The 57671-nt window shown below is 55.3% G+C and carries 41 protein-coding genes, 1 tRNA gene and 5 pseudogenes (1 of these 47 running past the window's edge); 35 read left to right on the forward strand and 12 right to left on the reverse strand.

Going from position 1 to position 57671, the window contains the following annotated elements:
- Positions 1 to 225: hypothetical protein (locus tag HMPREF1494_RS11695; protein WP_034520164.1), on the forward strand; the 225-nt coding region annotated here is incomplete at its 5' end.
- A 243-nt stretch (positions 226 to 468) separates the two neighbouring features.
- Here the strand turns inward: HMPREF1494_RS11695 and HMPREF1494_RS04535 are convergent.
- The 3 genes from HMPREF1494_RS04535 to HMPREF1494_RS04545 form a co-directional block, all read right to left on the reverse strand.
- Positions 469 to 1479, reverse strand: coding sequence for a LacI family DNA-binding transcriptional regulator (locus HMPREF1494_RS04535; protein WP_034520166.1), 1011 nt, complete (start codon positions 1477 to 1479; stop codon positions 469 to 471).
- Between the two features lie 157 nt (positions 1480 to 1636).
- Complete coding sequence (locus HMPREF1494_RS04540) at positions 1637 to 2473, reverse strand: carbohydrate ABC transporter permease (RefSeq protein WP_003835910.1); 837 nt, start codon at positions 2471 to 2473, stop codon at positions 1637 to 1639.
- The gene (locus HMPREF1494_RS04545) at positions 2470 to 3324 is read right to left on the reverse strand and encodes a carbohydrate ABC transporter permease (protein WP_034520173.1); all 855 of its coding nucleotides are present in this window, start codon (positions 3322 to 3324) and stop codon (positions 2470 to 2472) included. The genes HMPREF1494_RS04540 and HMPREF1494_RS04545 overlap by 4 nt, the downstream gene beginning before the upstream one ends.
- Positions 3325 to 3642: 318 nt before the next feature.
- On the opposite strand from HMPREF1494_RS04545, the gene HMPREF1494_RS04550 reads away from it, so the two are divergent.
- Positions 3643 to 4662: a LacI family DNA-binding transcriptional regulator gene (locus HMPREF1494_RS04550; protein WP_034520177.1), complete on the forward strand. Its 1020-nt coding sequence runs from the start codon at positions 3643 to 3645 to the stop codon at positions 4660 to 4662.
- Between the two features lie 87 nt (positions 4663 to 4749).
- On the opposite strand, the gene HMPREF1494_RS04555 is transcribed toward HMPREF1494_RS04550, so the two are convergent.
- The 5 genes and pseudogenes from HMPREF1494_RS04555 to HMPREF1494_RS04575 form a co-directional block, all read right to left on the reverse strand.
- Positions 4750 to 6078 (reverse strand): ABC transporter substrate-binding protein, encoded by a 1329-nt coding sequence (locus tag HMPREF1494_RS04555; RefSeq protein ID WP_034520180.1) that lies wholly within the window; start codon positions 6076 to 6078, stop codon positions 4750 to 4752.
- Positions 6079 to 6395: 317 nt separating this feature from the next.
- Positions 6396 to 7490 (reverse strand): glycoside hydrolase family 172 protein, encoded by a 1095-nt coding sequence (locus HMPREF1494_RS04560; RefSeq protein ID WP_034520182.1) that lies wholly within the window; start codon positions 7488 to 7490, stop codon positions 6396 to 6398.
- A gap of 206 nt (positions 7491 to 7696) precedes the next feature.
- Positions 7697 to 9046 (reverse strand): ABC transporter substrate-binding protein, encoded by a 1350-nt coding sequence (locus HMPREF1494_RS04565; protein WP_034520185.1) that lies wholly within the window; start codon positions 9044 to 9046, stop codon positions 7697 to 7699.
- A 334-nt stretch (positions 9047 to 9380) separates the two neighbouring features.
- A pseudogene (locus tag HMPREF1494_RS04570) lies at positions 9381 to 9623 on the reverse strand (4-alpha-glucanotransferase); the annotation flags it as partial.
- A gap of 174 nt (positions 9624 to 9797) precedes the next feature.
- Complete coding sequence (locus HMPREF1494_RS04575) at positions 9798 to 11408, reverse strand: alpha-amylase family glycosyl hydrolase (RefSeq protein WP_034520191.1); 1611 nt, start codon at positions 11406 to 11408, stop codon at positions 9798 to 9800.
- 233 nt (positions 11409 to 11641) lie between these two features.
- Here HMPREF1494_RS04575 and HMPREF1494_RS04580 point away from each other — a divergent pair, with 233 nt between their 5' ends.
- The 12 genes from HMPREF1494_RS04580 to HMPREF1494_RS04635 all read left to right on the forward strand — a co-directional run bounded on the left by HMPREF1494_RS04580 (position 11642) and on the right by HMPREF1494_RS04635 (position 29036).
- Positions 11642 to 12880 (forward strand): extracellular solute-binding protein, encoded by a 1239-nt coding sequence (locus HMPREF1494_RS04580; RefSeq protein WP_034520200.1) that lies wholly within the window; start codon positions 11642 to 11644, stop codon positions 12878 to 12880.
- Positions 12881 to 13202: 322 nt separating this feature from the next.
- A complete protein-coding gene (locus HMPREF1494_RS04585; protein WP_081724109.1) occupies positions 13203 to 14576 on the forward strand; it encodes a carbohydrate ABC transporter permease in 1374 nt (457 codons plus the stop codon).
- Positions 14573 to 15472, forward strand: a complete 900-nt coding sequence (locus HMPREF1494_RS04590) for a sugar ABC transporter permease (protein WP_034520204.1) — start codon at positions 14573 to 14575, stop codon at positions 15470 to 15472. The genes HMPREF1494_RS04585 and HMPREF1494_RS04590 overlap by 4 nt, the downstream gene beginning before the upstream one ends.
- Before the next feature lie 4 nt (positions 15473 to 15476).
- Positions 15477 to 17525 (forward strand): alpha-amylase family glycosyl hydrolase, encoded by a 2049-nt coding sequence (locus tag HMPREF1494_RS04595; RefSeq protein ID WP_034520206.1) that lies wholly within the window; start codon positions 15477 to 15479, stop codon positions 17523 to 17525.
- 1 nt (position 17526) lies between these two features.
- The gene (locus tag HMPREF1494_RS04600; RefSeq protein WP_034520209.1) at positions 17527 to 18345 is read left to right on the forward strand and encodes an HAD family hydrolase; all 819 of its coding nucleotides are present in this window, start codon (positions 17527 to 17529) and stop codon (positions 18343 to 18345) included.
- 5 nt (positions 18346 to 18350) lie between these two features.
- Positions 18351 to 19151 carry a TraX family protein gene (locus tag HMPREF1494_RS04605; protein WP_034520212.1) on the forward strand — a complete coding sequence of 267 codons (801 nt, stop codon included), beginning with the start codon at positions 18351 to 18353 and terminating at the stop codon, positions 19149 to 19151.
- A 156-nt stretch (positions 19152 to 19307) separates the two neighbouring features.
- A complete protein-coding gene (locus HMPREF1494_RS04610) occupies positions 19308 to 20339 on the forward strand; it encodes a LacI family DNA-binding transcriptional regulator (protein ID WP_034520214.1) in 1032 nt (343 codons plus the stop codon).
- Positions 20340 to 21122: 783 nt separating this feature from the next.
- Positions 21123 to 24410, forward strand: a complete 3288-nt coding sequence (locus HMPREF1494_RS04615; RefSeq protein WP_231495323.1) for a SpaA isopeptide-forming pilin-related protein — start codon at positions 21123 to 21125, stop codon at positions 24408 to 24410.
- 108 nt (positions 24411 to 24518) lie between these two features.
- Positions 24519 to 26234, forward strand: a complete 1716-nt coding sequence (locus HMPREF1494_RS04620; RefSeq protein WP_155807152.1) for an isopeptide-forming domain-containing fimbrial protein — start codon at positions 24519 to 24521, stop codon at positions 26232 to 26234.
- A 328-nt stretch (positions 26235 to 26562) separates the two neighbouring features.
- Positions 26563 to 26982, forward strand: coding sequence for a Cna B-type domain-containing protein (locus tag HMPREF1494_RS04625; protein ID WP_231495324.1), 420 nt, complete (start codon positions 26563 to 26565; stop codon positions 26980 to 26982).
- A 6-nt stretch (positions 26983 to 26988) separates the two neighbouring features.
- Positions 26989 to 28038, forward strand: coding sequence for a class C sortase (locus HMPREF1494_RS04630; protein ID WP_034520221.1), 1050 nt, complete (start codon positions 26989 to 26991; stop codon positions 28036 to 28038).
- Positions 28039 to 28121: 83 nt separating this feature from the next.
- Positions 28122 to 29036: a sulfite exporter TauE/SafE family protein gene (locus tag HMPREF1494_RS04635; protein WP_034520223.1), complete on the forward strand. Its 915-nt coding sequence runs from the start codon at positions 28122 to 28124 to the stop codon at positions 29034 to 29036.
- Between the two features lie 79 nt (positions 29037 to 29115).
- On the opposite strand, the pseudogene HMPREF1494_RS04640 reads toward HMPREF1494_RS04635, so the two are convergent.
- Positions 29116 to 30132: pseudogene (locus HMPREF1494_RS04640) on the reverse strand (LacI family DNA-binding transcriptional regulator).
- A gap of 32 nt (positions 30133 to 30164) precedes the next feature.
- Between HMPREF1494_RS04640 and HMPREF1494_RS04645 the strand changes: the two are divergent.
- The 16 genes and pseudogenes from HMPREF1494_RS04645 to HMPREF1494_RS04720 form a co-directional block, all read left to right on the forward strand.
- Positions 30165 to 30431, forward strand: a pseudogene (locus HMPREF1494_RS04645) (carbohydrate ABC transporter permease); the annotation flags it as partial.
- A pseudogene (locus tag HMPREF1494_RS04650) lies at positions 30428 to 30916 on the forward strand (carbohydrate ABC transporter permease); the annotation flags it as partial. The pseudogenes HMPREF1494_RS04645 and HMPREF1494_RS04650, both read left to right, overlap by 4 nt.
- Before the next feature lie 31 nt (positions 30917 to 30947).
- A pseudogene (locus HMPREF1494_RS04655) lies at positions 30948 to 33497 on the forward strand (TIM-barrel domain-containing protein).
- 275 nt (positions 33498 to 33772) lie between these two features.
- Positions 33773 to 35845, forward strand: coding sequence for an alkaline phosphatase (phoA, locus tag HMPREF1494_RS04660; protein ID WP_034520230.1), 2073 nt, complete (start codon positions 33773 to 33775; stop codon positions 35843 to 35845).
- A gap of 404 nt (positions 35846 to 36249) precedes the next feature.
- Positions 36250 to 38127 carry a molecular chaperone DnaK gene (gene dnaK, locus HMPREF1494_RS04665; protein WP_003843130.1) on the forward strand — a complete coding sequence of 626 codons (1878 nt, stop codon included), beginning with the start codon at positions 36250 to 36252 and terminating at the stop codon, positions 38125 to 38127.
- Between the two features lie 2 nt (positions 38128 to 38129).
- Positions 38130 to 38780 carry a nucleotide exchange factor GrpE gene (gene grpE / locus HMPREF1494_RS04670; protein ID WP_034520236.1) on the forward strand — a complete coding sequence of 217 codons (651 nt, stop codon included), beginning with the start codon at positions 38130 to 38132 and terminating at the stop codon, positions 38778 to 38780.
- A 30-nt stretch (positions 38781 to 38810) separates the two neighbouring features.
- The gene (locus HMPREF1494_RS04675) at positions 38811 to 39836 is read left to right on the forward strand and encodes a DnaJ C-terminal domain-containing protein (protein ID WP_034520240.1); all 1026 of its coding nucleotides are present in this window, start codon (positions 38811 to 38813) and stop codon (positions 39834 to 39836) included.
- A 5-nt stretch (positions 39837 to 39841) separates the two neighbouring features.
- Positions 39842 to 40405 carry a heat shock protein transcriptional repressor HspR gene (locus HMPREF1494_RS04680; protein WP_034520245.1) on the forward strand — a complete coding sequence of 188 codons (564 nt, stop codon included), beginning with the start codon at positions 39842 to 39844 and terminating at the stop codon, positions 40403 to 40405.
- Positions 40406 to 40666: 261 nt separating this feature from the next.
- On the forward strand, positions 40667 to 40960 hold the full coding sequence (locus tag HMPREF1494_RS04685; protein ID WP_003843134.1) for a hypothetical protein: 294 nt from the start codon (positions 40667 to 40669) through the stop codon (positions 40958 to 40960).
- A gap of 165 nt (positions 40961 to 41125) precedes the next feature.
- On the forward strand, positions 41126 to 41833 hold the full coding sequence (locus tag HMPREF1494_RS04690) for an HAD family hydrolase (RefSeq protein WP_034520247.1): 708 nt from the start codon (positions 41126 to 41128) through the stop codon (positions 41831 to 41833).
- Positions 41834 to 42198: 365 nt separating this feature from the next.
- Positions 42199 to 43521 carry an ABC transporter substrate-binding protein gene (locus HMPREF1494_RS04695; RefSeq protein WP_003843138.1) on the forward strand — a complete coding sequence of 441 codons (1323 nt, stop codon included), beginning with the start codon at positions 42199 to 42201 and terminating at the stop codon, positions 43519 to 43521.
- A 53-nt stretch (positions 43522 to 43574) separates the two neighbouring features.
- Positions 43575 to 44498 (forward strand): carbohydrate ABC transporter permease, encoded by a 924-nt coding sequence (locus HMPREF1494_RS04700; protein ID WP_228369719.1) that lies wholly within the window; start codon positions 43575 to 43577, stop codon positions 44496 to 44498.
- Between the two features lie 5 nt (positions 44499 to 44503).
- On the forward strand, positions 44504 to 45334 hold the full coding sequence (locus HMPREF1494_RS04705) for a carbohydrate ABC transporter permease (protein WP_034520252.1): 831 nt from the start codon (positions 44504 to 44506) through the stop codon (positions 45332 to 45334).
- 47 nt (positions 45335 to 45381) lie between these two features.
- Positions 45382 to 46740, forward strand: a complete 1359-nt coding sequence (locus HMPREF1494_RS04710) for a glycoside hydrolase family 172 protein (RefSeq protein ID WP_003838250.1) — start codon at positions 45382 to 45384, stop codon at positions 46738 to 46740.
- Positions 46737 to 48218, forward strand: coding sequence for a glycoside hydrolase family 32 protein (locus HMPREF1494_RS04715; protein ID WP_034520256.1), 1482 nt, complete (start codon positions 46737 to 46739; stop codon positions 48216 to 48218). The genes HMPREF1494_RS04710 and HMPREF1494_RS04715 overlap by 4 nt, the downstream gene beginning before the upstream one ends.
- A gap of 93 nt (positions 48219 to 48311) precedes the next feature.
- Entirely contained in the window at positions 48312 to 49280 is a 969-nt protein-coding gene (locus tag HMPREF1494_RS04720; protein ID WP_003838253.1) for a LacI family DNA-binding transcriptional regulator, read from the forward strand.
- A 138-nt stretch (positions 49281 to 49418) separates the two neighbouring features.
- On the opposite strand, the gene HMPREF1494_RS04725 is transcribed toward HMPREF1494_RS04720, so the two are convergent.
- The 3 genes from HMPREF1494_RS04725 to HMPREF1494_RS04735 form a co-directional block, all read right to left on the reverse strand.
- Positions 49419 to 50657: an ATP-binding protein gene (locus tag HMPREF1494_RS04725; RefSeq protein WP_196322611.1), complete on the reverse strand. Its 1239-nt coding sequence runs from the start codon at positions 50655 to 50657 to the stop codon at positions 49419 to 49421.
- A 389-nt stretch (positions 50658 to 51046) separates the two neighbouring features.
- Positions 51047 to 51119: transfer RNA gene (locus tag HMPREF1494_RS04730), tRNA-Ala, on the reverse strand.
- A gap of 162 nt (positions 51120 to 51281) precedes the next feature.
- On the reverse strand, positions 51282 to 51959 hold the full coding sequence (locus HMPREF1494_RS04735) for a DedA family protein (protein ID WP_034520264.1): 678 nt from the start codon (positions 51957 to 51959) through the stop codon (positions 51282 to 51284).
- Between the two features lie 637 nt (positions 51960 to 52596).
- Between HMPREF1494_RS04735 and HMPREF1494_RS04740 the strand changes: the two genes are divergently transcribed.
- The 5 genes from HMPREF1494_RS04740 to HMPREF1494_RS04760 all read left to right on the forward strand — a co-directional run.
- The gene (locus HMPREF1494_RS04740; protein WP_034520267.1) at positions 52597 to 53721 is read left to right on the forward strand and encodes a LacI family DNA-binding transcriptional regulator; all 1125 of its coding nucleotides are present in this window, start codon (positions 52597 to 52599) and stop codon (positions 53719 to 53721) included.
- 202 nt (positions 53722 to 53923) lie between these two features.
- On the forward strand, positions 53924 to 55231 hold the full coding sequence (locus HMPREF1494_RS04745) for an ABC transporter substrate-binding protein (protein WP_003843153.1): 1308 nt from the start codon (positions 53924 to 53926) through the stop codon (positions 55229 to 55231).
- A gap of 104 nt (positions 55232 to 55335) precedes the next feature.
- Positions 55336 to 56274, forward strand: a complete 939-nt coding sequence (locus HMPREF1494_RS04750; RefSeq protein ID WP_034520269.1) for a carbohydrate ABC transporter permease — start codon at positions 55336 to 55338, stop codon at positions 56272 to 56274.
- Positions 56275 to 56290: 16 nt separating this feature from the next.
- Positions 56291 to 57169 carry a carbohydrate ABC transporter permease gene (locus HMPREF1494_RS04755; RefSeq protein WP_003843156.1) on the forward strand — a complete coding sequence of 293 codons (879 nt, stop codon included), beginning with the start codon at positions 56291 to 56293 and terminating at the stop codon, positions 57167 to 57169.
- Positions 57170 to 57270: 101 nt separating this feature from the next.
- A protein-coding gene (locus HMPREF1494_RS04760) for a glycoside hydrolase family 172 protein (protein WP_034520272.1) crosses the window boundary here: on the forward strand, positions 57271 to 57671 show its start. It continues 745 nt past the right edge of the window; the window shows 401 of its 1146 coding nt (coding positions 1–401); its start codon is at positions 57271 to 57273; its stop codon lies beyond the right edge, outside the window.

The following is a 57671-nucleotide window of genomic DNA, read 5'->3' on the forward strand; positions in this document are numbered from 1 at the left end:
CTTGGCGGTTTATCCGCCAAGCCCCGTTTGCCGCATTACGATATAGGACTAGTCAGGTTGAGCTTCATCGGTACCGCGAAGATTTGCCATGCTGAACCTCACCGTAATGCGTATGTGTTCATCTGGCTTGGTGCAGGGCCTCTAACCACTACACTCAAACCTTTCTTTGCTGAGGGGGCGCATACCATAGGCAGGCTGAAGGGCCGGAGTGCCGATGATGAGTAGGTCATCCTGCAGGGTCTTGGTGAATTGCTGGTCGGATTCCAGTCGTGATGCCATGACTATCTGCGTGTCGTGGTTTTCGAAAATGCCATCTTCCTGCCATTCCGGACAGAATTAGAGATTCGATGATGATGCCGATGCGCCAAGGTCACCCTGAATGGTGATTTTCGGATTCATAGACGGTTGGGCAGTCAGTTACAGCATATGTGCCATAGAGAACCCTTTGGCGAGGTAGTAGTGGCTTGGTCAGTCGATGAATGCGGTGGTTTCACGCATCATGAGTTGTGCCTGTAGTGTTTCATGCAGCGGTTTCGGTGTTTTTCCGGACATGACACTCAGCATCTTACGTGCGGCGTTTTCGCCCATGTTGAACGGATCCTGATGCAACGTGGTCAGGCCGATCTTTGCGGCAAGTGGTACGTCGTCGAATCCGATGATCGAGAGCTCTTGAGGGACGGCGTGCCCGTACTGGCACAACTTATAGATGACAGGCAATGCCAGCTCGTCACTTTCGCAATACAGTGCGGTGGGGGCGGGGCCCATGGTCAGCAATGAATTGAGAATAGTGTTGGTGGCGTCTTCATAGTTGCGGATTGCGATGCGTTCCACCGTCATCTTTCGCTCTTCGGCAGTTTCCATCAGCCCATGCAGACGTGCTTCGGCGCTGAAGACCATGTTCTGGTTATTGTCGTTTGATGTCTCGTACGCATAAGCGATACGTCGGTGGCCCATGGAGAACAAGTGCTCCACAGCAACATGCATGGCCTGACGGTCGTCGATACTCACCGTGGCATTGAATCCGTTGATTGATGGAATGTTGATGCCGACGATCGGTACCTTCATGTTCGAAAGTTTTTCGACCTCTTCGGGCACGATGTTGAAGGAGTTTACGATGACCGCGTCGACGTTGCGGCGTACCGGTAACGTTGCGAAGAACTCATGGCGGTCGTGCGCGTCGGCCATCTCGAAGATGGAAATGTCATATCCGGCCGGGTGCAGCACGGAATCCAATCCGGCATAGGTATTGGAATTGAACCAAGTCGAAATCGGATCGCTCATCAACAGCGCGACGCGGAACGATTGACCGGTTTTCAGTGCGGCCGCTGAGCGGGAGATGCGGTAGTCAAGTTTTTCCGCGGCTGCCATCACTTTGCTGCGAGTCTCCGGCAGCACCAGATTCGGTTTGGCGAATGTGCGAGAGACGGTCGAAATCGATACTCCCGCTTCGGCGGCCACGGCTTGGATGCTCGCTTTCATAGAGAATCCTCCACTGACGAACGACATTGCTGTCATGACAACTGCTAGAGACACGTTAACATAAGTGTTTGCAACGGTTGACGTGCGTGTTCTGCGGATATGAAGAAAAGGGGTGCCGACGAAAATTCCGACAGCACCCCTCATGCGATGGAGTTAATCAGCCTTTGACGGCGCCGGCCATCACGCCCTTGATGATGTACTTCTGGCAGCACAGGTAGAATATGATGATCGGCACAATCGCCACCACCAAGCAGGCCATCATGGCGCCCATGTCCACTGATCCGTAACCACCTTTGAGGTACTGAATCGCAATCGACATCGTCTTGAAACGGCGCATGTCCAACGTCAGGTACGGCAGCAGGAAGTCATTCCAGATCCACATCGTCTGCAGGATCGCCACTGAAATCAGGCTCGGGCGCATGATAGGCAGTACGATTTGGAAGAAGATTCTCGGTACCGACGCGCCGTCGATCATCGCAGACTCCTCGAGTTCGGACGGGATGCCCTTGACCACGCCAGTGAAGATGAACACGGCTAAGCCCGCGCCGAAGCCTAGATACACAATCCACAGGCCCCATGGGGTGTTCAGGCCCATCATGTCGGCGAGCTTGGAAAGCGTGAACATGACCATCTGGAACGGAACAATCATGTTAAACAGGAACAGTGTGTACAGCAGGCGCGCAGCCCAGTTGTTCGTACGTACGATCCACCAAGCGCACATCGACGTGCACACGATGATCAGCAGGACCGCGCCGACCGTGACGACTACGGTCCAGCCAAAACTGCTGATTAGGTTCGTGCGCTCGATGCCTCTGATGTAGTTCTCCAGTCCCACGAAGGCCTTGCCGGTGGGCAGGGAGAATGCGTTGCGCGAGATGTAAGCCTTCTGCTTGAAGCTATTGATCAGCACCAGCACGATTGGATAGACCCATGCCAGTGAGACGATGGAAAGGAAAACCGTCCAGAATACAGGATGCTTGACCTTGTCGCTCATGCTTGGACCTCCTTGCTGGTGGTGAGCTTGTTCTGGATGAGGGCAATCACGGCCACGATGATGAAGAACACCACGGCCTTGGCCTGGCCCACGCCCTCGAAGCCGGCGCGTCCGTAGAACGTGCGGTAGATGTTCAGAGCCAAGAGCTCGGAGCTATTCGACGGGGCGCCATTGGTCAGGGCGAGGTTCTGGTCGAACATCTTGAAGCCGTTGGTCACCGTCAAGAATGTGCACACTGTGATTGACGGCATCATCAATGGAATCGTCACGTTGAACAGCGTCTGGCGGGAGTTCGCGCCGTCAACTGCGGCAGCCTCGATCACATCGCCGGGCAGGCCCTGCAGACCCGCGATGTAGATGATCATCATGTAACCGATTTGCTGCCAGCAGGTCAGCAGAACCATGCCCCAGAAGCCGTACACGCCCGAGAATGTGATCGAACGACCCCAGTGCGCCAGTACGCCGTTGAGCAGCAGTAGCCAGATATAGCCCAAGATGATGCCGCCGATTAGGTTCGGCATGAAGAACACCGAACGGAACAGCGTGGAGCCCTTGATGGCCTTGGTCAGCATGTACGCAATGGCGAACGCGACTACGTTGATCACCACGGTTGTCACAATCGTGAACAGGACCGTGTACACCAGCGCGTGCAGGAACTCCGGATCCGTGATTGTGTTTTGGTAGTTCGACACGCCCACGAACGTGGCGTCAGTGACCGTGCTGAACTTGCAGAACGACAGGTACACGCCCATGGCGAACGGCACCAGGAAACCAATGACGAAAGCCGCGAACGTGGGTAGCGCAAACAGCGCCCACCACCTGCGAATTGCCTTGCCGGACATCGTAATCATTTCATGCCCACTTTCTCCTCCTTGAGTACACCCGGGGAACACCCCTCGAGTGATTCAACGACACTCAGTTCGACCGTGACCGCAACGTCGGGTTCGAACCGGTTCGAGAATACCCTACTTCACAGATAAATAAAAGTCAAACGTTGTCATGATTTTCATGCAACGTCAATTCATTTATCAAATGTGAACAGTTATCAGTATACGGATACCCTTGGAAATAAGCAAGAAATACGTATTGTCGTGTCGTTGCAAACGTTTGGATATTTTTTGCAAAACACGTTGTGTCTTGTAGTATCTACTGCCATAAAGGAGTTGTGCATGTCAGTCAATATTCAAGACGTTGCCAAAGCGGCAAAAGTGTCGGTTTCCACGGTGTCCAGATCATTCACCCGACCTGAGCTCGTATCTGAGGCGACACGGTCCAGGGTGTTGCGCATCGCCGACGAGATGAGTTTCTCCATCTCCCGTTCGGCCACTGCGCTCAAGTCCGGCAAAGCATTGCGTGTCGCCTTGCTGATGAGCGACCATATCCGACTATGGTTCAGCGCTTCCGTCATCGAAGGGTTGAACCAGGTTTTGCACGCAGACGGCTATGATTTATCGATCTTCCAGATTTCCAGCATCGAGGAACGCCGTGAGTTCTTTGATATGCTGTCGGTTCGCCGCAATGCCGACGCGGTGATCGTTGCTTCCATCGATGTCGATGCGCAGGAAAGCGCACAGTTGGCCAGCACCGGCGTACCAATTATCGGCATCAACTGTGTGAATCCAAGAGAATACGGTTTCACTGCGGCCGTGGGGATAGACGATGATCAAGGTTCGCGTCTGGTTGCGCGCCATCTTATCGGGCTGGGGCATCGCAACATTGTCTACGTACGTACGTCGCGTGAGGTTTCCTTGCACTTCAGTGTGCAGCAACGTTATGACTCCTTCGTCAAGGCCTGTCTGGAACAGGGTGTCACGCCAACTACGTTGGTTGCGCAGGAAAGTGAGGACCGCATTAGCACGATTGTCTCCGAGTTGCTGAGCTTGCCGCAAATGCCAACCGCCATCGCCTGTCAGGAGGACGGCATCGCGATTCCACTGATTTATCAGCTTGTGCGTTGTGGCTACCGTATTCCGTCTGATATTTCCGTCATCGGCTATGACGACAGCTTCTATGCGCACGATATCGGCTTGACCACGATTCGCCAGGATCCGATTGGCATGGCACGCGAGGCGGCTTGTAAGACTCTTGACCTGATCAATCGCAAGACCACGGGTATGCCGTTTCAGACGTTCCCGGCGCAACTGATTGTTCGCTCCAGCACTTCGCGAGTGTCCTTGGATAAGGGCTAATCGCTTACCGATACATAGAAAACCGCTCCGGTTGGTTCCGGAGCGGTTTCCTATAAGGAGAAAATCAGACAGTGAAGTCAATTGCGGTCACTTGTGGGCGTTGGCATATTCCTTGGCCCAGCCATCCACGAACGCGGACTTGACGCCATCCCAATTGCCGGTGCCTTGGGCATACTCGAGCAAAGCGGAGCCGAGGTCGTTCTTCCATTGTTCGGACGGCATCATGGTGAAGTTCCAAGACACTGCGGTGGTACCGGACTTTTGGTCGTCCATGGCGGCAGTGACCAGCGGGTTGTCGGATTTGACGCTGGAGAAGGTCTTGAACGGGGTGGTGAAGCCCATCTTCTGAGACAGCGCTTCTTTGCCCTTATCGGAGGTGATGACCCACTTCAGGAAGTCGGCGGTCGCTTTCTGATCGGCCTTGGATGCTTTCGAATTAATGCACCAGTAATTCTCGGAGCCGGTTGCCAGACCTTGGTTCTCCTCGCCCTTGGCGCCGATGTAGATTGGCATCATACCAACGGAATCGGCCTCCATGCCGGCTTTCTGCAAATCGGACCATGCCCAAGTGCCGTTTTGATAGAAAGCGGCCTCGCCGAGTGCGAATTCGGAATTGGCGTCGTCGCCAGTCTTGGAGCTTAGTTGGGACGGCTCGGTGGTGGAATCGGTGATGTACAGGTCAAAGATGTTCTTGTACTCCGGCAGATAGGTTCCCTTGATAGTGGCCGGCTGTTCAGTGATGTTGTCATCTTTGAACTCATAGTAAAGAGGCAGGTTGGCTAGATGGGTCTTGAAACGCCAATCGGAGCTGGAGTCGAAACCAGCAGAGGTGAAGGCGCCCTTAATGCCGAGTTCATCCTTCTTGGACTGCATGTCGTCAGCAACGGCCTTCAGCTTACTAAAGGAGTTGATGTCTTTGATGGACTTGGCCTTGGCGCCGGAAGTGCTGAAGTATTTGTTAAGGATGTCTTTGTTGTAGATTAGGCCATAAGTCTCCATGACGTACGGTACGCCAACGACCTTGTCGCCATCCTTGAGGGCAACATCTTGGTTCTGCAGTTGCTTGTATACCTCTGTGCCGGACATGTCAGCAGTGTAGTTCTTCCAGTTGGCGTAACCGACCGGACCGTTGACTTGGAACAGGGTCGGTGCCTCGGACTTAGCCATCTCGCTCTTGAGCTGCTGCTCATAGGTATTGGAGGCCGCGGTCTGAACGTTGACCTCGACACCGGTTTCCTTAGTGTACTCCGCAGCCAAATCGGTCCACTCGTCGGCGGCTTCTGGTTTGAAATTGAGGTAGTATACCTTGCCCTTGCTTGAATCAGAGCTCGATGAGCTGCCACAAGCGGCAAATGTTGTGACAGACATGGCGGTGACCGCAATGAGGGCTAGTGCGGACTTCAATTTACGATTCATCTTCGAACCTTTCTTTTCTGCATCGGGTCCAACGTCCCCGTTGGATATGTGCACTGAGATAGTGCTGCTTTCTGCCGATGCCCCTATTATGCATCACTTTCATCTTTTTTGCAAACGATGGCAGTATTTTGTTGATTTATCACGTTGCAATACCGGGCAATCCGCTATTTGCCGCCATTTTTAGGCATAAAATTAGGCGACACACTATGCAAGCGTTTGCTAAAAAAAGTTGTACATCAAACGATTGACTGTAGCAAAAAGCCGCATCCCTTGTCTCTCAGGGGATGCGGCTTGAGGTGAGCTACTTATGGATGACGTCAGCGCGGCCAACGTTCCTCGGCGCTAGGTAGTTGCGGAAATGGAGCGTGTGGCCCCTTCTGGTACCAGTAGGCAACTGATGCCACATCATCCTGACGTTCGAAGAATCCGCGGTGACCAACACCGATTTGCTGAACGGTCACCTTCAGGTTGGAACGGAAACGAATCGGATCGGGGATGTGCCAACGGTAGAAGCCACGCATCGGGGGGCAATCATCATTGTGATAATCGTTGTGAATCAGCTCGTCGTGTGAAGAGTAATACGGGTATCCGAGATACGGTGTGCAGTAGTTTTGCTCCACGGTCTTGCCATTGACCTGCTTGGCGAAGCTCCAAGAGCCTCCGAAATAGTCCTCGGTGCCGGTGCCGTAGATCGTGGGGTACTCTTCATCGTCATCGATGTAGAATTTGAATTCGCCTTCACCCCACCAGTAGCGCTCAAGCGTGGTCAGTGCCAGGTAGGTGTCTACATAATGCCCTTCACCTTTCACGCCATCAAGCACCACATAGTCTCTCCCCTTTTCAGTAAGGCGCTGGCGCCGCCATTGTGCGTGGAAATAGGCAATGTCATCGTCGAACGGCTCGTCATTCACGGTGTAGTCAATCTGGTAGAAAAATGCGCTGATGGCGTTCTTGTGTTGGTTTTCGAGCGTGATGCGTGCGCGTGCGCCGAACGGCATCGAAAAGTACATGTTGAAACCGCGGTTCGGCACTACGGCGACAGGCATGGAATTTACTAGGCACGCACGGCCGAATCCGCAGCAAAAGAAGTCACCAAGCGGACACTCCACACTTGGTTCCTCCTCGTCATCCCAATAGAAGCGCAGCACAAGGTCCCGCAATACAAAACAATCGGCATCGGTGGTCTTCTCGTCAACGGTTATCCAGATGTGTCGAATGCAGCCGGGGCCGGTGATATCAGCAAGAGTCGCCGTTGCGCCGACGGGTATGTTACGTAGGCAAGGGCTGCCTTTGCGACTTGGGCCAAGCTCACTGGCCGCTATGCCGCCTTTGCCCGGTTCGCCGGTCGGGTTTTCCGCGTTGACTGCGCGGCTTGATTCGTGCCGTATCTTGGTCAAGGATTCCAGTGTCATGTTCGTTCCTTTCATGGCGTATGCTACGTCTGTTTGCGCGATACATTCATATCTGTGCGTATCAGCTTCGGTCACAGACGTTGTTTGTTTTTTTGAATATGAGAAAGTCTCCATCGACGAGCGAGAAAGCCGATGGAGACTGTGGTCATGCCGTTATGGACCAGGTGAAAATGGCGCTATGCGATTCACCGCGACCCATAGGCGAATCACTTGTGGGTCGGCGGAAGCATGCCGAAGTTGTTTTCATAATCATTCCAGGCGCTGGTCCAATCGTCCAGATATGCCTTCTTCACGCCATTCCAGTCACCGGTGCCCTGAGCGTACTCGAGCAGTGCATTGGCCACGCCGTCAGCCCATGCCTGTCCCGGAATATAGGCGCCATGAATCGGAGTGAGGCCATCGGACTCAAGCTTGAGCGCGGACTTGGTCAGCGGGTTGTCAGGCTGGAAATCCTCGGAGTCAAAGGTGGTGAACGGAACGGCGAAGCCCATATCCTTGGAGAGAATCTTCTTGGCATCCTCGTCGGAGACCATCCACTTGATGAAATCCTCAGTGGCCTTCTTGTCCTTGTCGGAAGCATTCTTGTTCACAGACCAGGAGATGTCATAGATGGAGTTCGCGGCGTACTTGCTTTCGTTCGGGAAACCCATGTAGTACGGCAGCATGGCCAAGTCTTCATCGGCAACTTCGTTGCCTTTGATCTGGCTATAGGCCCATACACCATTCGGGTAGAAAGCGACCTTGCCGGCGGAGAACTCGGCAGTGGAGTCCTCATAATTCACCGAGCCAAGCATAGTGTTTTCGGTCGGGTTGTCCTTCATCTCGAGATCCCACAGATTCTTGTAGTTATCGAGATAGGTGCCCTTGAGTTCCTTCTCGAAGTCCACGCCCTCGTCAATGTACTCGTAGGCGACTGGCACCTGAGTCATATGCGAAGCATATCGGTAGTAGTTGGATGAGTCCAGACCCGGCGTGGAGAACGCGCCGTCGATGCCCAGATCATCCTTATGCTGTTGCATGCTGTCGGCGACCTTCTTCAAAGTGTTGTAGTCCTTGATGTCGTCGAAGGACTTGATGACGGCGTAGTCCTTTTTGGCATACTCGTTGATGAGCTTCTTGTTGACGATGATACCGAACCATTCGGCGGCATATGGCAGGCCGTACACGTTGTCGCCGTCCTTGTGGGCCATCTGCTTGCCCTGATCGTTGAGAAGCTTGTAAGCCTCAGTATCCTGCAAAGGTTCGAGGTAGTCCTTATATTTGGCATACTGATCGAAGCCGCCGATACCGAACATGGTCGGGGCGTTGTTCTTAGCGAGTTCGGACGACAGAGTGGACTCGTAGCTGCCGGAGGTGGCGCTCTGAATATCCACTTTCACGCCGGTTTGCTTGGTGTACATTTCGGCGAGTTCGTTCCACTGATCGACAACTTCCGGCTTGTTGTTCAGGAAATAGACATGTCCTTTGTCGTCCGCGGTGTTGGAACCGCAGGCGCCGACGCCCATCAACATGGCCAACGCGCCGACAGCGGCGATGCCTTTCGTGAGATTCTTCATGGGGTTTCCTTTCCTCCTTGCGACTTTCCTTCGTCGGAAATCACTTGTCAAGGTCATATGCGGGCCCTCTCTTGCCTGATGCAATCTGACCGTGGCCTGATTCTTGCAGACGGTCATCGTCTGTGTCGAACCGGTCCGAGATTGATTGTATCGAACTGGTTCGCTACTGTCAAAGTCGGGGGGTTTATGCGTGTTGGCGTATTTTTTGTTGCCGTATTGCGACATGTGTCGAGACTTTGCCGATACAAGTAGACGTTACTTTTTGGGAGCAATAGTGGCTTCGGGCATGCCCAATAGTAGATGGCCATTATCCTCTGCGCGGCAGTCACCTGTTCGGCGGTATGAGCGTATCGGCAATGCGCTGCCTGGCCTCGGCGTATGAATCGGTGATGGCTTGCTCGGTGGATGCGTCCACACCCAGTGCGGCCAGCACGGAAACAAGCACTTCGTCGCGGATCTCAACATAGGTGCCGAGCTGGTCGATATACGAGGTGGAGATGCCGTTGATTTTGGCCAGCTGGATAAGCGGGCGCGCGATACGCTCGGCGCTTTCGGTGTGCTGCGTTGATGCTGTCATGCTGATTCAGTCTCCCTTTCGTATGCGTCCGCCTACATGCTGTGCAACGACTGTCTATGGTGAGTGCCGGCAGGCTGCGATGCCGCCGGCAGGCGTTATGACGATGACTGTGCTATGGCTGGCATATTGATTTGTCGCGGTTATTATGACGAACGTTTGCAATATGAAGCATACTTAGTCTCGTAGGATTGCGAAGCTTTGCAGACCCATGTTCAGAGAGTCGCCGGAGACATCGGTATCGCCGATATGGAAGATTTTGGTAAAATCGCCTTCCGGCAACTGCAAACGTTCGCTGTGCCGGCTTGGATTGACGGCGATAATCACCCTTTGCGGCCCCGACGACCGTGCGAATGCGAACAATCGCCCACGACTCAATGCCGTGAACGTCCCTCTTGCATGAAGTGCCTCGGTTCCGTTTCTGAGATGGAGCATGTCGTGCACGATGCGCCATAGCGAATCATCTCGTGTTCGCGATTCGGTAACGGTCGGCGCGTCGGCGGATGGGTCGACCGGCAGGTAGGCGGAGGTCTTGTCATCCGTGTGCGCGATAGCTCCGGCCTTCAACCCAGCCAAACTTGCTACGCTCCACTGCATCGGCGTGCGTGAGCCAGTGCGTACGTAACCCCCTTCAAGAGTGGGCAGGGGCAGATATCGCATACCGATTTCGTCGCCGTAATACAGGAACGGCGTGCCTGGCATGGCGAACAGCGTGCAGTAGGCCAGGGCGATCTCGCGTTCGCTCAATCGCGGTGCGATGCGTGCGGTGTCATGGTTGCAGGTGATGAAATTGAACGTGCCTCCCAACCGTTCCGCATCGCGCAGCTGCGGCTCATATTGCTCCAGAAACGAGGCGATCGGCGTCCCGGAATCCGCGTTGAAATAGCTCAGGTCGCCATTGCGGCTTAATGGGTCGTCAACGTTGCGCAACAACATGTTGTACCCGTTCGGAATGCCGTCCCAGCGCCAGTCCAAATAGAAATCCATGTCGAATCCCGCTTCAAGGCTTTCACGTGGACGTCCCCATTCCGATACGAACGCAGCTTCGGGAAATTCCGGGCGAATCTTCGAGAACATGTACTGCCAGGTGCGGATCGTATAGGGCTTGCCGTCATCGTCATGCTTGACGAGACTGTCGGCCATGTCCACGCGGAAGCCATCGGCGCCGCGAGACAGCCAGAAACGCATGATGTCGACCATCGCGTCGGCGGTGGCGAGTGCGTCCGGTCCCAGGGCGGGCTGCTGCCAAGCGTGTTTTGGATGGGCGAACCCGTAGTTGAGTGCTGGCTGGCATTTGAAGAAATTCAGGATGTAGGTGCCGTTGCGCGGTGATTCGCCGCCGATGAACGGCAGTCCGTCGCCGCCTGCGATCCACGAATCCGTCCAGATGTATCGATCGGAATACTCATTGTGATCGGTTTCGGCGCTACGGCGGAACCATGCGTGCTCTTCGCTGGTGTGACCGGGGACCAGGTCGAGCAGGATGTGCATGCCGCGTTCGTGTGCCTCGTGAAACAGTGCGATCAGATCGGCGTTCGTACCGTATCGGGGGGCTACGAGTCGGTAGTCGCGCACATCATAACCGGCATCTTTGAAAGGGGAATCGAAGCAGGGATTCAGCCAAATCGCATTGCATCCAAGGTCCTGAATGTAATCCAGACAGGCGGTGATTCCGGCGATGTCGCCGATGCCATCGCCGTTCGCGTCGGCAAAGGATTGAGGATAGATCTCATAGAACACGGCGGTATCGAGCCATGCCGGCCTGGAGTGCGTCGGGCGGGAATCCATGGTGTCTCCTTGGAAAGATGCGGCTTGCCTGATGGCGATGAAAATATCCTACCGCAAATTGCAAACGTTGGCAGAAATGTGCTATAGTGACAATCACTGATGCACTCCCGGTGGCTCCAAGGACGGACAGCAATTATCCGTGAAACGATGATGTGAACGTATGCAGAGCTTGAGCGAACGCTTGATACTGGCTGTGTTGAGGGAACACAGGTTATGTGAGGAAAGGAAGATCAATGAAGATCGATTGGAAGAAGGCAATCGGACTGACGGCTGCTGTCTCCATGCTGGTACCGCTTGCGGCGTGCGGCTCTGGAAGCAACGGCTCTTCGGGCTCTTCGGGCACCGAAGCCATCACGCTGAGCGTGTGGGCTCCGCAGGAAGATCAGGCCAAGGACTCCAATTGGCTGGGTAAGGTCGAAGAGAACTTCGCCAAGGCTCACCCAGAATACAAGATTACGTGGAAGAACGATGTTGTCTCTGAGGGCGACGCTTCCAAGAACGTCGCCACGGATCCGGCTTCCGCCGCGGATGTCTACATGTTCGCTTCCGATCAGTTGGGCACCTTCATCGAACAGGGTGGCATCGGACAGCTGGGCACCGACGCCGAGAAGCAGGTCAAGGAACAGAACGGCGATCTGGAAATCAACTCCGTCACCGGCACCGACGGCAAGCTCTACGGCGTGCCGTACACCGACAACACCTGGTTCATGTACTACAACAAGTCCAAGATCACCGCGGACGAGGCCAAGGACTTCGACGCCATGCTCGCCAAGGCCAAGGTCACCTTCCCGATGTCCAATTCCTGGTACATCAACGGCTTCTTCGATGGCCTGACCCTGTTCGGAAAGTCCGGCAACGACGAGAAGGCCGGCATGGTCTTCCCGAAGGATGGCGCCGACATCACTTCCTACCTGGTCGACGTGGTTGCCAACCCGAACTTCAGCAACGATGATGGCGCCTCCGGTCTGGCCGCCATCAAGGACGGCTCCGCCGACGTGCTCTTCTCCGGCACCTGGTCCGCCAAGGACGTCAAGGAAGCCCTGGGCGACAACTACGCCGCCACCCAGCTGCCGACCTTCACCGTGAACGGCCAGAAGAAGCAGATGAAGTCCTTCGCGGCCACCAAGGCCGCCGCCTACAATCCGAACGCCAAGAACACCAAGGCCGCCGCTCAGTTCGCAGCCTACCTTGGCTCCACCGAATCCCAGAAGCTGCATTACGAGATGCGTTCCATCCCGCCGACCGACAAGTCCTTGGCCGATCTCACCAAGGATGACATCGCGGCTCAGGCTCAGACCGATACCATGGCCAACACCGCAATCCTGCAGTCCGGTCTGGCCGGCATGAACGACTGGTGGACTCCGGCCGAGACCTTCGGCAAGGCTCTGGTCAACAAGGAAATCACCAAGGACAACGCCGCTTCCAAGTACCAGGATTGGGTCACCCAGGCCAAGGGCACCATCGCCGAGTGAATCGGTGATGGAAGACAACAATAACTGAATATTGCGGTGGCCGGCGATGCATTCGCCGACCACCGACCACACTGGACGCATTGCGAGTCATGATGCCTCCTATGATTTCGGCACCATGACTCACTCCTCCTTTACGCTTTGCATTCCCGGGCAAGGTTTTCAATTCTCCTTCCCCTTGTCCGGAAAGCAAGGCCTTTTTATGTAAGCGCGAATCTTTCACGCAATGAAGCACGGCAGGGCGGATCCGCTTCCATGCGTGAAATGGTTCGTTCCCAATAGAGAGGCGGTCGAAATGACAGCAATAACTCTTTCCCCCCGGGAGATGAAGCGCCGCCGGAAGCAAGGCGCTGATTACGTTCCCCCATCGCCATATACGGTGAAGGCGGCACTGACCAAGGGTGATGTATTCACTAGGCTTTCCGCAATCGTGTTCGGTCTGGGCAACATCGTTCGCAAGCAGTATGTCAAGGGCATTGCCATGCTGGCTTTGGAAGTCGCATTCTTTGTGTACCTGTTCACCAGCGGCATCGGATATCTGTCCAAGATTCCGAGCCTAGGAGAAAACAAGGGTGGCAAGAAGCTCGTTGACGGCTTCTGGGAGTACGTCGAACCTGATCGTTCCGTGGTCATTCTGCTGTATGGCGTGTGCTCCATCGTGATTTGCGTCGCCTTCGTAGGGCTGTGGATCCTATCCGTGCGCGCTGCCTACAAGTCCCAGGTCCAGATGCAGGAGAACGGTAAGGCCCCGAGCTTCATGGACGATGTGCATGAATTGCTCGACGCCAAGGCGCACCTGCTGCTGATGTTCCTGCCTACGCTGGGCATTGCGGTCTTCACCGTGCTGCCGTTGATCTTCATGATTTCCATGGCATTCACCAGCTATGACCATAAGAACCTGGTTCTTTTCGATTGGGTCGGCCTGAAGAACTTCGCCACCGTATTCTCCAACAGCGGCGGCACCGTCAACGCCGGACTGTTCGTCCGAGTGCTGATCTGGACCTTGGTGTGGGCGTTCTTCGCCACGTTCCTGAACTTCTTCCTCGGCATGTTCGTGGCCATGATCATCAACCGCAAGACCACTCGCGGCAAGGGCTTCTGGCGTGCATGCTTCTCCATGTCGATCGCCGTGCCGCAATTCGTGTCCTTGCTGGTCATGCACACCATGCTCCAGCCGCAGGGCGCGGTCAATCGCATGTTGCAGGCATGGGGCTGGATTACTGATCCACTGCCGTTCTTCACGAACGCCACGTGGGCCCGCGTCACCGTCATCGTCATCAATCTGTGGGTCGGCATCCCGTACACCATCATGCAGATTACCGGCATTCTGCAGAACATTCCGGCCGACCAGTACGAGGCCGCAAAGATCGACGGCGCCAACTGGTGGCAGATCTTCACGAAGATCACCATGCCGTATATCATCTTCGTGCTCACTCCGTACCTGATCACCACCTTCACCGGCAACGTGAACAACTTCAACGTGATCTACCTGTTGTCCGCCGGCGATCCGACGCCGCTGGGCGACTCCGCCGGCAAGACCGACCTGTTGATCACCTGGCTGTACAAGCTGACCGTCGACAAGCAGGACTACAACCTGGGTGCCGTCATCGGCATCATGACCTTCGTCGTGCTGGCCGTGGTCTCGCTGATCACCTACCGCAATTCCGGCTCCTACAAGAATGAGGAGGCATTCCGATGAGCAACAAGCACTCCGTAGCCGAAGTCGAAAGCCACGGCCTTTTGCACGACCAGAAGAAGCGCCGCATCGTCGGCGACATCGCGGCCCATCTGTTCCTGGCGGTACTGGCGGTCATCTGGCTCGTTCCGATCGTGTGGGTGTTCGCGGAATCGTTCAATAAGAACACCGCACCGTATACCAGCAGCTTCTTCCCGAAGGAATGGACGCTCGAGAACTATAAGGTGCTGTTCACCGACCGTAACGTGCTGAACTTCCCGAAGATGTTCACGACCACGTTCATCATCGCATGCTTCACCTGCGTCATCTCGGTGATCTTCGTCCTGTCCGTGGCATACTGCATGAGCCGCATGCGTTTCCGCGTGCGTAAGACCTTCATGAACGTCGTGCTGATTTTGGGCATGTTCCCGAGCATCATGGCCGTCACCGCCATCTACTTCATTCTCAAGGCCATAGGCCTGGCCGATGGCAATATGACGATCGTCGCCCTGATTCTGGTCTACTCGGCCGGTACCGGCGCGGGCTTCTACGTGATGAAGGGCTATATGGACACCATTCCGACCTCGCTTGACGAGGCTGCGCTGCTTGACGGTTGCACCCGGTTCCAGGTGTTCTACAAGATCATCATCCCGATCTGCAAGCCCATGATCGTCTATCAGGCCATCATCGGCTTCTTGGGTCCGTGGCTCGACTTCGTCATGGCCAAGGTGATCTGCCGCACGCAGTCCAACTACACCGTGGCATTGGGCCTGTGGCTCATGCTGCAGAAGGAATACATCCAGAACTGGTATGCCCGCTTCGCGGCGGCTGCGGTCGTGATCTCCATTCCGATCGCCATCCTGTTCATCTTGATGCAGCGCTTCTACCAGGAATCCATGGCGGGTTCCGTGAAGGGATGATGTAATGACGCTCGTAACCAGCTACGAACAGCCGAATACGAGCGTCGCCGAACCGTTCCCGCTGTGTCTGGAACGGCAACTGGGTGCCGTGGTTTCGCCTGCCGGCACCCAGTTCGCTCTCTGGGCGCCTACGGCCGATAAGGTGACGCTGAGGCTGTTTACACACGGCTCCATGGGTGAACGCGGCGACGCGTTGATTGGGCAATACCCGATGCATCCGCAGACGGATGGTTCATGGGTCTATGATTTTGCGGACAACAAGCATGGCGTCTACTATGATTTTTTGATTCACCGTGAATGCGGATCGATTGATCGTGTCGCGGATCCGTGGGCCCGTGCGGCCGGCGTGAACGGCCGGCGCAGCATGGTGGTCGACCTGCCCCGCACCGACCCCGAGGGGTGGGATCATGACCATATGCCTGAAATACCGCTGTCGCAGACGATTGTGTGGGAGACGCACGTCGGAGACTTCAGCAACGATCCGGCGGGCGGTTTCCCGAAATCCCATCGCGGCAAGTATCTTGCCTTCACCGATGCCGACACTTCCTTGGACGGCCATCCCGATTTTCCGACGGGTATCGCCTATCTGAAACGACTCGGCGTCACGGCGGTGCAGCTGATGCCGTTGCACGACTATGGTTCCGTAGACGAAACCACCTGCAATCGCTATAACTGGGGTTATGATCCGGTTAACTACAACGTTCCGGAAGGCTCGTATGCGACCAATCCGTATGACGGGGCCGTGCGCATCCGTGAGTGCAAGCAGATGGTGCAGGCGTTGCATGACGCCGGCTTCAAAGTGATTATGGATGTGGTCTATAACCACATGTTCTCACCCGACAACTGGTTCGAGCGGTCCGTGCCGGAATACTTCCTGCGCCGCAAACCGAATGGGGCGCTTGCCAACGGTTCCAGCTGCGGTTGCGACATGGCCACCGAACGCGCGATGTTTCGCCGTTTCGTAGTGGAATCCGTGACATATTGGGCGCGCGAATACCACATCGACGGGTTCCGGTTCGATCTGATGGGGCTGATCGACGTCGACACCATGAACGCCGTGCGTGCCGCCTTGGATGAGATTCCGGAGCGTGGCAGGGACATCATCATGTACGGCGAACCGTGGGCTGCCGGAGCATCCGCGCCGTTGCCGGGTACCGTGCTGGCCGACAAGAAAGGCCTACGATTGCTGGACAAGCGTATCGGGCACTTCTGCGACACTACGCGCGACACCATCAAAGGCCATGTATTCTATTCGAACCGTCCGGGCTTCGTGAACGGCGGCGAGCATGCCACCGCGCGCAAGATTCGCCAAGCGGTGAATGCGTGGCGTACCTCGCCGCGGCCGGAGGGTGAGGCAGGGCAGATCGTGCAGTACGTTTCGGCGCATGACGATCTGACGTTGTGGGACAAGCTGTGTGCGAGCATACGCGGTGAGGCCGCGGCAGCCGTGGCTGCCTCAAATGGCTCCGACAGGGTCGAGTCATCTGCCGTTGCCAGAGCGGCCGTCACCTCCGGTATCTACGACGCGCGTCCCTTGAATGAAGAGGAGCGCGTCGCGGTACGGCGCATCATGGCGGCGAATCGTATGGCGGCCGGCATCATATTGACCTCCGCAGGTCTGCCGTTCATGCTCTCCGGCGAAGAGTTCGCACGCACCAAATATGGCAATGAGGATTCCTATGATTCCTCCCACGAACTCAACTGGCTCGACTGGAATCATGCCTACCAGATGCGTGACATGATTGACTACTATGCCCGTCTGATCGCGTTGCGCAAGGAGAACCCCGACTGGTTCGATGCGCAACGCAGAATCGTCACCACGCCGGGGGACGAGCTGGTGTTCCGTGTCAACGGGTATGCGGTTTTTGCCAATCCCGAGGATACGCCGATCGCCATCAATGTCGCGGACATCGCGGTTGCGGGGGACGGGTGGAGCAACAAGCAGTGGTGCGCCGTGCTGAGCTCCGACCAGATGGGCGTCACGATTGATGCAGGTGATGGTGACTATATCGTGGTGCCGCCGCATACGTTTGCAATCTGGCAGCTCCGCTGAAATGGTCTCCATGACGAAAGGACGGATTATGAACGATGCGGCGTTGATGCCAAGGGGGTCACGTTATCAAGTGGTGTTCTTCGATCTGTATGGAACGCTGATCGATATTCGCACCGACGAACGGTCCGAAACCGCCTGGCAGGCGTTGTATGAGAAGTTGCGGGGATTCGGCGTCGAATACGAATCGGTGGAAGCGCTGCGTGGCCGCTTTGCGCAACTCGAGGCGGGTGAGAAGCTGCGCCAAGCCAATCGCAGTACCGTGCGGGACGATTGGAGGGAATTCGATATTCTCCCGGTCTATCGTTCGCTGCTTATCGACCAAGCCGACGAGGTTGAACGGATTCTGCCGCTCCCGCAGGCGGCGGCACGGGCGGCTTGGGCGTTCCGTCAGGGCAGTACCGGCATGATCCGACTCTACCAAGGTGCGCTCGATATGATCGGGCGACTGCGGGAAGCCGGCGTGGGAGTGGTGCTGCTGAGCAATGCGCAATCTTGCTATACCCGACCTGAGTTGGAGATGACGGGGCTCGCCGATGTGCTCGACGATGTGATCATCTCCAGCGAGGAGGGCATGCGCAAGCCCGCGCGCGACTTGTACATGTCAGCGCTCGACCGCGAGCTCGTCACCGCCGAACGGTCACTCATGGTCGGCAACGACGAGACCAACGACATCATCGGCGCAGCCGCGGCCGGCATCGACGGCGCGCATTTCCGTACGGAAATATCACCGACGCATGATCCGGTCGTTTCGCGTCATGCGGTATGTTCGTTCGCAGGAGCGGACTATGACGGGTTGCTTGACTACGTGCTGAACACCTGAGGAGGATGGTCATGGAAGGATACGCCGAGCACGGCGAAGGAAACGATAGCACCGAGCAGATCGGTTTCGGCGGCTCGCGCAGGTGGCGCCGCGGGCGTGGCCTGACCACGTTCGGGCTTAAGACGATCGGCGGTTTCTTCCTGTTCCTTTCCGCGGCAAGTACCACGCTCGTGCCGTTGCTGTTCGGTTCGAACACGAACGATATGGGTTCGTTGACCGCGATGGTGCTATGCGAAGTGGTGTCGTGGTGTGCGGTGCCGATGTACGCTTGGCTGCTGGTGCGAGGGTATGAGCACACGCATAGCCGGGTGATATATGGCATGGAGCTGTTCGTGCTGGCGTTGGTCTGCGAAGTGCCGTATGACATGGCCACGTCGGGGCGTGCGTTCGACTTGGGTTCGCAGAATCCCGTGTTTGGTCTGTTCATAGCATTGGCGGTGCTTGCCTTGATGGATTGGATTGCTGAACGCTATCAGGGCGCTATGCGTTGGATTCTTTCCGTCGTGATGGTGCTGATCGGTCTGCTCTGGGACTTGCTGTTACGCGTCGGATTGCGTCAGCACCTGATGAGTCTAGGAGCGGTGACGCTTGGTTTCGTGTTGATTTTCACCCTCATGCGCAAATATGAGAACACGATGATGCTCACTGCCGGCCTGTTCGGTGCGGTGATGATGATTGCTCCGGGTTTCGGTGTGCTGTTCACTCATTTCCATAACGGCAGGCTCGGCTATAGGCATGCGTGGGACAAGTGGGTGTTCTATGCGTTATACCCGGTCTTGCTGTTGGTGTGTGCGTTGGCGGCATGATCCGTATGAAATTTCGATTCGTAAGGATTGCAAGAATGCTGGTTCGTTTTTGACAACGTTCGCAGTATGATGGAATCAGTATCAAGAGGGGCATCGTCGCCGTCATGCGTCCATGACGGACGTGGCGGCGATGCCGCAAGTCGCAAAGGGGCCGACATGGATAAGGCTGGCATTCGTGAGGTGGCCAAAGCCGCGGGAGTATCGATTTCAACAGTCTCGCGCGCATTCACGCGTCCCGAGCTCGTTTCCGAGCGCACTAGGCGCAAGGTATTGGAAACGGCCGATAAGTTGGATTTCAACATTTCCCGTTCCGCGACCTCGCTGAAATCCGGGCAGACGTACCGTGTGGCCTTGCTCATGAACGAGGAGATCACCAGCTGGTTCAACACCGAAGTGTTTGCGGGCATCAATGCCGTGATGCATGAGGCCGGCTACGACATTTCCTTGTTCCAGCACATCGATACGGCCGAGAACCGCCGTGATTTCTTCACCAACCTGCCGGTACGCCGTAACGTCGACGCCGTGTTCGTGGCATCGTTCGCCATCGAGCCGCAGGAAGTCGAGCAGCTCAAGCGGATCCATGTGCCGATTATCGGTATCAATACTCCCTCCGCGGCGGGTTTTGACGCAAGCATCAGTATCGATGACGAGGCCAGTATGTTCACCGCCGCGCAGCATCTGATCAGTCTGGGACACAAAAACCTGGTATACGTGTGCTCCGAGGCGATTGATTCGATCAATTCCTCCATTGACGCCCGAGGGCGGGGCTTCGTCCGCGCCTGCAAGATGGCCGAGGCCACGCATCAGTTTACATGGCAGGTGCTTGCCGTTCCGCGTGGCAAGACATTTGCGGATTCGGCGCTGACGGCATTGCTGGCGCTGGACGAGTTCCCCGACGCGATTTGCTGTCAGACCGATATGATGGCCATCCCATTGGTACTGAAGCTCGATCGTTATGGGCATCGTACGCCACGTGACTTTTCGATCATCGGATTCGATGATTCGCCGTACGCCGATACGGTGAACTTGACCACCATGCGTCAGGATCCGTTTGCCATGGGGTGTCTTGCCGCGCATAAGGCCATGAAGCTCATTGCAGGCGAGAGCGTGGAAACCCCGCATGAAGTGGTCCGTGCCCAGTTGGTGCTGCGCGGCACCGATTCCGTGTATGGCGGCGATCAGAGCTAGGTTGGTCTTAAGTTGACGTTTCGCGGGGACTGGCATGGGGCAAGCCCCGTTTCGTGGTAAATCTTGCGATTTTAGGTTTTGGCGCTTACGTCCGCTCGGGTTGTCTCCGGTTTGCTGAAGTCAGTGCGTGGGAGTGAAGGTTACGGATTTCGCGACCCTGCGTTCCTCTTATATCTGGTGCTTTGACATAGGTCAATGGCGTTGACGTCGATCGGAACGCCATTTTGCCAAGGGTGCATCGGGTGGTGAAGGGTGTGATGCACGGTTGTACTAGGGGGATGTTTTCTGCAAAAGAATGAAACGTTTTGCAGGTGGGTGTCGCGTGACACGCCGGGGGTGGATGGGCGCATGAGAAACAATCAGCCCCTTTGGTGGTCGAGGGCGCTTTTTTGAAAACGTTGGCACAATGTCTTTTCTGGTGGTGATGAACCCCTTAAGTAAATTCAACTAATAAAAAATATCTTACTGGGGGGGGGTAGAGGTTTTTTTGTTTCATAGATTTTCATGACTGTAAAGATTACCGTTATTTCCTGTATCCATAGGATACGTCAGTAAATCGGGTGGCGCAGCTGCCGTCTTGAGAGAGAAGAAGCGAACTGCAAAGGAAGTCATTTCCTGCTCAAAGGTGGGTGAGGAAGGATGTTCGAAGGGGACGAGATGAGGCAACTACTTACGAACGGTGTCATTGGCGCTGGACTGCGGCACTGCTCAGGCATGCGCATGAAGGAAGCCAGTGCCGCTTCGCGTGCCCATGCCCTGACCGCCGCCATTCTCGCCGTCTCCATGATGGCTACCGTGGCCCTCACCGCGCTCATTCCTGTGTGCAGCGCCAAAGCCGACGATACTCTCGCTGACGGTGCGATTTTTGTGCCCAGCAACATCTCCATGGGCGATAACGGAACGTCGGTGAACGACGTCGATACCGGGCTCGCCACATTCGTCGGTCGCGATTTCTACGTCGGCAAGCCCAAGGACGGCGATAGGCAAAGCCTCACTGCGGACTCCATCGACGGTTCCTGGGCCGCTGAAATGGAAGGTCAGACCTTTGTGCGGGGACGCTATATGCAGCGCGCCCAGAAAGGTTTCTTCACCATCGGTACCGTGGCGTTCGGCGCCCAGTATCAGCCTGCGAATGGCTCCACCATTCTTGCCGTGGAGGGAACGAATTCCGCCTTTGATAATTCTGTACAAAGTATTGTGCAGGCTTGGCCGTCCACCATCACCGGTACCAGTACCCAAGGCGGTGGCATTCTGCAGGTACGGCGTAACAATGAATGGTCGAACTTCAGCACCAAGCTTGCCGGTTCGCGTACCAAAGTGTGGGGTACAGCCAATAACGACGACACCATCAAGTTACGTTCGATTTACCAGTATGGCTACAGCAATACGAATGATTCCGACGTGCAGTGGAACATTAAGGATTTCATCACTGTGAAGGACGGTCAGGGCAATTCCATCGATATCTATGGCACCAAGGTCACGAATGATTCCGCAACACAGAAAAGCTGGACGTCCAATGGCACCGTCGTTTCCGGCTTCGCTCCTGCTCAGAGCGAATACGTACGTAAGAAATACGATTACGATAAATACGACGCGTTCGCGAAGAACGAAGCAGAGAAGAACAACGGCAAACGGACATGGGCCGCTGGACGTGGTGCTGAGACGTCCTTCTCCACCTACAAGGTCAGCATGGATTTCGCTCAAGAATCTGAGAGACTGCTCACCTTCACCGGCGACGGTACCTCCTCCCTGCAGATTTTCGAGGTCAGCGCCAGCCTGCTGAACGTCAATGATGACAAAGGTTTGGATTTCTGGTTTCGTAACATTCCAGAGAACGCTTCCATCCTAATCAACGTCGTCGATAATACGATTGGAGCGAATACTCCGATCGTCATGCGCACCGGTTGGCGTTTCTGGTATGGCGGCACCGCGAGTTCCGACATTTCCGATGACGATGTGTACGAAATTTCGAATGGTTATGTCACTGATACGGGTAGCCAGACTGAGTCGGCGCTGTATTCCGAGGTTGCGCAGAAGATTATGTGGAACTTCGCCGACGCGTCTTCCGTCACCATTATGGGTGGCACCACACTGAATGCAAGCAACGTGAATCTCACCAAACTGCATGCGGACGGAGCGAACGATTGGTATACGCAAGAGACTTCGATGCCCGACTCATCCGTCACCGATGACCCCGCAGCCGCCATGCTCGGCAGCATTATGATACCGAACGGCAGCCTCGAGTCGCACGTCACCACCAATGGTCGTGTGTATGTCGGTCAGGACTTCATGATGTACAACCCGACCCAAGCGACGATGAAGGGAACTCTCGCCAAGACCGCCTCCATCATCGACATGGATCAGGAGCGTCATAACTTCCCGTGGACCGCATCCTATAATCCGCAGGGCGTGCGCATCAAGTGGAACAAGGTCGACAGCGACGGCAATAACCTGAAAGCAGGCACCACATGGGCGGTTTACGGCTCCCTGAGTGCTGCAACGAGTGCCGATCCTACTGTCAAGCCCTTAACCACGGTCGGTGACAACATCGCCAATGATGCGGATTCTACCGTAGGCGTGATTGAACCGATGACCGATCTTAATCCGAATTCCACGTATTACATCAAGGAAACTGGCACCATCGAAGGCTACGTTCAGAACACCAATATCTATCGCATCGTTGCAGGCGAAGCAGGTGGTACCTACAGCACCATCGACAAGGTATATAACAGCGCGGGTACTGAAATTACGGACAATGACAGCAGACTGTTGCATTTGAATACCGGAATCGTCAACAAAGCATCCGGCACTGCCGTGGAATGGAAGAAGACCGATGCCGAACAGGATTCTGCAACGCTTACCGGTTCGACCTGGCAGTTGAAGGCGACTTCCGGTAGCGATGCGAACAAGACTTGGACGATTGACGACAATCGTGTCAAGGTGACAAAAGTTACCGTCAATGGCGGTGCTGATGTTTCCATGGAATCCAGTACCACTCAGACGGTTGCCGCAACTGTCCTTCCAGAAGGTACGCCGCAAAGCGTGACGTGGAGTTCGACTGCGCCAGACGTCGCATCGGTTGCTGCTGGCACAATCACTGCGTTGACTAAAGGTAAGACAACCATTAGAGCGTGCTCCACTTCAGATGCAAGTGTTTGTGGAAGCATCACCGTTACGGTGACCAGTCCTGAAGTAGCCGCTCTTAGCGTGACAAATGAAAGCGGGAAAAATGAATCGAGAATCGCAGTTGTCTCGGTGGCAGACGAATCTAATCAGCAACCAGAACCAGTTACTTATTTACTGGCGAAGTCCGCAGATCCGATGCTCGCCTCGTCGGATAATACCGTCGATTGCTCTAATGATGGTCACCGTTGTGATGTCAACTCCAATCCTGGTGAGTTCAAGATTGAAGATGTGGCTGATGGCGACTATGAGTTGACGGAGACGACGGCTCCTGATGGCTATGATAAGAGCGACGAGACCTATAGGTTTACCGTTGCCAACGGTCAGGTGACTTGGACGAATCCGAGCGGTGTGACTTCCGGGACTATAGCTCTGATTGTCAATACGCGTAAGACCGGTTCTGTTACATGGAACAAGGTCTCTTCTGAAGCGTCGGACACCAAGCTCGGTGGCTCTGAATGGAAACTCACTCAGCTTTCTACGTGGAACGCCGCTATTTCGCAGTATGAGAAGTTGCCGAACGGTGTTGAATATGCCATTGCTGATTGCGTAGAAAACTGTGGAACGGATTCATTCCACGACATTGCATCCGGGAAAGGCGAATTTAACGTCACTGGATTACCTTGGGGCGAATATCAGCTTATTGAGACTAAGGCTCCTGATGGATTCAACCTCACCAATACGGTCACCACATTCACCATCGGGCCGAATAATGGCTCTGTGAGCTTGAGTGTCGACGGCGGCAATATCGCCAATACTCCGGGCGTGACTCTGCCGGAGGCCGGCGGTGACGGGGATATGAAGATTTACGCTGCGGGCTTGCTCGCGGCGGTGGTTGCGATTATGGCTGGCCTCCTGGCCCTCAAGGCAAAAGAGTGCCAGCGATGATCACCTTGGCGAGACAAGGAGAGGACAAGTCAGGCATAAAGACCTCAATCCCTTTGGGATTACCGCAATTCAATGAAGAAACAACCAAAATCAGGAAAGGGAAGAAACATGAGCAAGGTTCTTAAGGGCCTCGTAGCTGTGGTGGCCACCGCAGCGATGGCAGTCGCCGGTTTTGCCGGTGCCTCCACCGCCATGGCAGTGACAGCTGGGAACTACACCATCACGGTAAATGAGAAGAACGATAAACACACTTTCAACGCTTATCAGGTGTTCAAGGGCGACCTGAAGGAAAGCCAGAATGAACAGGGTGATGTTACCTCTCGTACTCTCAGCAACATTGAGTGGGGATCCGGTGTCAGCGAAGCCGGTAAAACCGCACTGTACGACTGGGCGAGTCTCACTTCTGATGTAGACAAGACAGCTGACAAGGTGGCTGAAAAACTGACAGCCAACACTGGTACTGTGACTGCGGAATCCTTCTCTAATGCGCTCGCCGGCAAGACCAGTCAGGCCGCTCATCTGACTGACACCAAGACTCCTCTGATTCAGAACGCTGGTAAGACCGCTTACACTGGCACTGTCACCGAGGCTGGTTACTACCTCATCGTTGACGAGAAAACTGGTGAAGCTCTTGGCAATGACGATGCCTACAGCGCCTATATCATGCAGGTTGTTGGTGATGTGACTGTCGATCCGAAGTCTAAGACTCCGACTGTGAAGAAGGAAGTCCAGGATGAGACAGGTGACAAGGATGCCGAATCGCAGGATCAGGAGGGTTGGGGCAACACCGCTGATCATGCCATTGGCGAGTCTTTCAACTTCCGTTTGACGGCTACCATTCCGGGTGATGCCAACTTCAAGGCTTATGAGTCCTACAAGGTCGTATTTAACGACACGATGAGCAAGGGCATTACTTTCGAGAAGATCAATTCCGTCAAGGTCAAGTATGGTGATACTACGCTGAAGTTGGCTGATGATGATTACACTAAGACTGATCCAGTTGCAGTTCCTGGTGTCACGGACGGTTCCAAGGCCTGGACTCTGACCATTGCTGACTTGAAGAAGATTACTGACTTCTCCGCTGAGGCACTCGGTACCCAGGAGATTACCGTGGCAGTTGAGTATGCTGCTCACTTGAATAATGATGCCGTGGTCACCAACACCGATGGCGCGACTACTACCAACAAGAACGGCGTTTCCCTTGACTACTCCAACAATCCGAACGTTGGCGGTGAAGGCGATACGGGTCACACCCCGGGCAACGACGTGTACGTCTACTCCTTCAAGATTGATAACACCAAGTACGCTGGCAAGAATGAGGCCGGTAACGAGCTCGCTGGCGCAGGATTCACCCTGTACAAATATGATGATACGAAGACTGGTGGCAAGGGCGATGCCGTGAAGCTTGTCTGGGATTCCACCAAGAATGCTTATCGTCCGGCTGTCTCTGACAATGCTGATGAAGCTGCCAGCGCTCAGACTGAAATCACTTCTCGTTCCGAGGATGGAGAAAAGGGTAAGTTCAACATTATCGGTCTCGACGCTGGCAAGTATGTCCTTTCCGAAACCAAGACTCCGGAAGGCTACAACACGGTTGCCGACACGACGATTGAGATTAAGGCCGAACACAAGCTTAACGAAACCGTTCCGACAGTGACCTTGACGAATTCGAAGGGTTTGGCCAACGACCTTGTCGATATGCCGGGCTCCAACCTCCCCTCCACTGGTGGCATGGGCACTGCGCTGCTGTACGTGGCCGGTATCGCCGTGTTCATGCTGGCTGGTGCGATCCTGGTGATGGCTCTGCGTCGCCGCAACGCCTGACCGGCATGGTCGGACTGTCGCTGTGCGCGGCAGTCTGATTGCGAAATCCCCAAATTCCAGATAACTGAATAGGCTGTCGTCCGTCCGGATCCACATAACGGGTCTGGACGGACAGCAGTCGCAAATCGCAATAACTGAACAATAACTTAATTCACGCATGTCGGGCTGGACTGCCTCTTATCCCTTGTAAACTGCCTCTTTTGAGAATCCAGCCCGGCTCCTTAATCGTAAGGAGCAATAGACTTCTGCCCGTGCAAAGTTGGGGGACAGACACTGAAACGTACCTGAAAATGGCCTTACTGGTGGCAAACGCCCCGACGAAGTGACCATGACGCTGCTTCGCGACGGCGAAACCTACGAAATCGTGACACTTAACGCCTCCAACGGCTGGAAACACCAGTGGAACAGGTTGACAGACGGTCATACGTGGGTAATCGTCGAAACCGACGTGCCGGATGGCTACACCATGAGCGTCGACCAAGAAAATACAACGACCACCATCACTACTCACATACTCCGCAGCAGCCGCCCCAGCCCGGCTCCAACATCGAACAAGTGGCACGGATTGCCGTGGCATCGCTTGGCGGAGGCATTATCCTATTGCTATTGGCGCGAGGCGTGCGCGGAATGCGGGATGGAAAACGCTCGGATATGGCCGGCGACAAGTAGTGCCTTAGACTGCGTGACCGGATTGTCCGATTGGTCGGACCCGGGCGAAAGATTCAGCGGAGGATTTCGCGAAAGGTAGTGGACGATGACAAGACGGAAATCTCAGGATGAGGACTGGTCCTCGCTTGAGACCGCGTCCGAAACCATGGCTGGAACAGCACGACCCGTCGCCGGCGATCCGGCTGGTGCTACCGGCGACTTCGCTGATGACGGTACCCTTGCCGGTGCCGGTACGGAAACGAACCCCCCGAGAAAGCCGAGCCGACTGCTCGACGTGCTCATCGTCATCTCTGCCGTGTTCATGATCAGCGCATTGTGCCTGATTGCATACCCGACATTCAGCGATTGGTGGAATCGTATGCACCAATCGTATGCGGTGGCTGCCTACGTGGAACAAACCGAAGATTTGTCAGGTACCGAAAAGCAGACGATGCTCGGCGAGGCGCGCGAATACAACGAGAAGTTGGCCGCGAACGGCGACCGGTGGCATATGACCGCCGAGCAGAAAAAGCTCTACAGCGAAACTCTTGACGTGACCGGTACCGGCATCATGGGGTACGTCACGATTCCACGTATCAAAGTCAAACTGCCCATCTACCACGGCACCAGCGACGGCGTGCTGCAGATCGCCGCCGGACATCTGGCTGGGTCGTCACTGCCGGTCGGCGGAGGGACAACGCATGCGGTGATCTCCGGACATACCGGACTACCGTCCGCGCGACTGCTGACCGGACTGGATGAACTCGAAAAAGGCGACACGTTCGCCTTCCACGTGCTCGACGAAACCTACACGTATAAAGTCGACCAGATTTCAGTAGTGCTACCGAACGAAATCAGCGAACTCAACATCGAATCCGGAGCCGACTATGCGACACTGATCACTTGCACTCCGTACGGCATCAACTCGCATCGACTTCTTGTGCGCGGGCATAGGATTCCGAATCCGAAAGCGTCTGATATGACGCAGTATGACGAGCCTCGGGAAATGACCGCTGTGGCAGCTTGTATGGTTGGACTGCTGGTGTGTCTGTTCGGGTGTATGCTCGTGTGGCTTGGACGATTACGGAAGCGCGGACGCCCGGTTAAGGCCGGGCTCGTTGCGGATGGCCATCATTCGTCTGGCGTGCGAAGGTAGTGCCGCCGCAGGTATCGATGCAACGTTGGCGGACGCTTGTGCTGAAGTCGGTTGGGTAGTATCAGGCGAAGAAGGAGAGTGACATGCAAGGTGATGCGGGAAAGAGCCGTGTGGAGCCTGAATTGAGTGAGGGCGGACAAAACGCGGCGAGCGTAGGTCAGGCTGACACGAAGGCGGATCGCCTATTCGGGCCGAATCCGAGTGGGCTGGATGAATCGCCTCACGGTATGATGGTGCTGGTGATTGTCGGCATGATCGTCGGCCTGTTGTCCGGCATGTTCGGCATCGGCGGCGGTACGGTGATCGTGCCCGCACTGGTGTGGCTCGGACTGTCGCAACGCCATGCGGCGGCGACCTCCATGCTGGCGATCGTACCGACGTCGATTTCCGGTGTGATTTCCTATGCGCACAATGGCAACGTCGACTGGGTCGCGGCCGCGCTGCTGTTCGTTGGCATGTTCGCCGGCGGACAGTTTGGTAGCTGGCTGTTGTCGCGGTTGCCGGAACTCGTACTGCGGTGGGTGTTCGTGGTGTTTCTGATATTCGTAACCGCCAATCAGGTGATTTTTACGCCGTCGCGGGACCAACGGATCTCCATGAGTGTGGTGACGGGCATCGGGCTGGTGCTGTTGGGCGTGGTCATCGGCACTTTGGCCGGGTTGCTGGGTATCGGCGGCGGCGCACTGGCCGTGCCGGCATTGTCGATACTGTTCGGGGCATCCGATCTGATTGCGCGCGGTACTTCGCTGCTTGCCATGTTCCCGAACTCGATTACCACCAGTGTGGCGAATATGAAACGTAAGTTGGTGCACATCAAGGCCGGGCTGATTATCGGCGTCATAGCTGCGCTGACCACACCTTTCGGCACATGGGTCGCCGGAGCGGTCTCGCCGCGTGCCGGAGCCATCATGTTCGCGGCCTACCTGTGCGTGTTATTGGTCCGCAGCTTCTTCGTGGCCGTCAAAGCCACTCGTGCGGCTCGTGGTTCCCGCGCATAGTTTCGGTCAATGCCGGTCCAGAAGGCCCGCGCCAAGATCGGTTGGCGAGGTCGGGCATCCGTCTGTGAAACACCCGTATCTACAGTAAAGGCGTAGTTCGTGGCTTTGCGGTCGAGCCGCGTACCTGTAGTTGAACCGGGAACGTCTCGAACGGTTTGGGGACGGGTCGTCCTTCAATCAGATCCAGCGCTTTCCTTGCGGCTGCGACGGCCATATCATGCGGCCGTTGCCGGACGGTGGTTAATTGGGCTTCTTCGGCGAACGCGCTGTCATCGAAACCTGTCACGGAAATATCCAATGGGATGGATAGCCCGCTTCGTTGAAGACGGAAGAACAGCGGGATAGCCTACGAATCCTGGTGGAAGCATAGGGCCGTGAGCGGATTGTCCTGCGCCATCATTTCGGAGATCGCGGCATCGATGATGTTGTCGTTCTTCTGCACGGCCAGTGTGCGCGCATTCATGCCATCGATGGTGCCGCAGGCTTCTTGAAATCCAGTGATGCGGTTGTATGAACTGAAACCGAGCGTAGATGAGAAGCTCTCATAGAGGTACAGAAGATTGCGATGCCCTAGTTTGGCAAGATGCCGCACGATGAGCTTAATGCCTTCCTTGTCGTCGATGCCAACAGTCGCATCGAAGCCCTCGCTGGTGGTGTTGACTCCGACAATCGGTATTTTGGCGGTGCCGAGACGCTTTACTTCGTCTGGGCTGATGCCGAAAGAGGATAAGAACACGGCATCTGCGTTGTTGCGGACGGGCAGCTCTTCGAAGAATGCATCGCGTGCCTCGGCCCCTTCGATGGGGTAGATGACGAGATCGTAGCCGGCGTCGCGTAAGACGTCGTTGAGTCCGGCGATAATCTCTGCCGTGAACCATTCGATGGCATGACTGCCGATTAGCAATGCAACACGGTAGGTGCGTCCTGATTTGAGGATTCCCGCCGATCGGGAGATGCTGAAATTCAGCGCATCGGCTGCGGCCTGCACTTTGATGCGAGTTGCTTCGGATACCTGCTCAGGGTGCGCGAAGGTGCGCGACACCGTCGCGTTGGATACGCCGGCTTTGAGTGCTACGTCGCCGATACTCGCCTTCATGGTGCCTCCGAATGATTCGTGATGCTTGTTTCACTCTGCCGCTGCTCAAATCAACCACCTTATTCATCGTCATCACGTCGCTTATCAGCTATCTGCAGGCATATGTGCAGATTCTCGTCATGACCGAAGGCGGGCCGGGAACATCGACCTACACCATCAGCTATCTCATCTTCGATCAGGCATTCCAGAAATATAACTTCGGAGTCGCGTCGGCGCAGGCGGTCATCCTCTTCCTCTTTACCGGCGTGCTGACCCTCATCATGTTCAAGATTTCGGGAGAATCGGAGGACCTGGCATGAAAAATCGCAGAATCGGCGGCATCATCCTCACGGCGTTATTGTTCGCCGTCGCCCTGATCACCATCGTTCCTTTCATCTGGATGTTTATCTCGTCATTTGCACCGAACAGCGAGATCGTCAAGGTGACCGGAGGGCTGTTCCCCAAGCCATCCACACTTGCCAACTATGTGAGTATCCAGGAAAAATTCAATTTCCTGCGCTTGTTCATCAACTCTCTGGTCGTAGCGGGTCTGAAAACCGGCATTGCGATTTATACCAGTGCCGTGCTCGGCTACGTGTTTTCCAAAATGCGCTTCCGTGGCCGTAACCTGCTCTTCGGCGTCGTCATGAGCACCATGATGATCCCATGGGCCGTAACCATCATCCCGCAGTACGAGATGTTCACCAACTGGGGTTTGCAAGACACCTACACGTCCCTCGTGTTGCCCGGCATGATAAGCGCGTTCGGCATCTTCCTGTTCCGCCAATCCATCTCCGGCATCGCGACTGGCAGTGGCAAGTAAAGTGGGAAACACCATGACAAGCAACGTATTCATCGACTATGTACGCAATGCACGACCGTGCATGCGCGACGCGACAGTCCTACAGGGAAAGCATTGGAGGATCGGCATCCTCACCGAATCCCTCATTCGGCTCGAATGGTCCGATTCAGGCGAGTTTGAGGATCGGTTGACGCAGATGGCCGTCAATCGCGACTTTGGAGCCGATCCGGAATTCACCGTAACGCATCGTAACGGGCTGCTCATCGTCGATACCCCTGCACTCTACCTGACCTACGACGGCAAACCGTTCAGCAAGGAAGGGCTGAGCATCGTCGTCAAAGGCGTCTCCGATACTCAGTTCAATACTTGGCATTACGGCGATGCGCCTCTGCACAATCTCAAAGGTACCGCGCGTACACTCGACGAGGCTGATGGCGAAATCGCGTTGGATGACGGTGTACTCTCACGTGACGGTTGGGCTGTGATCGATGATTCCGGATCGAACGTCATCGTCGAGGCCGATGAAGTCGACGGCAAGACGAATCCGCTCGGCACTTGGGTTAGGCCAAGAGATCATGCGGAAATCGACATCTATTTCTTCGGATATGGGCGTCGTTACATCGAAGCTGTGCAGGACTTCTATACGCTGGCTGGACCGACCCCGTTGCTGCCGCGCTATGCGCTTGGCAACTGGTGGAGTCGCTACTACCGTTACACGCAGACGGAATACCTGGAACTGATGGATCGGTTCAAGAATGAGGGTATCCCGTTCACCACGTCGGTCATCGATATGGATTGGCATCGTGTCGATGACGTGAATCCGAAATATGGTTCCGGCTGGACCGGCTATTCGTGGAACAGTCAGCTATTCCCGGATCATTGTGCATTTCTGCGCAGTCTGCACGAACGCGGGCTGAAGGCCACATTGAACGTGCATCCGCGCGACGGCATACGTGCGTACGAGGACGATTACGAAACGGTCGCCAAACGTGTCGGCATTGACCCCACGACCGGGGAGGCTGCGGAATTCGACCTGACCAATCCGGACTTCGTCGATGCATATCTTGACATGCATCACCGTATGGAAGATGAGGGCGTCGACTTCTGGTGGCTCGACTGGCAACAGGGCGGTGTGACCCGACAGCCGGGACTTGACCCGCTGTGGGTGCTCAATCACATGCACTATCTGGATTCCGGGCGCGACGGCCGCTGGCCATTGACCTTCTCCCGTTACGCCGGTCCCGGTTCGCATCGCTATCCGGTAGGCTTCTCCGGCGACACCATCGTCACATGGGAGTCATTGCAATTCCAGCCATATTTCACCGCGGCCGCATCGAACATCGGCTATGGCTGGTGGAGTCATGACATCGGTGGGCATATGTGTGGCTACCGTAATGAACATCTAGAGGCCCGTTGGTACCAGTTGGGCACATTCAGCCCGATTAACCGCCTGCATTCAAGCAGCTCGCCGTTCACCGGCAAGGAGCCATGGAATTTTTCCGGCGATGTGCATGCGGCCATGGTCGCCTCACTGAGACTGCGCCATATGCTGCTGCCGTACTTGTACACGATGAACTATCGTGCGGCGCTTGACGGACGGCCGCTAGTCGAACCGATGTATTAGAGCGAACCGAACAATCCGCAAGCCTACGAAGTGCCAGACGAATTCCGATTCGGTACCGAACTGCTGGTGGCACCCATCGTGACCGATGACGATCCGACGGCACAGCGTGGCAGGACTGAAGCATGGTTGCCGCAAGGCGAATGGTACGACTTCTTCGATGGACGGCGCTATGTCTCCGATAACGCGTCCGGGCGGCGACTTGAAGTGTGGCGCGCGCTTGACCGCATACCTGTGTTCGCTAAAGCGGGTGGCATCATTCCGTTGCAGGAACTTGCAATCGGTGACGATGTCAACGACCTTCGCAATCCCTCGGCCCTGCGCGTGCTGGTTTTCCCCGGTGCGGACGGAACTTTCACGTTGCGTGAGGATGATGGAATCGTATCCTGCGCGAGACGTGCGCATATCGCGGATACGATGATGACGTTCGATTGGCGTGTCGACATTGCTGATAGTGCCAAGGATGGTGACGCTACCGGATCCGGCGGCAGTCGGTTCGAGATTTCACCGGTTGACGGAGCTGTCGAATCCGTGCCGGAACGACGCGATTGGACGATTGTGTTCCGTGGCGTCTCGCCGGTTGGGGCCGGTGAACTGCAGATTACCATCAACGGCATCGCCTGCGAGACGGCTGAGATTGCATACGATGAACAGACGCTGAGCCTGTCCGTCGCTGTACATGACGTGCCTTCAACTGCTCGGCTGAGTGTCATCGTTCCAAAAGGTTTGTCCGTCGCGGATAATCCGATTGACAAGGATGTACTTGATGCGCTGCTACATGCACAGATGCCGTATATCACCAAAGAGCATGCGTTACAGGCAATCCGAGAACAAGGCGTCCGAGCGGTTGGCACCTTGCGCACGCTCGACGGCAAACCACGCTTCAGCAAGGAACCGTTCGTCGCATACGGCATGCCCGACGCGGTAAACGGCGTCTTGGAGGAGATTCTGTTGCGTAGCTGATAAGCATGCTAGGGGCATCCGCCATATGCGATGAATCAGCGGTCGATATCATATAAGCGAGTCAACGGGTCTGCGACTTCCTCATAACAGGGGAGTCACAGACCCGTTTTGTGATGGTAGGGAAGTTATTCACTTTGGCAGGCTCAGAATTCATCTGCCGTTAGGGTGCGAATTGAACTGCGTTGGTTTTGCATGCTTAGCGTGGGTGATGGAAACGCAAGATTCCGCAACATTAAGGCGCGGAAAGGTTCCGCGTGCAGAAGAAAGAAGAACACATGGGCAAGCACAAGGCTCTTCAGGGCGCCATCGCGGCGTTCGCCTCCGTCGCCACGCTCGGCGCGCTCGCCGTACCGGCGCTCGCTGACAGCGCATCCACCTACAGTCCGAACGGCAAATCCGTGACCGAACTGGCCCAGCATGGCGGCGCACAACGCATCGCAGCAATCGGCAACAAGTCCGCCAAGAATGTCGTCCTGTTCATCGGCGACGGCATGGGCGACTCCGAAATCACCGTGGCACGTAACTATCTCAAGGGTGTCAACGGCCATTTCGACGGTCTTGACGCGGTAGGTCAGCCCGGTGCGCTCGACGACGTGGAAGCCGGCGCCGGACAGTACACGACCTTCTCGCTCGGTTCCAACAGCTCCGACAGCGCCGTCGGTAAGGACGGTAAGGGCAATCTGAACGCCAATTCGAATCCTGGCAAGATTACCGCAGTCACCGACTCCTCCGCATCCGGTTCTGCTTGGGCAACCGGTACCAAGACCTACAACAACGCGGTGGATGTCGACGTGTATGGCAATCCACAGCTCAATCTGTTCGAACTCGCCAAGGCTGCAGGCAAGGCGACCGGCAACGTGACCACCGCGGAAATCCAGGACGCCACTCCGGCCGTACTGGAATCACATTCCTCCGAGCGTGGCTGCTACGGTCCGCAGGGCAAGACCGACGGTTCCTCTAATGATGCTGCGAAGCGTTGCCTCGTGAACCAGCTTAAGGAGAACGGCGGCATCGGCTCCATCTCCGAGCAGCTGCTCGACACCCGCGCCGACGTGACCATCGGCGGTGGTTCCAAGTACTTCCGCCAGACCGTACAGGGCGGCGAATATGCGGGTAAGACCGTGTGGGAACAGGCCAAGGAGATGGGCTACCAGACCGTCGAAAACGATCCGGCGGCTATGAACGCGCTTGAATACAAGGAAGGCCAGCCGGTACTCGCGCTGATGAGCGATGGCAATATGCCGACCAAGTTCAACGCGTCGAAGGCGACCGCCAAGGATCCGTCCAAGGACGCCAATCCGACCGTGTGCACCGTGAACGATCAGTGGCTCGGCAACCAGGGCTCCTCGCTCAAGGACATGTCCAAGAAGGCACTCGAACTGCTCAATGCCAATCCAGCCAGCCAATCCAACGGTTTCTTCCTGCAGATCGAGGGCGCTTCGATCGACAAGCAGGATCATGCCGGCAACGCCTGTGGACAGATCGGTGAGACCGATGACTTCGATCAGGCCATCTCCTACGTGCTGCAGAACGTTGATCTTTCCGACACGCTCGTGATCGTCACCGCCGACCACGCCCACACCTCGCAGATTCTCAACGCTCAGCCGGCCTATGCGCTCTCCACCGTGCTCAAGACCGCCGACGGCAACAACATGGTCGTCTCCTACGGCACCGCTCAGGAGGACTCCCGCGATGAGGAAGGCGGCTACAACGGTGGTGACATGGAACACACCGGCACCCAGCTGCGCATAGCGGCATCTGGTCCGGGCGCCCAGCGTGTGATCGGCTTGACCGATCAGACCGACAACTTCTACACCATCGCCGGCGCGCTCGGCCTGGCCACCACCACCGACCAGCAGAAGGCATTGTCCAACAACGCCGAAGTCAAGGTCGCCACCGAAAACGGCTCGTATGCCGCCGACGCGACGGGCTTCAACGGTGATGCCGTGCTCAGCTATGAGCTGAAGGACAAATCGGGCAATGTGATCGCCGCTTCCGATTCCACCACTCCGCTCTCCGGTGTGCGAGTCAAGACCGCGCAGACCACCGCGATCGCACTCGACAAGGTGGCCGAAGGCAACGAATATACGCTTACCGTCACCGGACGCCAGTCCGGCAAGAGCGTGACCGTCGACTTCCAGGCTCCGGCCGCCGGTTCTTCTGACAAGAACGCCGACAAGAATGCCGACAAGAACGGTGTGATCGCTTCCGGCAAGGTCAACAACAATCCGAAGGCCGACGGCTCGCCGCTCGGTGAGACCGGTACCGCGGTGGCCGTCGTCGCGATCGCAGTGGCCATGTTGGCCGCCATTGCGATGATCATCAAGACAGTGAAGATCACCCGCTGATCCAGGTCGCCCATCCTTTTCCCAAACTACCGACGCTTAGTGCCCTCTAAGCGTCGGTAGTTTGGGTTGTTTTTTCAATCTGCCGACGGTGAGATGAGCATGGGCGTCGGTAGTTTGAGGCGTTCTCAATCTGCCGACGGTGAGGTGGTCGTCAGGGTCGGTAGTTTGGGTTGTTTTTTCAATCTGCCGACGGTGAGATGAGCATGGGCGTCGGTAGATTGAGGGGATCGACAAAGTTGAGCGAAGGTGGCTCAAGAATTTTTGTGGATTCGGGAATAAAAAGTTGCGTTCAAAAGTTGAGTGGTGTAGGCTCAAGTTTTGGAAAGCGCGAGAGACGGCAATCCGGGACTCGAGCGAAGAACGAAAGAACGTATAGCGAACCTAATCTGCAAAGGAGATAAGTTATGGGACGCGCAGTTGGCATCGATTTGGGTACTACCAATTCCTGCATCGCAACTCTTGAAGGTGGCCAGCCCACCGTTATCGTGAACGCCGAGGGCGCTCGCACCACTCCGTCGGTCGTGGCATTCAGCAAGTCCGGCGAGATTCTGGTCGGCGAGGTCGCCAAGCGTCAGGCCGTGACCAACGTCGATCGCACCATCAGCTCCGTCAAGCGCCACATGGGCACTGACTGGACCGTTGAGATCGACGGCAAGAAGTGGACTCCTCAGGAGATTTCCGCACAGGTGCTGATGAAGCTCAAGCGCGACGCCGAAGCCTACCTGGGCGAGCCGGTCACCGACGCCGTGATCACCTGCCCGGCATACTTCAACGACGCCCAGCGTCAGGCGACCAAGGACGCCGGCACCATCGCTGGCCTGAACGTGCTGCGTATCATCAACGAGCCGACCGCAGCCGCACTGGCCTACGGTCTTGAAAAGGGCAAGGAAGACGAGCGCATCCTGGTCTTCGATCTGGGTGGCGGCACCTTCGATGTGTCTCTGCTGGAAATCGGCAAGGACGACGACGGCTTCTCCACCATTCAGGTGCAGGCCACCAACGGCGACAATCATTTGGGCGGCGACGACTGGGATCAGAAGATCATCGACTGGCTCGTCGGCGAAGTCAAGAACAAGTATGGCGTTGACCTGAGCAAGGACAAGATCGCTCTGCAGCGTCTGAAGGAAGCCGCCGAGCAGGCCAAGAAGGAGCTGAGCTCCTCGACCAGCACCAGCATTTCCATGCAGTATCTGGCCATGACCCCTGACGGCACTCCGGTGCATCTGGACGAAACCCTGACCCGCGCCCACTTCGAGGAAATGACCTCCGATCTGCTGGGCCGTTGCCGCACTCCGTTCAACAACGTGCTGGCCGACGCCGGCATTGGTGTGAGCGACATCGACCATGTGGTCCTCGTCGGCGGCTCCACTCGTATGCCGGCCGTCAAGGAGCTGGTCAAGGAGCTCACCGGCGGTAAGGAAGCCAATCAGTCCGTGAACCCGGATGAGGTCGTGGCCGTCGGCGCTGCCGTACAGTCCGGCGTCATCAAGGGCGACCGTAAGGACGTGCTGCTCATCGACGTGACCCCGCTGTCCCTCGGCATCGAAACCAAGGGTGGCATCATGACCAAGCTCATCGATCGCAACACCGCCATCCCGACCAAGCGCTCGGAAGTCTTCTCCACTGCGGAAGACAATCAGCCGTCCGTGCTCATCCAGGTCTATCAGGGCGAACGTGAGTTCGCTCGCGATAACAAGCCGCTGGGCACCTTCGAACTGACCGGTATCGCGCCGGCACCGCGTGGCGTCCCGCAGATCGAAGTCACCTTCGACATCGACGCCAACGGTATCGTGCACGTGTCCGCCAAGGACAAGGGCACTGGCAAGGAGCAGTCCATGACCATCACCGGCGGCTCCGGCCTGCCGAAGGATGAGATCGATCGCATGGTCAAGGAGGCCGAAGCCCACGAGGCCGAAGACAAGAAGCGCAAGGAGGATGCCGAGACCCGCAACCAGGCCGAATCCTTCGCCTACCAGACCGAGAAGCTCGTCAACGACAACAAGGACAAGCTCTCCGACGATGTGGCCAAGGAAGTCACCGACAAGGTCAACGAGCTTAAGGAAGCCCTGAAGGGTGAGGACATCGAGAAGATTAAGACCGCCCAGAGCGAGCTGATGACCTCCGCCCAGAAGATCGGTCAGGCCCTCTACGCCCAGCAGGGTGCCGCCGACGCCGCGGGTGCGGCCGGAGCGGGTGCTGCCGGTGCCGCAGGTGCAGGTGCCGCTGACGATGACGTTGTTGACGCCGAAGTCGTGGACGATGACGACAAGGACAACAAGTAATCATGTCCGACTTCAACAAGGACGAGTATCTGAACGATCTGCCTGATATGGACAACCTGTCCGGGCAGACCGCTCCCTCCGGCACCGGCCCAGCGGCGGATGACGCTGCCGCCGGTGCCCCCGAGTCGGCCGCTGCCGATACGTCGGCCGACTCGGCACAGGCTGAGGGTTCCGCCACCGCTGCAAACGCCGAAGACGCCGCTGCCGACGACACCCTGACCCCGCTGGGCCAGGCCAAGAAGGAAGCCGCGGAATATCTTGAGGCTCTCCAGCGTGAGCGTGCGGAATTCATCAACTTCCGCAATCGTGCGCAGAAGGAGCAGGATCGCTTCCGTCAGCACGGCATCATCGACGTACTTACTGCGTTACTGCCGGCTCTTGACGACATCGACCGCATCCGCGAGCATAGCGAGATGGACGACTCCTTCAAGGCCGTATCCGCAAAGATCGACAAGGCTTTCGAGAAGTTCGGCGTCGAGAAGTTCGGCGAAAAAGGCGAGGACTTCGATCCGACCAAGCACGATGCGATTCTGCACAAGCCGGATCCGACCGCCGAGAAGGAAACCGTCGATACCGTGGTGGAAGCCGGCTACCGCATCGGCGACCGTGTGATTCGCGCGGCCCGTGTGGTCGTGGCTTCCCCGCAGGGCTAAAGTCAGCTACCTCACGAAAGGAGGCACATCATGGCTGAGAATGAATGGCTGAGCAAAGACTTCTACAAGGTCCTCGGTGTCTCCAAGGAGGCCACCGACGACGAGATCACCAAGGCATACCGCAAGCTGGCGCGCAAGTATCATCCTGATCTGAACAAGACCAAGGAAGCCGAGGAAAAGTTCAAGGACATTTCCGAGGCGTACGACGTGCTGAACAACAAGGAAAGCCGCCAGAAGTATGACGCCATCCGCCAGTTCGGCATGGGTGGCGCGCGTTTCGCCGGCGGCTCCGGTGCGGGCGGCTTCGACGCGAGCGGTTTCTCCGACATCTTCGGATCGATGTTCGGCGGTACCGGCATGGGAGGCAACGGGTCGCGCATCCGTTTCCAGACCAACGGCGGCAATCCGAATCTCAACGACATCTTCTCGATGTTCGGCGGAGCCGCGGGCCAGGGCGCAGGAGCGTATGGCGCTGGCGCGGGTAGCCCTTACGGCGCCTACGAACAGGCCGTGCAGCCTGAGGATGGCGAGGATCGTAATTCCAAGATCAACCTGACTTTCCGTCAGGCGGTCAAGGGGGCGACGGTATCCCTGAGTGCCGGTGGCAAGAAGTTCAAGACGCATATCCCCGCCGGTGTGAAGGATGGTCAGAAAATCCGTCTTGCCGGCAAGGGCAAGCCTGGGCGCAACGGCGGCAAGAACGGCGATCTGTATCTGCAGATTTCCGTCGCCGAGGATCCGAAGTTCACCATGCGCAAGCGTGACATCATCATGGCCTTGCCGATTACGGTCGGACAGGCTGTCGCCGGTGCGAAGGTGAGCGCCAAAGACATCGACGGCAACGAAGTCACTTTCAAGGTGCCGGCCGGCTCTTCGAGCGGTACCGAAGTGCGCCTTTCCGGTAAGGGCGTAGCCAATCCGCGCGGCGACGGTGATCTGATCGGTCGTGTGGAAATACGCATTCCCGACAGGCCGGGCCTTGCGGTCAAGCGCGCTGCGAAGGAGTTCGACAAGGCGTGCGGTGACTTCGCCGATGAGCTCGCCAAGGAGCGCTGAGTATCATGGCACGGTCACGCGTGGAGCAGCAGGTTCGCCAGCTGTATGAGATGTGTGCCGTCGCGATTGTGGCCGGCAGGGCTGATTTGGACGGTGCCGATGAAGTCGGATTCGACATCGAACTGCCGGTGTTCACGGTCGGCCGTGCCGCCGAGCTGGCGAATGTGCATCCGCAGACGCTACGGCAGTATGATCGCCTCGGGCTGGTCGTGCCGCGGCGTACGGGAGGCGGTGCCCGTCGATACTCGTTGCGGGACGTATTCCGCCTTGTGCAGGCGCAGCAGCTCAGTCAGGAAGAGGGCATCAATCTGGCTGGAATCACGCGGATCCTCGAACTTGAAGAGGAGAATCGTGAACTGCGCCGACAGGTGGAGCGGTTGCGCAAGCCGGCCGGCTCCAGCGTATTCGCGGCTGACGCGGACGGTGGCATCGTGGAAATCGAACGTTCTCGCAGGGCTCGCATGTGGCGGCGGCAGATTCATGTCAATACACGCGAATTGCCATCCGGACGGAGCGGATCGGGTGAAGACGAGGAGTCCAAATCCATGGTGATTTGGGGAATTCGTTAAAGTTGACAGCAGATTTTCGGAAAACATTCAAAACTGGGCATGCCTGACGGGGTGATGCCCAGTTTTGTTATATAGTGGGCCAAAATAACCCCTACTATTTGACATGATGTCGTTATTGTGAGAAATAATAGTGTTTATCCGTATTTCGGCTGTTTTTCTTACGATGAGTCGATTGATTCGTAGAATATAGTTCGATTTCCCGAAGGAGATTCGGGGATGGGCGACCTTACGGTGTGTGGAACGAGGAGTTAGGAGCGAACAGTGCCAAGAGTTGCGTTCACTGCCAAGACCCGGAAATATCTCGGGACTCTGGATGCCGTGGAATCGGTCACCCAGTATCGTATTTGCTATTCGAAGGAATTCCGTGACGACTGCATGAGGCGATATGCCGAAGGTGGTTCACCTGCGGCGATTTTCCGCGAGGCCGGGCTTGATCCGAAAATCATCGGGTACAAGCGTGTGGAACGTTGCATTGCCCGCTGGAAGGCGGAGGATGCCGCGAAGGCCGAGCAGGAGCAAAGCGACGCGGAAAAGAACGACGACGCTGAAGAGTAGTCGCAGCGTAATTGACACGGAATCGTTCCGCAGGGTGGCAAATCCTGCGGAACGATTCCGTATTGGGTCCTTGATGAGGCGTCACTGTCTTCGGCTGCGTTGGGCGCACGACGGCATGGTCGCGCTGGTCTGCTGAAATAGTCATGGTATTAAGGAGGGAATGTCATGACTGTTTCGAATGGTGCGGGCGATAACGGGCTGCTGCTGAAGGCCGTGTTCTGGGACATGGATGGCACGCTGATTGATTCCGAACCGTATTGGCACGAGGGGGAGCTGAAGATCGCGGCCGAACATGGCGGCTACTGGGATGAGGACTTGGCCTGGCAGGGTTCCGGTACGCCGGTGCCAGACGTGGCGCGTCGTATGGTGGAGCATGGCTGTCAGCTGTCGATCGAGGAGATCGGCAAAGGCATGATTGATTATGTCGCACAGAAGGAATTCGAAAGGATTCCCTGGATCGCCGGTGTCGAGGATATGCTGCGTTCGTTGGCTGCCGCAGGTGTGCCGTCAATGTTGGTGACGACGTCGCCTCGTCATCTTGCGCAGAATCTGGTCGATCAGGCGCCGGCCGGAGTGTTTGCCGGATTCGTGTGCGGCGATGATGACGTTGCGAAGAAACCGTCGCCGGAACCGTATTTGGAGGCGGGTCGGCGTCTCGGCATCGCGCCGGAGGATATGCGATATTGCATTGCGATTGAGGACTCGATGAGCGGCCTGCGTTCCGCCGTCGCCTCCGGTGCCACCACGATCGGTCAGACCGGTTTCATGCAGCTCGACAATTCGAACGGCCCGCAATTCGCATCGATCAAGGGATATGACGGCATCACCGCCGACGTACTTGATGCCTATGTGCGTCAGCGCGTCGGTGCGTGAATCCGGCCTCCGAGTTCTCTGATTTGTGTTGGACTCATTTATCCCACTAGGTAGAATATCGTACCATTCAGAGAGAAACAGCTTTAAGGAGCTTGAAGCTCGCCTCTTTTCGAAGTAATGTCATTCGATATGTTAATCGGTTGACATATCGAGCTATGACGTGTATGGTGGTCCATGTCAGGATAACCAAATCGATTGCATGTGAGGTAATTCTCATGTTGGTCGACGGGAAAATATAATTTACAGGGCAGTTCAACGTGGTTTTGTGCTGCAAATTATGTTAACCGGTTGAAATATCAAATGTTTGGTATTCCCCGGCATGGAAAGGATGAAACCTTACGGGTCCATGAAAGCGAGGAAGCGTCATGAAGAGAAATGTGTTGATGACGGCGGTGTCAGCAACAGCGGCGACCGTAATGATGATGGGCATGTTGTCCGGATGCGGCGAAACGTCGAATTCCACGAAGGATGATAGCGGCGCCACGGTGATTAAGTTTGGTATTAACGTCGCTAATCCCGCCAAGCAGGAACCAGCGACCAATGCGATTGTAGAAGCTTTTAACAAGGCAAACAAAGGTAAGTACAAAGTCGAATTCGAAGCGGCAGACACCGAATCCCATAATAAAAATATGAAGTTGGAGGCCTCTGACGGAACGCTTCCTCAAGTGTTTTGGGTAGAGGGCAGTCAGGTTACTGAATTCAATGAATCCGGCGTACTGCTGGATTTGAAAGACTTTCTCGACCAGAATGCCGACGTAAAAGCCGCTTTGAATGGCTCCGAGGCAGCTTTCCAAGATGATTCCGGTGTCCAGTATGGACTTCCGTATCAAAGTAACATACAGGGTATCTTCTATAACAAAGACCTGTTTGATAAGGCAGGGGTCGCATATCCCACCGACGACACCACATATGATGAATTTCTGGAAATGGTCGCCAAGCTTAAGAACAGTGGCGTTACTCCGCTTGCCATTGGCAGCAAGAACAGTTCCTTCGCCATGTGGGAATTCAACTTATGGCTGGCAAGGTACGGATGGCCAGATTTCATTCAGGATATTCTTGACGGCAAACAGAAGTTTGACAACGATGACCTGATTAAGGCGTTTACCAAGATTCAGGGACTCTCGAATGCCGGTGCATTCCCGGAAAACATGTCGACCATCGAATATTTCGATGCTAAGCAACAGTTTGATGAGGGCAAGGCCGCCATGTTTGGCAGCGGACAATGGGATTGCACTGAATTTGATAAGAATCTTGGAGATAAGGTTGGTTTTTGGTGGGGGCCGACCTTTGCCGACACGAAATACAGCCAAAAACTTGATATGAAAGTTCCCTCCGCACCGATTGCGGTAAGTGCCACCGTAAACGACAATGATGATGTCAAGGCCGCTACATACTCATTCCTTAAGTTCTATTACAGCAGGGAAGCCGCCGAACTCTCGTATGAAAACTCTATGTTCCCCGCGACTTCATACGAGGGACTAACCCCGAGCGCGGATAAATATTCGATGTCCGCGATGGTTGATGCCTTGTCCAACGGTTACAAGTCACCGGTTTCCGCACCGGATCTGACAGTGCCATCGAGTGTACAGCAGTCTCTGTATGACGGCCTGTTTGGCGTAATGCAAGGGACCTACTCCCCTCAGGAGGCGCTTGCCAAGATGGATGACGCTCTCGAGAACAGCAAGTAACCCTTGTACTCCCCAACATTGCATGCATCTGCCGGGCAGAGAAATGAACGACGGTGATTATTCACTGCCCGGCGGTACTTGAAATTACGTGGCAGGAAGTTGTTAATATGCACTGGTTGAGCAAAACACGTTACAAGATAGGGTTCCTAATCCCGACACTTCTGGCGTACACGGTATTCATTGTGTTGCCGATAATCATCGCCATTGGTTATAGTTTCACCAAATATTCCGGCATAGGAAAAGCGCGTTTCAACGGTTTGACGAATTACATCAGGCTTTTCCGCGACAAGGTCTTTTGGAAATCGTTGCAGAACACAGTGGTCATCTTTGTGGTGGCGTCGGTGCTGCTCCTCGTTCTGTCCTTCCTGCTGGCACTGTTGCTGAACAATAAACTCAAGCTTGTCGATACTTCCAAAGCGCTGATATTCTCCCCGGCAATCATCGCCCCAATCATCGTCGGCATTATTTGGGTATATATTCTTGATCCCAAAATCGGTGTCATCAATGGCGTACTCAGAGCGATCGGAGCCGGTTCCCTAGCCCGGCAGTGGATTGGCGGTACTGTTCTTTCCCCTTACAGCATTTCCGTCATCTATTTCTGGCAGCAGCTCGGGTACCTTACTACCATCTTCATCGCCGGTCTTAAGATGATTCCCGAGGAAGTGCTTGAGGCGGTGAGAGTCGACGGGGCCAACGCTCGACAGCGTGTCTGGCACGTTATTATTCCCATGATGAGACCGACCATTTCCACGGTCGTAGTACTCATTATCACTGGAATATTCAAGATTTTCGAAATTGTACAGCAAACTACGGGAGGAGGGCCGAACCATATGTCTGAGACTCTGGTCACTTACAGTTATTCGGTAACGTTCCAGAGTAGCGACTATGGCTACGGTATGTCCGTTGCCACGGTAACATTCCTGATTTCCCTAGGGATCACCGGTCTGTACTTCCTTTTCAGTAGGGAAAGGGGCTGATAGCCATGATGTCCAAAAAGACGAGGATGGTGCTCCACACCGTGATGGCATTGGTCACTATACTCATGGTGTTCCCGTTCCTGTGGATGCTCATGATGTCGTTTAAGACGAATTCCGAAATCATATCGAATCCACTGGCTTGGCCAAAGACCTTGAATTGGAGCAACTATCGCAATGCACTCCATACCTTGAACTATCCGAGGCTGTATGCCAATACGTTCATTGTATGCGCGGTCTCAATCGTCATTGAACTGGTCATTACTTTCCTAAGCTCATTCGCCTTGGCTCGCATGACCTATAGGCGACCCAATCTAACGAAGGCCATCTATGCGTTCCTGATTGCAGGACTGAGCGTCTCACCGTTCATTCTGCTGTTCCCTGTCTATAAGATTAATTTGTTCTTTGGCTTGAGAGAACAGTGGGCGCTGGTGTTTCCGTATGTTGCGTCATCGATTTCCTTCAACACGTTGCTTTTTGTCGGTTATCTGAAGGCTCTGCCGGTAGAGATTGACGAAGCGGCGATTATTGATGGATGTTCGATATGGGACTTAATGATCAAGGTAATTCTGCCGATGACCAAACCGGTGATTGCCACTGTGGTGATTTTCAATGTGCTGTATATCTGGAATGAATACCCGTTTGCATCGGTGATGTTGCGTAGTCAAAATGATTACACCCTATCCATGGGAGCATCCTTCTTTAAGGGCACGTACACGGTTGATTATGGAGGCATTGTTGCCTCAAGCGTGATGATCATCATTCCAGAGCTCGTCTTTTATGGATTGTTCCAGAAAAAGATCGTAGGTGGCATGGTAGCTGGTGCCGTCAAGGGCTGAGAAATCAGCAATGAATTTAAAAATAAACAATATCGAAGGAGATAATCATGAGTGAAATCACTGGTCTTTTCAAGGACCTCACTAAGGTGAAGCATGCTCGTAACGGTAGGTTGGCCAGTTGGGACCAGCGGGGAAAGAACCAAGATTACTGGGAGATTCCTGCGGGAGAGAGCATTACCTTGGGAGAAATCGAAGGTCCGGGTTGCATCACCCATATGTGGATGACCTCTTCATGTCGCAAGGTGGTGGCACCGAGTATCCTTGACCCGGAATTAAACGCTTCGGCGGCTCCGGTGATGGAGATTCACCCGGCACTCGGTGTAATCTGGGACGCCTACGATCCTTTCTATTACCGCAAGGCGCTTATCAAGATCACATGGGATGACCAAGACACCCCAAGCGTGTTGGTGCCGTTCGGAGATTTCTTCTGCATAGGCAACAGCTACCCTGGCAACTTCTCATCACTGCCGTTTAATGTGTCGCTCAAGCCGGAGGAAGCAGGAAAGTTTGGTGCACCCTGCTCCGTATCATGTTATTTCCCGATGCCTTTCAATAAGAAGGCGAAGATTGAAATCGTCAATGATAACGAGTTGCCGTTCATTCTGTACTTCAACATCGACTATGAAATGTACGGCGAGCCTCTGCCGGAGGATACCGCTTACTTCCATGCGGCATGGCATCGCGAAAACCCATGCAATGGCTGGGGACCGGAATTGCAGGTCAATTCGCCGGAAGTCAATAACGTCACGAACTTCAAAGGAGAGAACAACTATACGGTGTTGGATGTCGAGGGGACAGGCCACTACGTTGGCTGTAATCTCACGGTCAAGCACTTCCAAGGAAGTTGGTGGGGAGAAGGCAACGATATGTTCTTCATCGATGGTGAGGAATATCCGAGTTTGAACGGCACCGGCACTGAGGATTATTTCAACCATGCCTGGGGTATGCAGCGCAATGCGTATCCATTCTTCGGCACTATCGTCCATGAAGGGGATACTGATGGATTCCAAGTTTCATATCGTTGGCATATCACTGATCCGGTGCGCTTTGAAAAGCATCTGAAGGTGACTATCGAGCATGGTCATGCCAATCAGTTGTCCGATGATTGGAGTTCTACGGCCTACTGGTATCAGATTTTGCCGACGGCAAGCCGGATCACCATTGCACCGGTCGAGGATCGTTTGCCCGTAGTTCCGCAACTTCCTGAGCGTAAACTGGTTCTACCGCAACTTACCGAAGAACAACAAGCTGCACGCGATACTTATCAGAAGAGATGGAAGGACTACGAGCCTCGTCGCGATACGCAATTCCGAATCAAGGAGGACAAGGCTCGTCGTGAGTCCAAGCTGAACACGGAATTCGCCAAAAAACTTCGTGATGCATTTGATGCGGAGAGAGAACAATGAGTAAAGAAACCATGCAGTCTGCGATTGATCGGGCACAACACGTTATCGAGCAACAGGCATCTGAAGTGGCGAAAACGGCAATGCGTCAACGATACCATTTCATGGGACCCTGCGGTTGGATTAATGATCCTAATGGGCTGATTTATTATAAGGGTAAATACCATTTCTTCTATCAATTCAATCCCTATAGTGGATTCTGGTCACAGATGCATTGGGGGCATGCCGTCAGTGATGATCTGTTGCATTGGGAACATTTGCCTGTGGCTCTTGCTCCCAGTGAGATTTATGACGACCATCCTCAGGGAGGCTGTTTTTCCGGTAGCGCAATCGAAAAAGATGGCGATTTATACTTGGTATACACTGGCACAGCTAATAATGGCAATGGATTTGAGCAGACGCAGAACGTGGCAATGAGCGTAGACGGGGTGCACTTTAGCAAGTGCGAGGGAAACCCTGTCATAGAACCTCCGGAAGGGGTTCCGCACGACTTCTTTCGTGATCCGAAAGTTTGGGAACATGAAGGCTTGTACTATCTGGTTTGCGGTGCTCAACGCGACGGTAGGGCTCAGGCGTTGCTGTATCGTTCGAAAGATCTGTTGCATTGGGAATTCTTTAATGTGTTATTCGAATCCCGAGGTGAGTGGGGCTTCATGTGGGAGTGCCCGGACTTCTTCCCACTAGGAGACAAATGGGTCTTCCTATGTTCGCCGATGGGTATCGGAGAACGAACCACCGTCTATTTCGTAGGAGATTTCGATTACGGGACGGGGAGCTTCACCTATACCGTGACGGGAGAAGCTGATTGGGGGTTTGATTTCTACGCTCCGCAGACATTCCAAGATGGGAATGGTCGCCGTATCATGGTCGGCTGGGCCAATGGATGGGACTGGATGCCATTTTGGAAGGATTGGGGGCCGACCTGGCGAGAAGGTTGGTGTGGGTCGTTCGCCGTTCCACGTGAGGTACGTATGAATGACGACTTAACGCTTTCCATCATGCCTGTTGATGGAATCAGTACGTTGCGTAGCGAGATGGCGGTGCTGCCGCCGACAATTCGTCTTGGCGAAGAATCAACGACGTTAAGGGTCGGTGATGGAGTGGCTTACGAGCTGGGTTTCTCCATCGATTTGATGCAAACCGATGCAGCTTCCATTCACTTGAATCTACGCCAACATGATGATCGGGCGTTGGTGGTCGACTTCGATCTGGCCCATGCGCGTATGAGTGTGAATCGTGACAAGGCCGATGAATGGAGTAAAGGTACATCGCGAAGTCCGCTTTCTGTCCAAGGAAAAGAGAAGCTCGACGTAATACTGCTCAGTGATCAGAGTTCGATGGAGATTTTCGTTGATGGAGGACGTGTCGTTCACTCGATGAATGTCTTTGCTGACAATGAACACAACGGTATTTCCATGTACGCGAAAAATGGGGATGCGGTACTGGTCGATGTCAAAGGATATGGCTTGGATGCGGTCTGATTCTCGACATTGACGATTGAGAACGGCAGTGTACAGAATAATATGAAGCCATATTGATTCCGTGCACTGCCGCATATGTGAGGGAGGAATGTCATGCCGACGATTACGGATGTTGCGCAGACCGCAGGGGTCTCCAAAAATACGGTGTCACGTTATCTCAACAATCGTGGCTATATGTCGGAAAAGACCAAGGCCGCCATACAGGCGGCCATTGAGGAATTACATTATCAACCCAATCAGATAGCGCGAAGTTTGTACACCAGCAAGACGAGTCTGGTTGGTCTGGTGATTCCTGATGTGGAACATCCATTCTTCTCTACGATAACCGCAAGGATCGAGGATGCATTAGATACTCGCGGATACAAGATGATTCTGTGTAACACCATGCATTCATCACAAAAAGAACGAAAATACATCGATATGTTGACTGCTAATAAAGTCGACGGAATTATTATCGGTTCCCATTCTGTTGATATCAACTATTCCGATATCAATGCTCCGATTGTGGCGTTGGACCGTAATCTGGCTGATGACATTCCAGTTGTGGCTTCTGATCATGTTCAGGGTGGCGAGATTGCCGCGCAAGCATTTATTGATCGTGGATGTCACAAAGTGGTGCAGCTGGTCGCGTCGGGGCAGGTGAAGACCCCATCGAACATGCGGCATGAGATTTTCGCGAAGCGGATGCGTGAGCATGGCATTACCTGTATTACTCAGGAACTGCAACTGAATCAATTTGAGTTTTCAACGTATCTGAATACTGCTGACGAGATTCTCAATTCATATCCTGGACTCGATGGAGTATTTTCCGCCGACCCTGTGGCTGCGGCGATTCAGAGACAGGCGCTTGCGCGGGGAATGCAGGTTCCGGATGATTTATTCATATTTGGCTACGACGGTACATTTCTTGCGCAGGCCGTGTTCCCGCCACTGCTTACTGTTGCCCAATCGTATGATTTGCTGGCGCGAACAGTGGTGGATGTTCTTATGAAGCGGATTGATGGAGACCAACTCGAGTCCCTTTCCTATGTTATTCCGATGGGGGTCAATGTCAGCCTGTAACTGATGATGGTGTTGCGTGCGAACCTTTGGATTCCGAGGCCCTGCTCTTCGTCGTCAAGCAACCCTAAGGAGTCGTTTCACTCATAAGGTGCGATTGTCGTACAAATTTCCTTATGAAGTCATACTCGCTGCCGGTGCTTAGCCAAAGTTGATGTCGCCGTCGTTTTGCAAAAATTCCATGAGGTTGAGATGACGTACGCCATCACGTTGTAGAGGCAGTGGGTCCAATGTGAACAGGTATTTCGGGTAGCCGTCGGCGAGTTTGCCAAACGGACGGTACTCACGCTCCTCGACGGTTGGATCTTGGATACTCATTGACACCTGGATATATGCATACTGATCGCGTTTCCTGATGATGAAGTCACATTCGAGCTTTCCTATCGTGCCGACACTCACGTCGTACCCCTTCGACTTTAGATGTGTATATAGTGCATTCTCCAGCGAGGGTCCGTAGCTGATTCTTGCATCAGTATTGCGGGCGAATCGTATACCCGGGTCGGCGAGGTAGTACTTCTCTCCGCCTCTCAGTGACTTGCGGGATCGTAAGTCGAAACGCGGGCATTTGTATAGGATTTTCGCGTTCTTTAGCAACCGTATGTAGGTGGCGAGTGTCTCACGTTTGAGAGTAACGTTTTCGCTGTTCTTCAAATATTTTATGATACCGGTGAGATTCGTGGGGGCGGCGCAGTTATTGATGAGGTAATCCTGCACACGTGCGAATGTGTCGCGATTGCGTACCGTCTTTCGTGCAGTGATGTCCTTATCGAAGATTTGCCCGATAACGTCCTGAATATAGGTCGCCTTCGCGTCGGGGTCGTCATACTCCAATGACTTCGGAAATCCACCGTAGGTCAAGTAGTCGCGGAATGCCTGTGATGTCGGAATTGCTGGCTTATTCAAGAAGTTGCGCATGCCAAGATACTCGTGGAAGGAAAGGGTGAACATTTCCAGTTCGATATATCGGCCTGTGAGCTTGGTAGCGAGCTCGCCGGACAGTAGATAGGAATTTGAGCCAGTCATGAAGATAGAGCAGTCTCCTTCCTCTCGCCATCCGTTGATGACGGTTTCGAAGCCTTTGACGTTCTGTACTTCATCGATGAACAGATATCGCAATCCGTCGCTCGCGCCCCTTACGGCTCGTTCGATGACACGGTCAAGTTTCTCTGGCGTCGTGACGGTGCGGTGCTCCCTGCGATCCAAGTTGATGTAGATGATGTTGTTTTTCGGGACCTTGAGCTTGAGAAGCTCGTCCATGACGGTGTTCATTAGGCTGGATTTGCCACATCGGCGGATGCCGGTGATCACTTTGATGAGGTCTGAATCATCATAGAATGGGCGAAGCTGGGTCAAGTAATGCTCCCTGCGATACGTCTCCATTGCCACTCCTTCATACTGGAAGAGCCGTCTAACGGGGTCAAAGTCATATAGATTGTCAACAATAGCACTGTTAAACGCCATTTTAGTCGATTTTCAAGCGATATATTGAGAGAACCGGTATTCTTGAGGCAAGAAATCAGTTTTAACGGGGTCGAAGTCATATAAATCGCCAAAAATGACCCCGTTAAATGGCTATTGTGAGCGAATGTGGCGTTGGGAGGCCGCCTTGGCTGCTTCTTTCTGTGGTGCTTCGTTGCGCGGCTTAAGGAGGGTGATTTACGAGCATGCCCTTTGGCTTTTATGACAGGCCAGCTTTATGCTGAACGTTGAAAAAAGACGGAAAACAAATCAAAAAGCCCGCTGCGGTGGAATGAATGCAGCGGGCTTCGTGGAGCTGACGGTAGTCGAAACCGCGACCTCTTCGATGCGAACGAAGCGCTCTACCAACTGAGCTACAGCCCCTTGGATGTTACCTTGCTTCGCAGGGCAACTGTCAAAACTTTAGTACGAAGTGTGTACGAACGCAATTCCGTACGTTCGCGTGTTGCGATGCCTTTCGGGCGGGCGGCAAAATCTCCCGATTCGCTACCCACCCGAAACGATGGCTGGGGATGATTATGCCTGTCAGGCTTCGGTAGCCGGAGCCTTCTTGCCGAGCTTGGCCTTGAGCAGACCTACGATCGTCGGAATCAACGACAGTACGAGAATTGCGACGATCACCAGTTCGAAGTGCTTCTGCACCGCCGGAATACCGCCGAAGAAGTAGCCAAGCAATGTGAACAGGGTGGACCAGCACAGACCTCCGAGCACGGAGAACGGCGTGAAACGGCTCCAGCGCATGCCGGAAATGCCGGAAATGAACGGCATGAACGTGCGGATGAACGGGAAGAAGCGGCCGAGGAACACGGCCAGCGGGCCCCACTTATCGATCATGGCTTCTGTTTTGGCGATGCGTTCCGGCGTCATGGCCTTGACCTTGCCGGATTCGATGATGCGGCGACCGAAGAAATGGCCAATCCAGTAGTTGCACTGATCGCCGATGATCGGTGCGCACCAGACAACCGGCAGCAGTGCGAACAACGGCAGAGCGGCGACGCCGGTCTTGGCGTCGGGTGCGGCGAAGAAACCGGCTGCGAACAGCAACGAGTCGCCCGGAAGGAAGGGGAAGAACACCACGCCCGTCTCGATAAAGACGATGAGGAAGATGAATCCAAGCGTCGGGGCGACGCCCATGGCGATCCAGCTGGCAATCGCAGTGCGCGGGTCCTTGAGCAGATTGATGAAAAAGTTGATGATTCCCATGGAGTTCTCTCTGTGAATATGTAGGCATACGGGTATACGAACCAAGGCTAAAGCCTACCAGTGGGGCTCTAGGGCGAGACCGAGCGGAGGGCGAAGGGTGGCAAATCTGCACAATCCGTCAATGTTTACGGTGGCTATGGCTCTGCTCAATCAGCATGATTCCGGTGGTCTGCAGGCGCATCGGAAACTTGTTGGCGGTCATCCGAATTCTGCCAGCGAACCCGACCGGAGGGCATCCGTTTGGTCGGCAGATGTCACGCCAGCAAACACCGGGTGGGAACCGTCCGTGTATGTCGGCGACTGTGGCCTGATTCATGAGTCTCGTCCGCTGAAGGGGTCTTTTTTCCGTTCGTCAGGTTCGAATCTGCCTGCTGATGCGGGTGGTTGCGTCCGTAGGTTGCGAGTATCTTGCGACTACTCGACGGCTACGGCCTCTAAATCGACGTTTTGGGGCCGTCACTGTCGAGGAAATGCCTGTTGCTCGCAGATGGTGGTCTTGTAGTCGCAAGAAGGCGCCGCCTTCAGCGTGTCGAAACGTTTGACATATTTTCTGTGTGGGGGTATGATTATTGAAACGTTTCGACGAAACGATTCGATTAGTGAGATCGAGGGGTTCCGCCGGTGACGACTGGCGTCGATGCAACGCATTGCAGCGCTGAAGGACGCAAAAGACGATGTCGAGAACGCAAGGAAGCCGAAGGAGGCGATGACGATGGCAGGCATCAAGGATGTGGCCCGTGAAGCGGGGGTGTCCGTCAGCACCGTCTCGTATGCGCTTTCCGGCAAACGTTCGATTTCCGCCAAGACGTCCGACAAGGTCATGGCGGCGGTGGAGAAGCTCGGATACACCCCGGACGCCAGCGCTCGCAAGATGCGTGGCATACGTTCACAGGTCATCGCATTAAGTGCGCCGATTCGTGGCGACATCAATCAGGCCAAATACAACGCCTACTTCCTGCATACCGCATGGGCAGCGAGGAATGCCGGTTATGATGTGTTGCTGCTGACCGGACCGGACGCGGTGAACGATATCCGTCGTGTGACGCAAGGCAATTTGGTCGATGGCGTGGTGCTGCTCGATGTCGAGCAGGATGACGAGCGTGCGGCCGCATCCGGCGATTTCTCCAAACCCTGCATAGCCATCGGCTATCCGCAGGCGCATGAGGGTTGTGCCTGCGTCGACATCGATTTCGCCGAGGCCGGGCGCAAGGCGGTGGATTTTCTATTCGACAAAGGCCACCGTAAGGTTGCGTTCCTGCGCAACAACGAGGCCGATTATGAGCGTCGTTCCGGTTATGTCGTGATGTTTCGCGAAAGTATGCTGTCGCGTGTGAAGGAACGCGGCATGACGGTTGTTGAATCCTCGCGATATGAGGATGACCGTTTCGACGCGATTCGCTTTGTGCGAGAGACCTTTGCTGATGAGGATCGTCCGACGGCGATAATCAATCAGGCTAACGCCAATGTGCTCAACCGGGTACTGCAGGAACTGTCGGTCGCAGGGCTATCGGTGCCGGAGGATGTTTCGGTGTTGTCATGCGGCACGTATTTCGACGGCGAACTGATGTCGCGCCCGATTACCGAGATGCCGGTCATGCCGGAGAAGTTGTGCTTGCAGGCCATGGGGCTTTTGGTCTCGGCGATTGAGCAAGGCGTCAAGATCAAGGGTGATGTCGAGCTTGAGGCTCCCGCAGTGAAGCTTCGCGGTTCCGTTGCCGAGATAAGTCCCGGCGAAAGGGCTCTGAAGGTGGCTTCGCGGTAAAACGGCGGAATTTCCGGTGTGATTCACCCGGCATAACTTCATAGGCGTAATCGAAACGTTTCAACAATGGTCGATGTCGACTGGCAACTGCAACGGCTCGTTCAAGGACGGCCTCCATGCACAGTGTCGAAACGTTTCAACAATCACGGTTTTTGGAGCGTTGCAAGGAAGGCGCTCTAGAAGGAAAACAAGGAGAAAAGAAATGAATATGAAAAGAGGATTGGCCACGATGGCCATTGCAGCACTGGCGCTGACCTCTCTCGCTGCATGCGGCAGCGATAACGCACAGGATGAGGAGAAGCCAGACAGCCTGTCGTTCTGGTATTACGAAGAGGACGATGCCGGCCAGACCCAAGCTTGGAAACGTGCCGCGGAAGCCTTTGAAAAGGAAACCGGAGTCGAAATCAAGTTCGAACGCAAATCCTTCACGCAGATCGCCCAGAACGGTAGCCAGTTCCTGAACTCCGACGAAGCGCCGGATCTTATGGAATCCAATCGTGGCAATGGCTCCGCAGGTGTGCTCTCCACCATGGGACTGCTTACCGATCTCGGCGATTATGTCTCCCAGTATGGCTGGGACAAGAAGGTGACCGGTGCGAACGCGGCCGTCGCCAAGTACGATGAGAACGGCATCATGGATGGCGATACCTGGTACGGCATGACCAGCTATGCCGAATTCCAGCGCGTCTACTACAACAAGGACCTCTTCGCCAAGTACGGTCTTGAAATCCCAACCACCTACGACGAATTCGTGGACGTATGCCAGAAATTCGTCGACGCCGGCGTAACCCCAATCGCCGCCGACGCGCAGGAATACGGCGTGATGTGGCTGTGGTGGCAGCTCGTCTCCAAGAACGCCGACTCCAAGTTCATCGACAACTGGCAGCTGTACAAGGGAGATGTCGACTGGGACTCCAAGATTCTGACCAACTCCGTCAACACCATCAACGACTGGCTTGACAAGGGCTTCATTTCCCGCAATGCGACCGGTATGAAGGCTGAAGACACCACGCAGGCCTTCATCAAGGGCGAGTATCCGATCTACCAGACCGGCACCTGGAACCAAGGTCGCTTCGTCAAGCAAATCACCTCCTTCGACTGGGACGCCGCCGTCATGCCGGAATCCAACTTCGCCATCGGCTGCGCCGGCAACCTGTTGGTGATTCCCGAAAAGTCGCATCACAAGGATCTGTCCGCCAAATTCATCGACTACGTGCTCTCCGAAGACGTGCAGAACTTCCTCGGCAATGCGGGAGGCATTCCGGTCGCCGCCGATACCGACAAGATCACGGACGAAAAGAGCAAGGCCATGATCGAGGAATACTCTTCCTACGCCGATGACGGCAAGCTCAGCTACTACCCGGACTATGCCGCATCCAACCTGACCGACGCGGTTCCGGCGGCCTTCCAGGAACTGGTCAACGGCACCAAGAAGCCGGCCGATGTGCTGAAGAACATCCACGAAAAGTATGACACCGGCGTCGAGGACATGGGCGTCAAGAACGACTAAGGCGCAATCAGTCCGGCGCATCGTTCGGTAGCCAACCATCGGTGTGGCCCGTTTGCGGGCGGGCCACACCTGCAATGCATCAATCTTCATCAAAGGATTCTGTAATGTCGCATAAGACCAAGCGCGGAGGCATCTCGATGTCAAGGCTTCCCGGCAGCCGCTCCGCAAAATTCGTGCCGTATCTCGTTCCGGGCCTACTTGGCCTGCTCATCATCGTCGTGATTCCGTTCGTATGGAACATCTATCTGAGCTTCACTCGCTGGCGTGGAGTGGGTCCGGTCAAGTGGGTGGGCCTGAAGAACTGGCAGCGACTGTTCTCCGACTCCACATTCTGGATCTCCTTCGCCAACTCATTCTGGATCATTGTCGCCATCGTGGTCATCCCGACTATTCTCGGCCTGTTCATCTCCTCTCTGCTGACCGATGTGATTCAGAAGAAGTTCGGCGGTAAGACGGCTTCCTTCCTGCGTGCTCTGTTCTACCTGCCGCAGCTGCTGCCGGTCGCGGTCGCGGCGATCATCATGGGCTGGATCTTCCGCCCGGAAGACGGTGCGGTCAACGCCCTGCTTTCCAAACTTGGGTTGGGATTCCTGCAGCATAACTGGCTCGGCAGTCCCGACAGCGCACTGCCGGTGCTTATGTTCATCCTCGTGTGGATTCAGCTTGGCTATCCGATCGTTATCTTCATGTCCGGCTTGCAGCGAGTCGATCCCGAACTGTACGAAGCGGCAGGACTCGACGGTGCCAACTGGTGGCAGAAATTCCGCGTGGTCACCCTGCCGTCCATCATCCCCGAATTGCTGGTGGTCATCCTCACAGCCACCATCGGTGCGCTGAAGACCTTCGCCCCGGTCTACCTGCTGACCAAAGGTGGCCCCGGCACCGCAACCACAGTGCCGTCGTACTACTCCTACAACCAATTCTTCCAAGTGCAGCAAGTCGGCTACGGTGCTGCGATCTCCACTGCGCTGACTGCGGTCATCATCGTGTTCTCTATCGTGTTCACGATCGTGCAGAAGCGCGTCGAAAAGGAACTCGTCTGAAAGCAAAGGTGGAATCATGACCCAAACCATGTCCGCGGCCGCCGCGCGCAAGGCCTCAAAGAAAACGCAACATGTTCGCTCAACCGGAGACTGGATCACGCTGGTCCTGCTGATCGTGGCCGCTCTGCTGGTACTGTTCCCGCTGCTGGTCCTGACCGTCAACGCTTTCAAGACCTCCGCCGACTACAATGCCACCGGCCCGCTCTCCCTACCGAAGCACTTCACCATGGAAGGCATCGTTTCCTTCTGGACCACCACGAAGTTCCCGCTCAAATTCTGGAACAGCCTCGTCATCTCGCTGGTCGTGGCCGTGGCCGCTGTGGTGTTGTCCGTGCTCAACTCCTTCGCGCTGGGCATCGGTAAAGTCAAAGGCAACACATGGATCGTACTGGCCATCATGCTCGCCAACATGATGCCGCAGGAAGCGCTGCTCTATCCGCTGTACACCATGTTCAAGCAGGTGGGCCTGTACAACACCAAACTGGCGATCATCATCATCTTCACCATCATTCAGAGCGCCTACGGAACGTATCTGCTTTCCTCCGTGTACGGCACGTTCCCGCAGGCCATTCTGGAAGCGGCCGCAATCGATGGCGCCTCCAGATGGCAGATTCTACGAAAGGTGGTATTGCCCATCTCCTGGTCGACCATCAGTGTGCTGTTCGTGTTCTTCTTCGTGTGGACTTGGAATGAATACATGATTCCGATGGCCTTCCTCATGGGCGATGACGTGCAGACCATCCCGCTGGCACTTGCCACCCTGCAGGGGCAGCGTACAATGGAGGCGACCACATTGGCCTCGGCATCGCTGCTGAGCATCATCCCGACCATCATCTTCTTCATCATCTTCCAACGTAAGCTGTCGCAGGGCATTACCGCAGGCGCGGTCAAGTAAGGCGATGACTGCAGGAAACATAACTGGCGCACCATATGCGGAGGAGCTGCGATGCAGCTGATAACGGCATATGATGCGCCAACCCCTCCAAAGGAGCAATCATGACAGATCCGACCACTATCGGCTTCGGTTCCGCAGGCTTCGGGCATAATGCATTGGACGCATTGGCGCTCGCCGCGAACCACGGTCGCACCCGTTGCGTGAACGCGGAAAATCCGACCGGCAGCAAGGGCATGGCCGCGACGGCGGCCAGCAAACTTGGCCCTTCTCGCAAAGGCAGTCCGTGCATCCAGACCGTTCGCGCCGGCGATGCCGTAACGCTGATGGACGTCGACGGTCCTGGCGTGATTCGTCACATCTGGATGACCGTCACCGATCGGACGTCGCCGACAGGCCCGAATGTGCTGCGCAATCTCATCCTCGAATGCTATTGGGATGGTGAGGAGTCGCCGTCCGTGCAATGCCCGATCGGTGACTTTTTCTGCTGCGGCCATGCGCAGGC

Source organism: Bifidobacterium sp. MSTE12, assembly GCF_000513015.1.
GTDB lineage: Bacteria > Actinomycetota > Actinomycetes > Actinomycetales > Bifidobacteriaceae > Bifidobacterium > Bifidobacterium dentium.

Excerpts from the sequence above, each read along its gene's own strand:
- HMPREF1494_RS04535 (WP_034520166.1), bottom strand. The coding sequence starts at position 1,479 with ATGAAAGCGAGCATCCAAGCCGTGGCCGCCGAAGCGGGAGTATCGATT.
- HMPREF1494_RS04540 (WP_003835910.1), bottom strand. The coding sequence starts at position 2,473 with ATGAGCGACAAGGTCAAGCATCCTGTATTCTGGACGGTTTTCCTTTCC.
- HMPREF1494_RS04545 (WP_034520173.1), bottom strand. The coding sequence starts at position 3,324 with ATGATTACGATGTCCGGCAAGGCAATTCGCAGGTGGTGGGCGCTGTTT.
- HMPREF1494_RS04550 (WP_034520177.1), top strand. The coding sequence starts at position 3,643 with ATGTCAGTCAATATTCAAGACGTTGCCAAAGCGGCAAAAGTGTCGGTT.
- HMPREF1494_RS04555 (WP_034520180.1), bottom strand. The coding sequence starts at position 6,078 with ATGAATCGTAAATTGAAGTCCGCACTAGCCCTCATTGCGGTCACCGCC.
- HMPREF1494_RS04560 (WP_034520182.1), bottom strand. The coding sequence starts at position 7,490 with ATGACACTGGAATCCTTGACCAAGATACGGCACGAATCAAGCCGCGCA.
- HMPREF1494_RS04565 (WP_034520185.1), bottom strand. The coding sequence starts at position 9,046 with ATGAAGAATCTCACGAAAGGCATCGCCGCTGTCGGCGCGTTGGCCATG.
- HMPREF1494_RS04575 (WP_034520191.1), bottom strand. The coding sequence starts at position 11,408 with ATGGATTCCCGCCCGACGCACTCCAGGCCGGCATGGCTCGATACCGCC.
- HMPREF1494_RS04580 (WP_034520200.1), top strand. The coding sequence starts at position 11,642 with ATGAAGATCGATTGGAAGAAGGCAATCGGACTGACGGCTGCTGTCTCC.
- HMPREF1494_RS04585 (WP_081724109.1), top strand. The coding sequence starts at position 13,203 with ATGAAGCGCCGCCGGAAGCAAGGCGCTGATTACGTTCCCCCATCGCCA.
- HMPREF1494_RS04590 (WP_034520204.1), top strand. The coding sequence starts at position 14,573 with ATGAGCAACAAGCACTCCGTAGCCGAAGTCGAAAGCCACGGCCTTTTG.
- HMPREF1494_RS04595 (WP_034520206.1), top strand. The coding sequence starts at position 15,477 with ATGACGCTCGTAACCAGCTACGAACAGCCGAATACGAGCGTCGCCGAA.
- HMPREF1494_RS04600 (WP_034520209.1), top strand. The coding sequence starts at position 17,527 with ATGGTCTCCATGACGAAAGGACGGATTATGAACGATGCGGCGTTGATG.
- HMPREF1494_RS04605 (WP_034520212.1), top strand. The coding sequence starts at position 18,351 with ATGGTCATGGAAGGATACGCCGAGCACGGCGAAGGAAACGATAGCACC.
- HMPREF1494_RS04610 (WP_034520214.1), top strand. The coding sequence starts at position 19,308 with ATGGATAAGGCTGGCATTCGTGAGGTGGCCAAAGCCGCGGGAGTATCG.
- HMPREF1494_RS04615 (WP_231495323.1), top strand. The coding sequence starts at position 21,123 with ATGATGGCTACCGTGGCCCTCACCGCGCTCATTCCTGTGTGCAGCGCC.
- HMPREF1494_RS04620 (WP_155807152.1), top strand. The coding sequence starts at position 24,519 with ATGAGCAAGGTTCTTAAGGGCCTCGTAGCTGTGGTGGCCACCGCAGCG.
- HMPREF1494_RS04625 (WP_231495324.1), top strand. The coding sequence starts at position 26,563 with ATGACGCTGCTTCGCGACGGCGAAACCTACGAAATCGTGACACTTAAC.
- HMPREF1494_RS04630 (WP_034520221.1), top strand. The coding sequence starts at position 26,989 with ATGACAAGACGGAAATCTCAGGATGAGGACTGGTCCTCGCTTGAGACC.
- HMPREF1494_RS04635 (WP_034520223.1), top strand. The coding sequence starts at position 28,122 with ATGCAAGGTGATGCGGGAAAGAGCCGTGTGGAGCCTGAATTGAGTGAG.
- phoA (WP_034520230.1), top strand. The coding sequence starts at position 33,773 with ATGGGCAAGCACAAGGCTCTTCAGGGCGCCATCGCGGCGTTCGCCTCC.
- dnaK (WP_003843130.1), top strand. The coding sequence starts at position 36,250 with ATGGGACGCGCAGTTGGCATCGATTTGGGTACTACCAATTCCTGCATC.
- grpE (WP_034520236.1), top strand. The coding sequence starts at position 38,130 with ATGTCCGACTTCAACAAGGACGAGTATCTGAACGATCTGCCTGATATG.
- HMPREF1494_RS04675 (WP_034520240.1), top strand. The coding sequence starts at position 38,811 with ATGGCTGAGAATGAATGGCTGAGCAAAGACTTCTACAAGGTCCTCGGT.
- HMPREF1494_RS04680 (WP_034520245.1), top strand. The coding sequence starts at position 39,842 with ATGGCACGGTCACGCGTGGAGCAGCAGGTTCGCCAGCTGTATGAGATG.
- HMPREF1494_RS04690 (WP_034520247.1), top strand. The coding sequence starts at position 41,126 with ATGACTGTTTCGAATGGTGCGGGCGATAACGGGCTGCTGCTGAAGGCC.
- HMPREF1494_RS04695 (WP_003843138.1), top strand. The coding sequence starts at position 42,199 with ATGAAGAGAAATGTGTTGATGACGGCGGTGTCAGCAACAGCGGCGACC.
- HMPREF1494_RS04705 (WP_034520252.1), top strand. The coding sequence starts at position 44,504 with ATGATGTCCAAAAAGACGAGGATGGTGCTCCACACCGTGATGGCATTG.
- HMPREF1494_RS04710 (WP_003838250.1), top strand. The coding sequence starts at position 45,382 with ATGAGTGAAATCACTGGTCTTTTCAAGGACCTCACTAAGGTGAAGCAT.
- HMPREF1494_RS04715 (WP_034520256.1), top strand. The coding sequence starts at position 46,737 with ATGAGTAAAGAAACCATGCAGTCTGCGATTGATCGGGCACAACACGTT.
- HMPREF1494_RS04720 (WP_003838253.1), top strand. The coding sequence starts at position 48,312 with ATGCCGACGATTACGGATGTTGCGCAGACCGCAGGGGTCTCCAAAAAT.
- HMPREF1494_RS04725 (WP_196322611.1), bottom strand. The coding sequence starts at position 50,657 with ATGGAGACGTATCGCAGGGAGCATTACTTGACCCAGCTTCGCCCATTC.
- HMPREF1494_RS04735 (WP_034520264.1), bottom strand. The coding sequence starts at position 51,959 with ATGGGAATCATCAACTTTTTCATCAATCTGCTCAAGGACCCGCGCACT.
- HMPREF1494_RS04740 (WP_034520267.1), top strand. The coding sequence starts at position 52,597 with ATGCAACGCATTGCAGCGCTGAAGGACGCAAAAGACGATGTCGAGAAC.
- HMPREF1494_RS04745 (WP_003843153.1), top strand. The coding sequence starts at position 53,924 with ATGAATATGAAAAGAGGATTGGCCACGATGGCCATTGCAGCACTGGCG.
- HMPREF1494_RS04750 (WP_034520269.1), top strand. The coding sequence starts at position 55,336 with ATGTCGCATAAGACCAAGCGCGGAGGCATCTCGATGTCAAGGCTTCCC.
- HMPREF1494_RS04755 (WP_003843156.1), top strand. The coding sequence starts at position 56,291 with ATGACCCAAACCATGTCCGCGGCCGCCGCGCGCAAGGCCTCAAAGAAA.